At 53.0% G+C, this 57,671-nt stretch carries 50 protein-coding genes and 1 tRNA gene (1 of these 51 only partly in view); 39 read left to right on the top strand and 12 right to left on the bottom strand.

The window, feature by feature from the left end; translation table 11 throughout:
- Window positions 1-320: the 3' end of a YhcN/YlaJ family sporulation lipoprotein gene (locus BLR64_RS13750; RefSeq protein ID WP_090714932.1), read on the top strand. 628 nt of this gene lie to the left of the window's left edge; the window shows 320 of its 948 coding nt (coding positions 629-948); the start codon falls outside the window, past its left edge; the stop codon is at window positions 318-320.
- A gap of 249 nt (window positions 321-569) precedes the next feature.
- Here BLR64_RS13750 and nagA read toward each other — a convergent pair whose 3' ends face one another.
- Genes nagA through BLR64_RS13735 form a run of 3 tightly spaced genes read right to left on the bottom strand, consistent with a single transcriptional unit; the run spans window position 570 to window position 3,369 of the window.
- Window positions 570-1,775: an N-acetylglucosamine-6-phosphate deacetylase gene (gene nagA, locus BLR64_RS13745; RefSeq protein WP_090714931.1), complete on the bottom strand. Its 1,206-nt coding sequence runs from the start codon at window positions 1,773-1,775 to the stop codon at window positions 570-572.
- Entirely contained in the window at window positions 1,760-2,491 is a 732-nt protein-coding gene (gene nagB / locus BLR64_RS13740; RefSeq protein ID WP_090714929.1) for a glucosamine-6-phosphate deaminase, read from the bottom strand. Before nagB ends, nagA begins: the two co-directional genes overlap by 16 nt.
- The gene (locus BLR64_RS13735; protein ID WP_090714928.1) at window positions 2,491-3,369 is read right to left on the bottom strand and encodes a MurR/RpiR family transcriptional regulator; all 879 of its coding nucleotides are present in this window, start codon (window positions 3,367-3,369) and stop codon (window positions 2,491-2,493) included. Before BLR64_RS13735 ends, nagB begins: the two co-directional genes overlap by 1 nt.
- Before the next feature lie 443 nt (window positions 3,370-3,812).
- Between BLR64_RS13735 and BLR64_RS13730 the strand changes: the two genes are divergently transcribed.
- Window positions 3,813-3,998 carry a hypothetical protein gene (locus tag BLR64_RS13730; protein WP_090714926.1) on the top strand — a complete coding sequence of 62 codons (186 nt, stop codon included), beginning with the start codon at window positions 3,813-3,815 and terminating at the stop codon, window positions 3,996-3,998.
- 103 nt (window positions 3,999-4,101) lie between these two features.
- On the opposite strand, the gene BLR64_RS13725 is transcribed toward BLR64_RS13730, so the two are convergent.
- Together BLR64_RS13725 and BLR64_RS13720 are read right to left on the bottom strand one after the other, a co-directional pair.
- Window positions 4,102-4,320 (bottom strand): helix-turn-helix domain-containing protein, encoded by a 219-nt coding sequence (locus tag BLR64_RS13725; RefSeq protein ID WP_068728322.1) that lies wholly within the window; start codon window positions 4,318-4,320, stop codon window positions 4,102-4,104.
- Between the two features lie 10 nt (window positions 4,321-4,330).
- A complete protein-coding gene (locus tag BLR64_RS13720) occupies window positions 4,331-4,813 on the bottom strand; it encodes a DUF2975 domain-containing protein (RefSeq protein WP_090714924.1) in 483 nt (160 codons plus the stop codon).
- Between the two features lie 306 nt (window positions 4,814-5,119).
- On the opposite strand from BLR64_RS13720, the gene BLR64_RS13715 reads away from it, so the two are divergent.
- The 11 genes from BLR64_RS13715 (at window position 5,120) to BLR64_RS13665 (ending at window position 18,763) form a co-directional block, all read left to right on the top strand.
- On the top strand, window positions 5,120-5,344 hold the full coding sequence (locus BLR64_RS13715; RefSeq protein WP_039876697.1) for a helix-turn-helix domain-containing protein: 225 nt from the start codon (window positions 5,120-5,122) through the stop codon (window positions 5,342-5,344).
- 154 nt (window positions 5,345-5,498) lie between these two features.
- Window positions 5,499-6,260, top strand: coding sequence for a SagB/ThcOx family dehydrogenase (locus tag BLR64_RS13710; protein WP_090714922.1), 762 nt, complete (start codon window positions 5,499-5,501; stop codon window positions 6,258-6,260).
- A gap of 356 nt (window positions 6,261-6,616) precedes the next feature.
- The gene (locus BLR64_RS13705) at window positions 6,617-7,594 is read left to right on the top strand and encodes a LacI family DNA-binding transcriptional regulator (RefSeq protein ID WP_090714921.1); all 978 of its coding nucleotides are present in this window, start codon (window positions 6,617-6,619) and stop codon (window positions 7,592-7,594) included.
- A gap of 809 nt (window positions 7,595-8,403) precedes the next feature.
- A complete protein-coding gene (locus BLR64_RS13700) occupies window positions 8,404-10,134 on the top strand; it encodes a cellulase family glycosylhydrolase (RefSeq protein WP_090714919.1) in 1,731 nt (576 codons plus the stop codon).
- Between the two features lie 233 nt (window positions 10,135-10,367).
- The gene (locus tag BLR64_RS13695) at window positions 10,368-11,198 is read left to right on the top strand and encodes a spore germination protein (protein WP_279615463.1); all 831 of its coding nucleotides are present in this window, start codon (window positions 10,368-10,370) and stop codon (window positions 11,196-11,198) included.
- Window positions 11,199-11,208: 10 nt separating this feature from the next.
- On the top strand, window positions 11,209-12,291 hold the full coding sequence (locus BLR64_RS13690) for a GerAB/ArcD/ProY family transporter (RefSeq protein ID WP_090714915.1): 1,083 nt from the start codon (window positions 11,209-11,211) through the stop codon (window positions 12,289-12,291).
- Complete coding sequence (locus tag BLR64_RS13685) at window positions 12,284-13,384, top strand: Ger(x)C family spore germination protein (protein ID WP_090714914.1); 1,101 nt, start codon at window positions 12,284-12,286, stop codon at window positions 13,382-13,384. The genes BLR64_RS13690 and BLR64_RS13685 overlap by 8 nt, the downstream gene beginning before the upstream one ends.
- Before the next feature lie 158 nt (window positions 13,385-13,542).
- Window positions 13,543-14,547 (top strand): ABC transporter substrate-binding protein, encoded by a 1,005-nt coding sequence (locus BLR64_RS13680; protein WP_090714912.1) that lies wholly within the window; start codon window positions 13,543-13,545, stop codon window positions 14,545-14,547.
- Window positions 14,528-15,310 (top strand): ABC transporter ATP-binding protein, encoded by a 783-nt coding sequence (locus BLR64_RS13675; RefSeq protein ID WP_090714910.1) that lies wholly within the window; start codon window positions 14,528-14,530, stop codon window positions 15,308-15,310. The genes BLR64_RS13680 and BLR64_RS13675 overlap by 20 nt, the downstream gene beginning before the upstream one ends.
- Window positions 15,310-16,056 carry an ABC transporter permease gene (locus BLR64_RS13670; protein WP_244157696.1) on the top strand — a complete coding sequence of 249 codons (747 nt, stop codon included), beginning with the start codon at window positions 15,310-15,312 and terminating at the stop codon, window positions 16,054-16,056. Before BLR64_RS13675 ends, BLR64_RS13670 begins: the two co-directional genes overlap by 1 nt.
- A gap of 337 nt (window positions 16,057-16,393) precedes the next feature.
- Window positions 16,394-18,763: an S-layer homology domain-containing protein gene (locus BLR64_RS13665; protein ID WP_167360674.1), complete on the top strand. Its 2,370-nt coding sequence runs from the start codon at window positions 16,394-16,396 to the stop codon at window positions 18,761-18,763.
- A gap of 177 nt (window positions 18,764-18,940) precedes the next feature.
- Here BLR64_RS13665 and BLR64_RS13660 read toward each other — a convergent pair whose 3' ends face one another.
- Window positions 18,941-21,535, bottom strand: a complete 2,595-nt coding sequence (locus BLR64_RS13660; protein WP_090714905.1) for a beta-L-arabinofuranosidase domain-containing protein — start codon at window positions 21,533-21,535, stop codon at window positions 18,941-18,943.
- Window positions 21,536-21,773: 238 nt separating this feature from the next.
- On the bottom strand, window positions 21,774-22,601 hold the full coding sequence (locus tag BLR64_RS13655) for a TerC family protein (protein WP_090714904.1): 828 nt from the start codon (window positions 22,599-22,601) through the stop codon (window positions 21,774-21,776).
- An 855-nt stretch (window positions 22,602-23,456) separates the two neighbouring features.
- Between BLR64_RS13655 and nifB the strand changes: the two genes are divergently transcribed.
- From nifB to BLR64_RS13570, 16 genes are all read left to right on the top strand, one after another.
- Window positions 23,457-24,830 (top strand): nitrogenase cofactor biosynthesis protein NifB, encoded by a 1,374-nt coding sequence (nifB, locus tag BLR64_RS13650; protein ID WP_090714902.1) that lies wholly within the window; start codon window positions 23,457-23,459, stop codon window positions 24,828-24,830.
- 6 nt (window positions 24,831-24,836) lie between these two features.
- Window positions 24,837-25,703 carry a nitrogenase iron protein gene (gene nifH, locus BLR64_RS13645; RefSeq protein ID WP_068728337.1) on the top strand — a complete coding sequence of 289 codons (867 nt, stop codon included), beginning with the start codon at window positions 24,837-24,839 and terminating at the stop codon, window positions 25,701-25,703.
- Window positions 25,704-25,751: 48 nt separating this feature from the next.
- Complete coding sequence (nifD, locus tag BLR64_RS13640; protein ID WP_090714900.1) at window positions 25,752-27,209, top strand: nitrogenase molybdenum-iron protein alpha chain; 1,458 nt, start codon at window positions 25,752-25,754, stop codon at window positions 27,207-27,209.
- Complete coding sequence (nifK, locus tag BLR64_RS13635) at window positions 27,206-28,765, top strand: nitrogenase molybdenum-iron protein subunit beta (protein ID WP_090714899.1); 1,560 nt, start codon at window positions 27,206-27,208, stop codon at window positions 28,763-28,765. Before nifD ends, nifK begins: the two co-directional genes overlap by 4 nt.
- A gap of 286 nt (window positions 28,766-29,051) precedes the next feature.
- The gene (gene nifE / locus BLR64_RS13630) at window positions 29,052-30,413 is read left to right on the top strand and encodes a nitrogenase iron-molybdenum cofactor biosynthesis protein NifE (RefSeq protein ID WP_090714897.1); all 1,362 of its coding nucleotides are present in this window, start codon (window positions 29,052-29,054) and stop codon (window positions 30,411-30,413) included.
- Window positions 30,403-31,731, top strand: a complete 1,329-nt coding sequence (gene nifN / locus BLR64_RS13625; RefSeq protein WP_090714896.1) for a nitrogenase iron-molybdenum cofactor biosynthesis protein NifN — start codon at window positions 30,403-30,405, stop codon at window positions 31,729-31,731. The genes nifE and nifN overlap by 11 nt, the downstream gene beginning before the upstream one ends.
- Window positions 31,706-32,116 (top strand): nitrogen fixation protein NifX, encoded by a 411-nt coding sequence (gene nifX, locus BLR64_RS13620; RefSeq protein WP_090714894.1) that lies wholly within the window; start codon window positions 31,706-31,708, stop codon window positions 32,114-32,116. The genes nifN and nifX overlap by 26 nt, the downstream gene beginning before the upstream one ends.
- Complete coding sequence (locus BLR64_RS13615) at window positions 32,100-32,666, top strand: DUF269 domain-containing protein (protein ID WP_090714893.1); 567 nt, start codon at window positions 32,100-32,102, stop codon at window positions 32,664-32,666. The genes nifX and BLR64_RS13615 overlap by 17 nt, the downstream gene beginning before the upstream one ends.
- A gap of 36 nt (window positions 32,667-32,702) precedes the next feature.
- A complete protein-coding gene (locus tag BLR64_RS13610; protein ID WP_090714891.1) occupies window positions 32,703-33,455 on the top strand; it encodes a HesA/MoeB/ThiF family protein in 753 nt (250 codons plus the stop codon).
- Entirely contained in the window at window positions 33,452-34,594 is a 1,143-nt protein-coding gene (locus BLR64_RS13605) for a homocitrate synthase/isopropylmalate synthase family protein (RefSeq protein ID WP_090714889.1), read from the top strand. Before BLR64_RS13610 ends, BLR64_RS13605 begins: the two co-directional genes overlap by 4 nt.
- A gap of 279 nt (window positions 34,595-34,873) precedes the next feature.
- Window positions 34,874-35,647, top strand: a complete 774-nt coding sequence (locus tag BLR64_RS13600) for a Cof-type HAD-IIB family hydrolase (RefSeq protein ID WP_090714888.1) — start codon at window positions 34,874-34,876, stop codon at window positions 35,645-35,647.
- Between the two features lie 621 nt (window positions 35,648-36,268).
- Entirely contained in the window at window positions 36,269-36,835 is a 567-nt protein-coding gene (locus BLR64_RS13595) for a hypothetical protein (RefSeq protein WP_090714886.1), read from the top strand.
- Window positions 36,836-36,957: 122 nt separating this feature from the next.
- On the top strand, window positions 36,958-38,655 hold the full coding sequence (locus BLR64_RS13590) for a glycoside hydrolase family 13 protein (protein ID WP_090714884.1): 1,698 nt from the start codon (window positions 36,958-36,960) through the stop codon (window positions 38,653-38,655).
- A gap of 134 nt (window positions 38,656-38,789) precedes the next feature.
- Window positions 38,790-39,524, top strand: a complete 735-nt coding sequence (locus BLR64_RS13585) for a class I SAM-dependent methyltransferase (protein ID WP_090714882.1) — start codon at window positions 38,790-38,792, stop codon at window positions 39,522-39,524.
- A 42-nt stretch (window positions 39,525-39,566) separates the two neighbouring features.
- Window positions 39,567-40,565 (top strand): MBL fold metallo-hydrolase, encoded by a 999-nt coding sequence (locus tag BLR64_RS13580; protein WP_090714880.1) that lies wholly within the window; start codon window positions 39,567-39,569, stop codon window positions 40,563-40,565.
- 1,143 nt (window positions 40,566-41,708) lie between these two features.
- The gene (locus BLR64_RS13570; RefSeq protein WP_090714877.1) at window positions 41,709-42,176 is read left to right on the top strand and encodes an NUDIX hydrolase; all 468 of its coding nucleotides are present in this window, start codon (window positions 41,709-41,711) and stop codon (window positions 42,174-42,176) included.
- A 241-nt stretch (window positions 42,177-42,417) separates the two neighbouring features.
- Here BLR64_RS13570 and BLR64_RS13565 read toward each other — a convergent pair whose 3' ends face one another.
- The 3 genes from BLR64_RS13565 to BLR64_RS13555 form a co-directional block, all read right to left on the bottom strand.
- A complete protein-coding gene (locus BLR64_RS13565) occupies window positions 42,418-42,999 on the bottom strand; it encodes a hypothetical protein (protein WP_090714875.1) in 582 nt (193 codons plus the stop codon).
- Between the two features lie 42 nt (window positions 43,000-43,041).
- Window positions 43,042-43,710, bottom strand: coding sequence for a Type 1 glutamine amidotransferase-like domain-containing protein (locus tag BLR64_RS13560; protein WP_090714874.1), 669 nt, complete (start codon window positions 43,708-43,710; stop codon window positions 43,042-43,044).
- 293 nt (window positions 43,711-44,003) lie between these two features.
- Window positions 44,004-44,603, bottom strand: a complete 600-nt coding sequence (locus BLR64_RS13555; RefSeq protein ID WP_090714872.1) for a phosphatidylglycerophosphatase A family protein — start codon at window positions 44,601-44,603, stop codon at window positions 44,004-44,006.
- A 272-nt stretch (window positions 44,604-44,875) separates the two neighbouring features.
- Between BLR64_RS13555 and BLR64_RS13550 the strand changes: the two genes are divergently transcribed.
- The 8 genes from BLR64_RS13550 (at window position 44,876) to BLR64_RS13515 (ending at window position 53,311) form a co-directional block, all read left to right on the top strand.
- Window positions 44,876-45,991, top strand: a complete 1,116-nt coding sequence (locus BLR64_RS13550; RefSeq protein ID WP_090714871.1) for a GerMN domain-containing protein — start codon at window positions 44,876-44,878, stop codon at window positions 45,989-45,991.
- 178 nt (window positions 45,992-46,169) lie between these two features.
- Entirely contained in the window at window positions 46,170-46,931 is a 762-nt protein-coding gene (rph, locus tag BLR64_RS13545) for a ribonuclease PH (RefSeq protein ID WP_090714869.1), read from the top strand.
- Between the two features lies 1 nt (window position 46,932).
- Window positions 46,933-47,574, top strand: coding sequence for an XTP/dITP diphosphatase (locus tag BLR64_RS13540; protein ID WP_090714868.1), 642 nt, complete (start codon window positions 46,933-46,935; stop codon window positions 47,572-47,574).
- Window positions 47,575-48,145: 571 nt separating this feature from the next.
- Window positions 48,146-50,095 (top strand): glycosyl hydrolase family 18 protein, encoded by a 1,950-nt coding sequence (locus BLR64_RS13535; protein WP_090714867.1) that lies wholly within the window; start codon window positions 48,146-48,148, stop codon window positions 50,093-50,095.
- 229 nt (window positions 50,096-50,324) lie between these two features.
- The gene (locus BLR64_RS13530) at window positions 50,325-50,759 is read left to right on the top strand and encodes an NfeD family protein (RefSeq protein ID WP_090714865.1); all 435 of its coding nucleotides are present in this window, start codon (window positions 50,325-50,327) and stop codon (window positions 50,757-50,759) included.
- Window positions 50,759-51,697 carry an SPFH domain-containing protein gene (locus BLR64_RS13525; protein WP_090714863.1) on the top strand — a complete coding sequence of 313 codons (939 nt, stop codon included), beginning with the start codon at window positions 50,759-50,761 and terminating at the stop codon, window positions 51,695-51,697. Before BLR64_RS13530 ends, BLR64_RS13525 begins: the two co-directional genes overlap by 1 nt.
- Before the next feature lie 107 nt (window positions 51,698-51,804).
- The gene (locus BLR64_RS13520; RefSeq protein ID WP_090714861.1) at window positions 51,805-52,260 is read left to right on the top strand and encodes a cupin domain-containing protein; all 456 of its coding nucleotides are present in this window, start codon (window positions 51,805-51,807) and stop codon (window positions 52,258-52,260) included.
- A 214-nt stretch (window positions 52,261-52,474) separates the two neighbouring features.
- On the top strand, window positions 52,475-53,311 hold the full coding sequence (locus BLR64_RS13515; RefSeq protein ID WP_090714859.1) for an aldo/keto reductase: 837 nt from the start codon (window positions 52,475-52,477) through the stop codon (window positions 53,309-53,311).
- 95 nt (window positions 53,312-53,406) lie between these two features.
- On the opposite strand, the gene BLR64_RS13510 is transcribed toward BLR64_RS13515, so the two are convergent.
- Both BLR64_RS13510 and asnB read right to left on the bottom strand, forming a co-directional pair.
- Window positions 53,407-54,243, bottom strand: coding sequence for a CPBP family intramembrane glutamic endopeptidase (locus BLR64_RS13510; RefSeq protein WP_090714857.1), 837 nt, complete (start codon window positions 54,241-54,243; stop codon window positions 53,407-53,409).
- A gap of 85 nt (window positions 54,244-54,328) precedes the next feature.
- Window positions 54,329-56,173: an asparagine synthase (glutamine-hydrolyzing) gene (gene asnB, locus BLR64_RS13505; RefSeq protein ID WP_090714856.1), complete on the bottom strand. Its 1,845-nt coding sequence runs from the start codon at window positions 56,171-56,173 to the stop codon at window positions 54,329-54,331.
- 183 nt (window positions 56,174-56,356) lie between these two features.
- On the opposite strand from asnB, the gene BLR64_RS13500 reads away from it, so the two are divergent.
- Window positions 56,357-56,725, top strand: coding sequence for a hypothetical protein (locus BLR64_RS13500; RefSeq protein ID WP_090714854.1), 369 nt, complete (start codon window positions 56,357-56,359; stop codon window positions 56,723-56,725).
- Between the two features lie 191 nt (window positions 56,726-56,916).
- A tRNA-Arg gene (locus BLR64_RS13495) sits at window positions 56,917-56,990 on the top strand.
- Window positions 56,991-57,671: the final 681 nt, after the last annotated feature.

Here is a 57,671-nt window from a genome sequence, read left to right as displayed (position 1 = left end):
CAGACGGAACCCGGATGAAGCGGGATATTGACGACAGCATGGGCGGCGGAATCGGAATCCGCAGCGCTGCGCCTAATAACAATTACCGGATGAACAGCAATGATGATGATGTGACCAGCGACATGAAGGACCGGATTGCCGCCGAGGTCAAAAAGGTTAACCCGTCTATCCGGAACGTTTACGTGTCGGCCAATCCCGACTTCGTGGAGCGGGCTGACTATTATGCCCGGGAAGCCCGTGCGGGCCACCCGCTGAAGGGCTTTGCGAAGGAATTCGGCACAATGGTGGAGCGTATCTTCCCGACGCGCAGCGGGGATTAAGGCCGCTGCAAGAGCAGAAAGTAACTGGAAAAGCGAAAATCTTAACGTAAATGCACTAACCAAACGCAACCGGCTGTACGCGGACAAGAATGTAGTCCGCTGCACAGCCGGTTCATTCTAGATCCAGCTGTCCTGCCGGTCACCTTAGAAGGAACCTGGTTATTGTTATCTCTGGGCAAAGGATAGGTACGTGTTCTTTTTTGAACAATAAACAGCGGTCCCCGGAAAAAACCGGGGACCGCTGCGTATTTAATCTATAGCGGCTGTAATCTCACGGCCGTTAATCCATACCCCATGCAGATTAAGCTGGTCATCGAGCCGCAGGATATCACCGCGTTTGCCGGCCTCCAGCGTACCGATGGTGCGCTGCAGCCCCAGCGATATAGCCGGCGTAAGGCTGGCTGCCTGCGAGGCCTCCTGCAGACTGAGCCCGACTTCCTGAACAAGATAGCGGAAGCCGCGGATCATGGTCAGGGTGCTTCCGGCCAGCGACTCAGGATGCTCCTTCAGGGTAGCAACGCCGCCGCTGACCATAACGGGCAGATCGCCAATCGTATATTCACCGTCCTCCAGACCGGTTGCTGACATCGCGTCGGTAATCAGCAGCAGATTGGCTTTATTTTTAAGCCGGGTTACGATCCGGATCGCTGCGGGATGGACATGGATGCCATCAGCAATGATCTCCGCCCGGATCCTGTCGTCGAACATTACCGCTCCGGCTGTTCCCGGCTTGCGGTGATGCAGCGGTGTCATCGCGTTGTACATATGCACTGCCTGGTTCAGCCCGGCATCAGCAGCGGCGATAACCTCCTCGAAGGTGGCGTTAGTATGTCCCAAGGCAGCCGTTATGCCATGCTTGCGCAGCCAGGAGATGGCTTCCAGCGCTCCTTCGCGTTCCGGCGCAAGCGTTACCTGGCGGATCAGCCCGGGATACTGCTGCTCCCATGCCTCCAGCCATCCGATATTGGCCGGGACGATGTGCTCGGGATTCTGCGCACCCGGCCATTTCTGGCTGATGAACGGTCCCTCCAGATGGACACCGGCTAAGCGGGCGTAAGGCATTCCGGCTGTGCGGTAGGCGTCCACTTCGGCCAGCACCCGGTCGATCTCCGGCTTGGCTGCGGTCATCGTAGTCGCCAGCATCGTAGTGGTTCCCTGCGAGGCATGGAACCGGGTAATGGTATCCAACGCGCGGCTGTCGCTGTACATGAAGTCGTAGCCGGCTCCGCCGTGCACATGCACATCGACAAATCCGGGAATCAGCAGGCTGCTTTGTCCCTGACCGCTAGCCGGCCATTCAGCATAGGCGTCAGGCAGCCAGGCGGCTTCACCTGCGTAATGGATCTGTTCTCCTGAGACGGCAACGACGCCATCTGCTATCAGGCCGGCCGGCGTTAGTACCTTGCCATAGAGCAGCTGTGCGGAGACTTCTGTTTCTGTTATGATTTGAGCCATTTGGCAGCTCCTTCGTCCAGCAGAACGACAACATTCGGATGGCTCTGCAGCAGTGAGGCCGGGCACTGGGTTGTAATCGGACCCTCCAGTGCGTTACGGACCGCCTCTGCCTTCTCTTCGCCGCGCACCAGCAGAACAATCTGCCGTGCTTTGAGGATGCCGCCGATCCCCATGGTCACCGCCTGGCGGGGCACATCCTCCAGCTTGTCGAAGAAGCGGGCATTGGCTTCACGGGTTTCTTCCAGCAGATCCACTACATGTGTGCCGCTGCTGAGGCTGGCATCCGGCTCATTGAAGCCGATGTGGCCGTTGCTCCCGATGCCGAGAATCTGAAGGTCAACCGGTCCGTTATCCTCCAGCATCCGGTCATACGCCAGACATTCGGCTGCAAGATCCGGCGCATTGCCGTCAGGCACATGAGTACGGGCAAGGTCGATATCGACATGGTTGAACAGGTGCTCGTTCATGAAGCTGCGGTAGCTCTGGGGATGGTCTACAGGCAAGCCCACATATTCATCGAGATTATAAGAGGATGCTTTGGCAAAGCTGACCAGCCCCTTGCGGTGCATCTCGACCAGTCTGGCATAGACAGTGACCGGAGAGCTGCCGGTTGCAAGGCCGAGCACAGCTCTGGGATTGCTCTGCAGCAGGCTGACGATCAGATTGGCACCGGATTCCGCGAAATCTTCCTGGCTTTTGAATGTAAGGATGTTCATTAAGATTGACCTCCCCGTTTATGACGGTAATGTTGGACGTTCAGATAAGACTGCTCCAGCTTGGGGATGAAGTCCCCGAACCGGGTGCTGACCATGCCGGTGAACAGAATATCAATGATATGCAGCTGCGCGATCCGTGAAGCCATATCGCCCCGGCGCATGCCCTGCTCCAATGAGGAGGAGAACAAAGGGATGTCGGCCAGAGCAGCCAATGTGCTGCTGCCGTAAGAAGTAAGTGAAATGGTGGAAGCGCCGCTGGCCTTGGCACAGCTTAAGGCATCAATCGTCTCCGGTGTTTCCCCGGAATAGGAGACGGCAAAAGCCACATCACCCTTGGCGAGTGAGGAAGCGGAAGTAATCTGCATATGCGAATCGGCAAAAGCAGTGCAATTCACCCCTATGCGTACCAGCTTCTGATAGAAATCCTGAGCGACAATCGAAGAGGTGGCCATCCCGTACAGATCCACACGGCGGGCATTGCAGAGCAGATCAACCGTACTCTGCAGCCGCTCCAGATCAAGCAGTGATGTGGTGTCCCGGATTGAGGTCAGGTGATTGGCCTGCATCGCTTCAACGATGACGGACAGCGGGTTTCCGGCGACAATATCCTGATAAGAGGAGCCGCCGTCCTGCGGGGAGGCGTCGCCATGGGCGATCTCTGCCGCCAGCTTGACTTTGAAATCGGGAAAGCCCTTGAAATGCAGCACCTTGCAAAAACGTGTAATAGTAGCGGGACTAACCCCGCACTGTTCAGCCAGCTCCGTGATTCCCATATGAACGATCTCGCTGGGGGAGGATAAAATACGGTCCGCCAGCCGGCGCTCCATCAGGGAGAAGCTTGCCTGCTCATGCTCCAGGGCGTGCAGTATAGGAGACAATAGCTCCACCTTCTTTTCTGTATCATGGTCTGAAATTGGATTAACAACCGAAATTATTTTTATAAATATATATATTTGTAAGAAAATTATTTTCATAATCAGAATAAATCATATTGTCTCAGGATGCAAGCAGGACTTTAAGCTCCCGGCTGTTGTTCATATGCTCTGCGGTAGTAGGGAGGAGCCGGCACTTTCGGTTGACCGTTTACAATGGTTATTTTGCGCACAGTCACAGGATTTTTGCACTCTAAAAATTCGTCCTCTCCACAAGAACAATAATCCTCTAACAGAGCACAAAAACCTTTAAAATTAGCATATTATCGGATAAAATCCGTTAAATAATGTCTTTTACCAGTGGACATAAACGTAAAATATGTTATAATGAAAGCGTAACCAAAAAGGGGTTCAAATTATGATTTCATCGCTCGAGGAGGATGAACGCAATGCTGGAAGTTCTGAAGGAACTTAAGAACCGGGTCATTGGATATTGGCAGCCGGAGGTAGCATCCGGGGAGGATGATTATCTGAACATGGAGTATACCGTACAGCGTCATTTGCACACACCGCAGCCGGTTAGCCCGCTCACTTATGAGGAACAATCCCGGATCAAGTCTATTATTTACCACTGATACCGGCTTCAGCAGATAGATAAATATTACGCAAGTAACGCGTTACGGCAAAAGACCGCAAACCCGGAAAGCCTCCGGAACTGCGGTCTTTTATTTGTGTGTATTACTGGGTCTTATCGTCACTTCTATACTCAAGTAAATCTCCGGGCTGGCAGTCAAGGGCCTTGCATATCGCCTCCAGGGTGGAGAGCCGCACCGCCTTGGCTTTGCCATTTTTGAGAATGGACAGGTTGGCCATCGTAATGCCCACCCGCTCCGACAGCTCGGTTACGCTCATTTTCCGCTTAGCCAGCATCACATCAATGTTTACGATTATCGCCATTGTCGTCACCTCAGACCGTCAGGTCAATCTCTGATTTTAGTTCAATTGCTTCTTTAAGCAGCTTCTGGAGAACGGCAGCAAAGAAGGCAATCACCATCCCGGCAAAAATCAGCACCATCCCGATGACGATAATGCCCGGGGCATCATCCCTCTCCGCCAGCAGATAAAAGAGCGGCATTCCCAGCACATACACCCCGCTGAAAGCCAGCGCACAGTACTTGATCAGCTTTAAGGCCCGCACCGACAGCTCCGAGAACGCCTTGTTCCGGTCGATGTAGCTTAACAGCTTGAACGCCTGATACAGCGCGAAGTAGAAGGGGAGCACCGATGCATATAAATCGAGCAGGACAAGAACCTTCAGATAAGCATGATCCGGATACAATTCCGCTGCAAACTCCGCAATCGCCGGCACTGCAAAGATACACAAGGCCAGTACGGGTATACTGATAAGAATAAGCGCCGCCTTCAAAAAAAGTGTTGATCCACGTTCCATAACACAAGCCCCTCACTTATGAGTAATTTTGATAATAACTTACCACAACATTTATTGAAAAACAATAAAAAAATAATGATAATAAATATTTTGTTATTGTTATAAAAGCATGCTGGGATGGTGTAACGGGAGGCGCCGGCCATTTGCAGCATCATTCATGCTCAGCCTGTCCCTGACGGGACATTTGCCACCGCCCAATTTGGGTCAGTAACAGCACCATTGACATTGCGCATACATAGTATGTTTTGACTGTATCCCTTTACCTTGTTATACCAAACAAACCCAGGGCAAGGAGGGGTGACACCATTGAAGGGGAACGATCATCACAGCAAATTTCTGTTAACGCATCGTGAGCGCGAAGTATTCGAGCTCCTCGTGCAAGACAAAACTACACGGGATATTGCCGGATTGTTATTTATTAGTGAAAAAACGGTCCGCAACCACATCTCCAACGTCATGCAAAAATTAAACGTCAAAGGCCGTTCGCAAGCGGTTGTCGAGCTGATCAAGCTTGGGGAGCTGAAAATATAGCTGGCCTGGCTGCGTTGCAGTGACACGTTTAAACCTCCTTTTATTCTACGGGATGAGGGGAGGTTTTTTGTTGTAATGATTGTGATTACCGTCACAAACTAATTTATACAACATGATAAATTAAAGTCACCAATGTCATTCAGGAGGGTCCGTTATGGCAAGATACGAGCAGCAAAGACAATTTCTAAAATCCAATTTTCTTGAGTTCAAGCATATAAAAACAGACAAGATCAAGGGAGTGGCCCAACCGCCGGTTGTTAAGCCTTTTGATCCAGACTCACAAATCATTGATTTGCCTAAAGTCAGCAGAGAGGTTTTACGCAACGGAAATATGTTCGATTGCATAGATCAGAGAAGAAGTACAAGATTTTATTCTGCAGAGATGCTAAGCCTTGAGGAGCTGTCCTATTTATTATGGGCTACCCAGGGGATTACGGGCATGAACAAGAATGGGCTTACCTTGCGGACGGTCCCCTGCAGCGGGGCTACGCACACCTTCGAAACCTATTTACTGATTATGAGGGTGGAGGGTGTTCAAGAGGGGATTTACAGGTACCTGCCTACCGGGCATAAGCTCTTATTTATGTTTGAACTGGAACAGATGGAACAGAAGGTTGACGCTATTACTTTGGACCAGCCGTTTGTCCCTAATTTCGCCAAGAAAGCCGCTGTACTGTTTGCGTGGAGCACAACGCCGTACCGCTCCGAATGGAAGTATGATATTTCAGCCCACAAAAAAATCCTCATCGATGTGGGGCATGTATGCCAGAACCTTTATTTATCCAGTGAATCTATCGGTGCAGGGGCTTGCGCAATCGGAATCTATGATCAAAAGCTGATTGATGAGATTCTGGGATTAGACGGCGAGGAAGAGTTCGTAATCTATCTTGGTGCAGTCGGGAAAAAACGGGAATAGCTGCCTGCAGACGAACCTGCTGTCACGGCAGTAGTTGGGTGCTTTAACACGCATCTACAGCATCATGCAGAAATGAAACATTTAAGCCTTCTGTCATCCCTCTGGATGAGGGAAGGTTTTTTGTTGCCCTCCAGATTTGCTGCAATAAAAAAACCGCCTCTATTCGGCGGAAATTCGTAACTTAACCGGTCCGTCACGCCCTTGCGGTCACGCCGGTTTAGTCCGGTAAGCTGTTACAGTCTCAGTGTAGCGTATGAAATGCGTTCCATAGCAAGCTTTTTACAATACAAAATTTCGGGGAGCGGTGTGGTAAAATAAAACCAATAGATGCCTAATTTCAGGAGGAAGCTGCGCTGATGGCCAATATCAAGGAGATTGCCCGGATTGCTGGCGTTTCTGTAACCACTGTGTCCCGTGTGCTGAACAATCATCCCTATGTGAGTGAGTCCAAGAGAGCCACTGTGCTCCAGACGATAGAGCAGCTGCATTATGCACGAAATATGAATGCGGTGCATCTGAGCACCGGGCGGACGGGGACGGTCGCGGTCATTCTGCCGTATATCAATTTGTTTTATTTCTCGGTGGTAATGGACGGGCTGGCCCATGAGGCGCTGCTCGCGCAGTACCGGCTAATCCTCTGCCAGAGCAATTATGCTCCCGATGAGGAGCTGAAGGTGCTTGAGATGCTGCGCAACAAAGAGATTGACGGCGTTGTAGTTGTCTCTACAGCACTGCTGCCGGAGGTCATTGAAGAGTATATGGAGTACGGGCCGGTTGTGACCTGCCAGGATAACGGGGAACGGCGTTTTTCGTCGGTATATATTGAACATTATGCGGCCTTTCGGCATGGTCTGGAATATCTGAAAGACAAAGGTTACCGCAAAATCGGCTATTGCGAGGGCCGGCAGAACGGCAGCAGCGCATCCATCCGGCAGACGGCGTTTCAGGCTTTTTTGGCTGAGCATCAGCTGCCCTTCCGGCAGGAATGGATGGTGTTCGACTGCATGACAGAGGAGAGCGGGGCGGCAGTTGCCCGCTCGCTGCTTCCGATGGAGGAACGGCCCGAGGTGTTCATGGTTACCGGCGACCATGTCGCAGCGGGGCTGATTATCGAAGCGCGCAAGCACGGGCTGCGTATTCCGGAGGACATCGCTGTGCTGGGCTTTGACAACCAGCCGATCGGCCGGCTGCTTGAAATCTCCACAATCGACAACCATCTCTACGATATGGGTGCCGCCGCCTTCCGCATCATCCACGAGCAGATCCGCACAGGGAACAGACAGCCTGTATACCGGAAGCTGGATTATGAGATTATTGAGCGGGGGACGGTGTAGTGTAGGGGGCTGGTGCCGGCTAGCTGCTTTATTCGCCGGATGACCCTGCTTCTGTGACGCCGGATCATGGTCCGGCTCCGGTTAGTCCGGTAAGGCTTCATACGCTTCACGTTTCTTTCGTCAAAGGCTCAGCCCGCAGCATATTCTAAGGGCAAAAGGCTACGGGCAGAGCGTGATGGCAGGCATTACGGAATGTCTGGACAAGCTGATCCTCTCCTCTAACACATTTAGTTGGAAAAACGACTACTAATTGAGCTGGTTTATCGTATAACGGGAAATTAGGTGAAAAAAAGTCACTTAATTTCAGCAGAAACGTTAGTTTCAGCTGCCATGTGAGGTATTAGTGTACGAAAATCCACTTAGATTGCGCACGAGCCAGAGTTTGCGGAATTTAGTATGCAAAAATCCACTTAAATTCTGCCCGAGCCAGCCAGCAGGAGATGAGGATAGCAAAACCCGGCCGGATTCCCTCCATACCCAGCAGTTGGCACCAGATAACTATGCAATCAACCGCCGAGTATGCTATAACACCAGCCGGTTCTTATATCGTATAAGTTTTGGAGTAATTGTGCAGTTGTTATCCTACAGCTCCGGTCCTCAATACCAAAAATCAATAATTTTTCCAGGATTTTTACACTAATAATTGGGATATTTGCCGCCGGAAAAAGATGCTATATTCTTACTGGTAAGCGTTTTCAATAAACGTTTACTTTGGAGTGTTTACATAAAAAGTGGAGGTGACAGGTGTACCAGGCACCGGGGGATCGCAAGACAATGATCATTCATTCATAAGGGAGGATTAAGTATTCATGCCTAAGAATAAATCATCGCTGCCACAAGCATTGCCCAGGCTATTATTATTCGCACTATCCGCATTTCTGCTGCTTGCACTGGTAACGCCAAATGTATCTGCGGCAGCTTCCGCCTCCAAGAAACCTAAACCAACCGCCATGCAGACCTATGTGGATGCCATGCAGCCGGGCTGGAATCTCGGCAATACGCTCGATGCTACAGGCCCCGACGAAACCTCTTGGGGCAACCCGAAGGTTACCAGAGAGCTAATCAAGAACATTGCCGGCCAGGGCTACCGGAGCATCCGCATACCCGTAACCTGGGATGTACACATCGGTGCGGCTCCAAACTATACAATTGAAGCAGCCTATCTGGCCAGAGTTCGGCAGGTGGTGGACTGGGCGCTCGCCGAGAAGCTATATGTCATGATCAATGTCCACCATGATTCCTGGATGTGGGTCAGCGGGATGGAGCAGAAGCCTGGCGAGGTTCTGGCCCGCTATAACGCAGTCTGGAAACAGGTGGCTGCAGTATTCAAGAACTATCCGAACAAGCTGATGTTCGAGAGCATTAACGAACCGCGGTTCACTGACGGCGGCACGACAGATGAAGCAAAAGCCACCGCTATGCTGAACGAGCTGAACAAATCCTTCCACAGCATCGTCAGAAGCTCAGGAGGCAAAAATGCAGTCCGGCCGCTGGTGCTCCCATCGCTGGAATCCTCCCCGACCCAGGAGCGGATGGATGTGCTGTACCAGACGATTACCGGGCTGAAGGACCCTAACCTGATTGCTACTGTACATTACTACGGCTTCTGGCCGTTCAGCGTCAATATAGCCGGCTACACCAAATTCGATGCCGATACGCAAAATGATATCATCCAGACCTTTGACAAGGTACACGCTACCTTTACTGCCAAAGGCATTCCGGTTATCCTCGGCGAATACGGACTGCTTGGCTTTGATCAGAGTACGGCCGCGATTGAGCAGGGGGAGAAGCTGAAATTTTTTGAATTCCTCGGCTATTACCTGAAAGAGAAGCGGATTACTTCGATGCTGTGGGACAACGGGCAGCATTTTGGCCGTACGACTTATAAGTGGTCTGATCCGCAGCTGTTCACGATGATCAAGACCAGCTGGACTACACGCTCGGCCACTGCTGAAAGCGATCTCATCCATCTTGAAAAGGGTGCTATGGTCAAGGATACCACCATCCTGCTTAACCTGAACGGCAACAAGCTGAAGTCGCTGAGCGTAGCCGGCAGCAAGCTTAAGCAAGGCAGTGATTATACCCTCAGCGGCAATAAGCTGACAATTAAGGCAGCCAAGCTGGAGAGCCTTACCAAATCAGGCAAGCTGGGTGTTAACGCCATCATTACCGCGAAATTCAACAAAGGTGCTGCCTGGACCTTCAAGCTGACGGTCTTTGCCCAGCCTAAGCTCAGCAGCGTCTCCGGTACAACGGCCTCCTTTAAAATTCCGACTGTATTTAACGGAGACAGCCTGGCGACAATGGAAGCCGTGTATGCTGCAGGCGGCAACGCCGGGCCGCAGAACTGGACACCTTATAAGGAGTTTGCTTACACGTTCAGCCCTTCCTACAGTACAGGGGAGATCAGCCTGACGGAGAATTTCTTCAAGGAAGTCAATGACGGGGAAGTGATCCTGAAATTCCACTTCTGGAGCGGTAAAATTGTAAGCTACAAGCTTACGAAGAGCGGAACCGCGGTTAGCGGTGAAGCAATCTAGCGCAATCTAGCTTAGCATCAGGAAGCCTCCCTTACCCTTACCGGGTAAGCGGAGGTTTTTTTGCTGTATCCGAAGCCGTCATAAATATCCAAGAAAGATTTGGAGATACTACCGGAATCTGAGCAAGGAAAGGAGTGCCGTTATGATGGAAAGAAATCAGCCGGAAGAGCTTTCGCTCGAACATATCCTTAAGGAGCTTGATCAATGTGCCGATTTGAACTGATGGAGGCAAGCTGACCCAGTTTATTGAAGACATGCCGAATTCAGTGTTTCCGCAATTTCTCACTACCGAAAGACCTGATGTTGCGGTGTCCAAACTGACCGCCGGGCGGATTATCGTGATGATTGATAACAGTCCGACAGCACTTAGTGCTCCGGCCTCATTTTTTGAGTTTTTCTCATCCCCTGATGATTATTACCAGCGCTGGGCGCTGGGCACGGCTTTGCGGCTGCTCAGGTATCTGGCTTTGGTAATTACGATAACTTTTACTGCGATGTATGTCTCCGTGACCACCTTCCATTATGAAATGATTCCGGAGGCGCTGCTGAGAACGCTGGCTGAATCGCGGAACAGAGTGCCTTTTCCTCCTGTCTATGAGGCGTTGCTGATGGAGATTATGATTGAGCTGCTGCGCGAGGCAGGAGCCCGGCTTCCCTCCAAAATCGGCCAGACCATCGGCATCGTTGGCGGTATTGTCATAGGACAGGCAGCGGTGCAGGCAGGTCTGACCAGTAATGTACTAATAATTGCGGTTGCATCCTCGGCAATTGCTTCTTTTGTTATTCCCAGCTATATGATGAGCGCATCCATCCGGCTGATCCGTTTTGGAGTGATTATCCTTGCCGGAATTTGGGGCAATATGGGGCTGGTGATTGGAATGGCGCTGATTGTCATTCACTTGTCGGGTCTGACCAGCCTGGGCACCTCTTATATTACACCTGTCGCACCTATGAAAACCAAGGACTGGAAGGATGTTTTTATACGGGCGCCGTTTTCCATGCTGAGAAGTCGTCCCTCCCAGACCCGAACGAATAACCTGATACGTCAAAAAAGCAGAGAGTAGGAATGTGCTTATGCAGCAGAAGATCAGCCCCTTTCATATTGCCGTTCTTACTTACATGGCCCAGGCGGGAATGGTGCTTTTTACCCTGCCGAGGAGCCTGGCGGATTACTTCGGAACGAATGGCTGGCTGGTACTGATCCCTTGCTTCCTGCTATCCGCCTTTAATATCTGGCTGATCTCGCTCGTTTTTCGTCTGGGGCAGGGGCGATCTGTGTTTGCAATTCTGGAGCAGTCTGTTCCTAAGATGCTGCTTTACCCTCTATATTTTCTGCTGGCAGGTTCATGGCTGATATTCGGCTGTATGATCGGTAAAAAATATGTGCTGGTTTTTCAGATGCTGTCTTTTCCGTCAACCAATCCGATGCTGTTTAAGCTGGCTATAGATGTGCTGGCCTTCTTACTGCTGATCAAGGGTATTCAGGGGATTTCCAAGGCGGCTACACTTTTCTTCTGGATGACGGCCTGGATGATTCTGCTGCTGGCATGGTTCATTCCCTCCTTCCGCTGGGAGCGGCTCACTCCATTCCTTCTTAAGGGCGGCCATGATCAGGTGAAAGGGTCAATAGAGGTGTATTCGGCTTTTTTAGGCTATGAGCTGACTCTTTTTCTGTTCCCGCATGTCAAGAAGAACAAAAAGTCCATATGGGCCATCCATGTCGGGAATCTTTTTTTAATGCTGAATTATCTTAGCTTATCGCTGATCTGCTTTGGCCTTTTCAGTCTGAATCAGTTAAAAAAGCTGCTGTATCCCGTGCTTGATCTGCTGGCTTATATACAGTTCCCTTTTATTGAACGACTGGAAAATCTGCTATACGGCTTTTTTCTCTTCCTGATTCTGATCACACTGGTGATGTATTGGTGGGCAGCACAGCTAACAGTCCAGAGGATGATGCCGAAACTGAATATGAAAATACTGCTGCTCATTCTGATTTTTATAGCCTATGGAATCTCCTTTTTTGCAGAAACACTGGAACAGGTAAACGTCTGGATTACGAATTTAGGTTACGCTGTTACCGGAATAGCCTTTGGTCTTCCCACGCTGCTGATTATGATTTTACTGCTTCAGAGAAAAGGGGGCACCACTCATGGGTAAGCTGCGGATAGCTGCTGTAATTCTGCTGCTGCTGTTAACCGGCTGTAAAAGAGATGAACGGGTGCTTGAGGACCTGGGTATGGTTCAGACATCGAGCTATGATCTGCTGGAAAATAACAAGCTTAAGGTGGTCTCCTGCGTTCCGGTTATCGATCCGGATTCCCCGGTGCGCCGGGAGCTGCTGACTGCTGAAAGTGACAGTATCAAGGAGGCCCGGCTGCAGTTTTCACGGCAGACTGATCTGATGGTGGTCAGCGGGCAGCTTCGGGAGGTCCTGTTCGGGACGACGCTGGCCAAAGCAGGCATTGGCGGCTATACCGACACCCTGCTGCGCGATCCGTCGACAGCGCTGGGAGTCAGAGTAACAGTTGTGGAAGGGGATGCCGGAGAGCTCTTGTCCAAAACATACGAGCCCCATTCAGATACAGGAAGTTACATCACACACCTGCTGGAGAAGGAATCCTTAGGCAACAGTGTGCCGGCTACGACACTCTATGAATTCTCCAGAGATTATAATGATGACGGCATTGACGCTGTAACTCCGGTTGTAAAGAATGTTGGAAATAAGGTAACAATTGACGGGATCGCTTTGTTTCTAATGGATAAGTATGTCATGAAAATTCCGGTGGAGGACGGAATCATTTTCGCCCTGTTCCGTGATGATCTGAAGCAGGGCGAAGCGACCGTTAATTTGGGTAAACAGAACGGCAAGCCGGTGATCGTCATGTTCAGCTCCTTGTCGAGTAAACGAAAGGTCAAGGTGCATAAGAAGGGAGATGGCCGCTTCAAGGTCGTTATCTCAACTTCGGTCCAAGGCTCGGTACTCGAATATACCGGAGAAGAAAAGCTGAGTGCCCCCGGGACACGGCATAAATTAGAGGAGGAAATCTCCAAGTCTATTACAGAAAAAGCAGAGGAAATGATCCTGCAGATGCAGCAGGAAAAAACAGATGCCCTGGGTATCGGAAGGTATGTGCGGAACAGCCTGAGCTACAGGGAATGGACGAGCATGAACTGGCGGGAGGTCTACCCCCGGATTGAGGTGGATTGCCATGTCAAAGTAATCATTAAAGATTATGGAAAATATAGCTGATCCGGATAGTATTTAAATTTATAAATATACAAAATGAGACAATGGGTGTAAAATTGCAGTACTTACGCTTACGGGGGAAGCCTAGAGGCTTCTCTATTTCCTTATGTGAAATAATGCGCAAGCGAATATACTAGAGAGATTTGGAGGCAGGAAGATTTATGAAAAGAAAGAACTGGAAACACCTTACGATGCTGTTTACGCTAACCGCTGCGGTGGGCATGGTTGCGGCGGGCTGCGGCAATAACAATACAGCAAGCGGCAGTAATGCCGGGAATTCGGGCGGAGCTGCCGAAACGGCGGCACCGGCGGAAGCGGCGGTCGTAACACTGGGCCTGCTGCCTTCGATCGACGCTATTCCGTTCATCATCGCGCATGAGCAGGGCTTCGATAAAGAGCATAACGTTAACCTGGATATCCAGACCTTCAAAAGCGCCAAGGACCGCGATGTAGCGTTCCAGGCCGGTAAGGTCGACGGCATCAGCGCCGATCTGGTGGCGATTTCGATCTATAACGAAGCGGGATTGGATGTAAAAATCACCAGCACCACTACCGGTGAATTCGACCTGCTGACCGGTAATGACGACATCAAGGATGTGAAGGATCTGAAGGGCAAAACCGTTATTTTGTCCAAGAACACCTCCACTCAATATACGGTAGCGATGATGCTGAAGCAGGCGGGACTGACTGAAGCCGATATTACGGTCAGCGAAGTGCCGCAGATTCCGACCCGACTTGAGCTGCTCAAAAACCAAAAGGCTGATGCCGCGGTATTGCCTGAGCCGTTTGTAACGATGGGCGAAACCTCCGGCCTGCGCGTGCTGAGCTCGACTCATACTGCCGGCGTGAATCCGTTCGTGTTCGCTTTTCCGCAAAGTGTAATTGATGCCAAACCGCAAGCCATCCGTGACATGTATGCTGCTTATGATGAGGCTGTAGCGTATATGAAATCTCATGATCAATCGGAATATATCGATCTTATTATCAAAGAAGTGGGTTACCCGGAGACCTTGAAGGATCAGATCACAGTGCCTGCTTATGAGCCGGCAGTTCAAGTGGACGTGAAGGAAGTAGAAGCTGCTTTTGCCTGGGCGCGGGAGACAGGCCTGCTGACCAAAGATATTGCCCCTGAAGATGTGATCTCCGATGTCCAGTTTGGAAAATAACGGACTCTGCATCCGGGAACTGCAGGTCGAGTACAAGGGAGGCCAGGTGGCGCTCGGAAAGGTTACCCTGACGCTGCCCGAGCACGGCATCTATACGATTATCGGGCCTTCCGGCAGCGGTAAATCGACGCTCCTGCGGGCGGTTGCCGGCTTGCTGCCGGGCTACAGCGGAGAGCTGCTGTACAACGGCAAGCCCGTGCACGACAAGGATACGCTGGTCGGACTTGTCCCGCAGAATTACGGCCTGCTGCCGTGGAAAACGGTCCGGGACAACATCCGGATTGCCATGAAGATCACCGGAACGGCCGCAGCAGACAAGGCAGACCGGGAGACGCGGATTACCCGCTGGCTTGAGGCGATGGGAATCGCCGGGCTGGAGGGCCGCTATCCGCTGTCGCTTAGCGGCGGGCAGCAGCAGCGGGTGGCGATCGCTCGGGCCTTTGCGATTTTGCCGCAAATTATGCTTCTGGATGAGCCGTTCTCGGCACTGGATGCCGTGACGCGCGAGGCGCTGCAGCAGATTTTTCTCGATAACTGGCTGGCTCATCCGGCGACGGCGCTGTTTGTTACCCACGATGTGGACGAGGCGATTTTGCTGGGACAGAAGATTGTTATCCTCCCCGCGGGCACAGGAAAACGGACGGAGCTTGAGGTGCTCGATAACGCTGCCGTGTTCGGGATGAAGCATGGAGAGAAACGGGACAGCAATGCGTTTTTTGAGCAGACAAAAGTGATCAGAAAGGTAATGCAGGAGAAATGGTGATGAACAAGCGGATTAACCACGTGCTGCGGCTGTTATTCGTTTTTGCGGGCATGAATCTGGTCTGGTATATCGTCTATCTGCTGATGAACCATCCGATTCTGCCGTCTCCCGGCTCTGTGTATAAGGCGATGTTCCAGCTGGACGGCCATGAGGTGCTGCTGAATGTCGGGTACAGCCTGCTGCGGATTTTTGAGGGTGTGCTGCTGGCACTTCTGATCGGCCTGCTGATCGGACTGTTAATGGGGCGATCGCCGCTATGGAACAAACTGCTCGATCCGGTCGTCTATCTGACCTATCCGATTCCGAAGATTGCCCTGCTGCCGGTAGTGATGCTGTTCTTCGGTCTGGGTGAAACCTCCAAGGTGCTGATGATCATGCTGATTCTGCTGTTCCAGATCATCATCTCCGTGCGCGACGGCATCAAGGCCATCCCTGAGACTACATATGATGTACTGACCAGCATCGGTGCAAGCTCCGTGCAGAAATTCTGGAATGTGACACTGCCCGGTGCGCTGTCGGTCATCCTCAGCACGATCCGGGTCTCTCTAGGCACCGCGATTTCCGTGTTGTTCTTCACCGAAATTTACGGCACGGAGCACGGCATGGGCTTTTTCATAATGGATGCCTGGCTGCGGCTTGATTATCCGGAAATGTACGCGGGCATCATGCTGTTCAGCTTAGTAGGTTTTGTGCTGTTCCTGCTGGTGGACCTGCTGGATTACAGGTTCATGAGATGGCGGCGGTAAAGTAAAGGTAAGTTGTTGTGAGAGGCGGCCCGGCGACGGGCCGTCTTTTTGTGTTGGTGAGTTCGAAAACCTCGGACTGGGGCTGGCAGTTTGATCCGGTCGGCCTTAGCAAATGCACAGGAACCGGGTCGGCTTATGGTTGCTCCTGAAATTTCCTGTCATAAATAAAATATGGAAAAGTTATGTATTTGTATTTATAATTTAGGAGAGTAGCAGCTGGCTAAAATAGTAAAAAGTAAGCGTTTGCTGATACTATTGCGCCTAAGCTTCCGAAGCAAGTTTTGTATGGAGAATGCCCAGGAAGCCTATGCTAACAAAACTTTTAGGAGGAGATATTTTGAGTAACGACAGGAAGCCCTTTATCGGGCAGACCGCAAAAGCGGTTTTGATTACTTCGGTGGCGGTCGCGTTAATGCTGCCCGGAGGATTAGCTTCAGCAGCAGCTTCCACTTCCAATACGGCTGTACAAGAAGCGCCGGCAAAAGCTGCCCAGACAAATGCCGAGACACCTGATCCGGCAGAGGCCAAGATTACGCAGGAGCAGGCTGTGGCGAAGCTGAAAGCATTGTTCCCTGTGCTGAAAGATGCTACTGTATCGAACACACAGCTAGGCTCAGGCAACTCCTATCCGATGAATCCGGACCAGCTGGTTTGGAATATCCAGTGGGAGTTCAGGACCGGCAGCTCATCTTACGGTTTCTCGAGTGAAGTTGATGCCATGACAGGAGACTTGATCTCTACATATCTGTATTCCCCGTTTGTGGGGCAGACGGACAACTTCTATCCGCCAAAGGTATTACGGTCAGAGGCGCTGGAGAAGGCCAAAAGCTTCGTTTCCCAGGCAGCACCAACGCTGAAGAGCAGCGATCTGCAGCTCGATGAGAATATTACAATGAATGATTCGGCACTTTTTGGTCCTGTACAGTACTCCTTTTATTTCAATATCCTGGTTAACGGACTTCCTTCATCCAGTGACTCCGTAAGGGTTACGGTTGACGGCAGCGGGAATGTCATACAGTTCAGTAAATCGGCCACCGGTCTGAAATACCCGTCCGCCAAGCCTGCGGTGTCCCAGGAACAGGCGGAGAAGCAATTTAAAGAGAGCTTCGATGTTGCGCTATATTACACCCCTGTTTACAAAAAAAATCAGGTGGACAGCTGGGTGCTCAGCTGGAGGCCGCAGAATGAAGTCCTGTATCCGATTGATGCCCAGACCGGCAAACGGGTTGACTATGAAGGCATTGATGCTGCTCCGGCCGTTTATGAGGCCGTACCAGCCGGTAAGGAGGTTTTCCAGCCGGTAACCAGCGGGAGGGAGCTTACCGTCGATGAAGCGGTCAAGCAGGTGAAGAAGGTGGCAACCATCCCGGCGAACCGCAAGCTGGTCTGGCAGACGCTCGGTACCAATTACCAGAACAGCAAGCAGAAGGTTTGGTCGCTGGCCTGGAGTGATACTTCGGAAGCCGGTTATGCCGGAATGCCGCAACGCACTTATGCGGAGGTAAATGCTACGACCGGTGAAGTGCTCCAGTTCCAGATTGATCAATATAGCTATATGGCGGAAAGCAGCCGTCAGGATACTGCAGCCCCTCCCGCCGGAAGCAAGAAGCTGAGCCAGGCGCAAGCCAAGCAGCAGGCCCTGTCGCTGATTAACCGTTTGTATGACCAGGCCAGCAGCAGCCTGAAGCTGGCTGAGCACGGGGGAACCTGGAGCGTTCTGCCGAATGATAAAGGCTTCCGTTTTGAATTCCTCCGCTACTTCGATGGTATCCCTGTAAGCGAGGGCACGATTACGGTTACGCTGGACCTTTATGGCAAGCTGCAGTCTTATTCGAACTATAATGCTGTCAACTTCAGCAAAATCACCAAACAGCCTGCACCTGTAATTACCAAAGCTGAGGCACTGCAGAAATACTTGAACCTGTACACCTTGAAGCTGCAGTACAGCACAATGGGGGGCTATTTCAGCACTTCCAGTGGTGTATATACCGATCCTAAGGTAAAGCTGGTCTATTCTCCTGCACCGGTTGATACAAGCAAGCCGTATGAAGCGCTGAACGCGCAGACAGGCAACTGGTTCACCATTTACGACTATACCCTGAGCGGACAACGTCCGGCTGCTGCCAGCGCGGTTGATATTAAAGGCCATGCTGCAGAACAACAGCTGACCGAGCTGCTGAAATACGGGGTAATTACGCCGGATGCGGAAGGCAAGGTGGCTCCGGATCAGGTGATCACGGTGGGCGACTGGCTTAATTACATTGCCAAAGCCTCAACACCGTACTACGAGCAGTATTCCGCAAGTGCAGAAAATAAGGCAGTTGCCGGAGTCAGTCCTGACAGCGCGTATTTTGGTGCTGTGAACTATGCTGTCAGCCGCAGCTGGCTGAACAGGGATGCGGTAGTGAAGCCGGAGGACAGCCTTACCCGAGAGCAGCTTGCGGTGCTGCTGGCTTCTTTCCTGAAATACAGTAAGCTTGCCGCCTTCCTGAATAATGACACTACAGTCAGCAGCTTCAGCGACAGTGCAGCCATTGCGAATAAAGGCGCTGTAGCCCTTGTTGTACGGCTGGGGCTGCTCCAGGGCGACAATGGCAAGTTCAATCCGCAGCAGCAGGTAACCAAAGCTCAGGCAGCCGCCGTTATTATGAAGCTGGTGGAGCTGCAGGGCAAGACTGATACGGCCATCGGCCAGCAATATATGTAAGCCATTGCCGGGGCGCCTGCCCCGGCGGCTGAATGCATAACCGGCACTTTTCTTCAGGAAAAGCTGCCGGTTTGTTTATTACAGCAACCAAAAACCGTTCTGAGCGCAGGATAAGCAGCGCGTCAGAACGGTTTTTTTTAGGGGAAGCGGATGTTTGATGTTCCAGGTCAGCCTCTGCTAAAGCGCCGGATTTTTGATGATAGTTATGCTGTAATCCTTCGCGGCAGCATGGTCTTCAGCCTTAACAGTAAGCGCTAGCACAGTGCTGTCGCCCGGTAGGGAGACGGTTCTTGGCTGTGTATCATCAATCAGGATACCGCTGCAGTAGAGCAGGCCATTTTTATGTGCCAGCCCGGCGCGAAGCACTACAGACTGTGTTTCGGATGGAACGCTCAGAATGTAATCGCTCCGGTCTGCTGTGAACGGATGATCCAGGGTTCCTGCGTCAAAGCTCAGGCTGTCCAGCTCTGCCCGCTGATCGAAGCCGGTCATCATCCGCAGCAGGTCGAAGATTCCGTTCATCCCGCCCGGAATGACGAATTTGATTTCCAGCTCTGTGCGATCCTGAACAGCCTCCGCAGGAATCAGATAGCTCTTTGTATAGAAGGAACGGGGTTTATCCGTCATCAGCGTATCGCTGGCCAGCAGCTTGCCGTCTGCATAAATATCAATGGCCTTGCCGTTATTGCCCGAGAAATAAGTGATGGACAGATAGTTGTCCCGCTGCGGCAGAACCTTCATCCGATAACTGAACCAGCCGTTATTCTCGGCCTGCCTGATGTTATAACCGTCCCAGGTGGCTACAGTAGTGTGCTCACCTCTGATCTGATGCTCCAGCTCATATTGGTCATTGCCGACCGGAAGGCTGTCGATCGTTGCTTCCTGTATGCGCTGGCGCTGCTTGCCCTGCAGGATATGCTCCTGAAGCTCGGCGGAGTCAGCCTCTACCAGCTTCCAGTAGATGCCGTAGCGTTCATCATGCTGCTTGTAATGAGGGGTGAACACCAGCCGGCCATCTTCGTCCGTACCCCGGAGTATGAAGGCAAGCTCCCCTTCCAGTTGAATAAAATGCTGATCAAAATCCTCCAGCCAGCGCTCCGCACTCTGGCCTGCAGGTGTAATGAAATCCTTGACCAGCATGTTGCGGGTCGGTACGCTGACAGCCACACCGGTAGCGGATTCGGCCAGATCTTCTGTGCCGAGTGCGGCGCTCAGGACCACCGGGCCATAGCGGAAAGCCGCGACATTCGGGGCATCCGGCAGTGTGCGGTAGGACGCCTTCATCGGCAGCCGGAGACGGAGGGTATCCCCGTCTGACCACTCCCGTTCCAGCACGGCGTAGCGGCCGGACAGGTCAATGACCAGCTTCTGCCCGTTAAGCGTCAGCTCTGCCGCGCCTGCCAGCCAGTGGGGCAGGCGAAGGTGCAGGGCAACGGGCTGGCCGGCCTCTTTTAGTGTACGAATCCTGAATTCAGCAGTGTCATCATAAGGGAAATTGGCCGTCTGGGTCAGCTCAATCCCGTATTCCTCGGCAAGCACAGTCGAGCTTACGTACTGGTTCACATGGATGCCGCCGCTGCCATGGAAATACAGGCTGTCGTTCAGCTTGGTGAAGCTCTCCATCCCTGTTCCGGTGCAGCACCAGAAATGGTCAAACGGCGAGCTGTATACCTTGAAGTAGCCCGTGGCCATCGGCTGAAAATACATCGTCATCCCGGTATGCGGATTCTGCGACGAAAGGATTGCGTTGATAAAGGTATTTTCATAGAAATCCATATATTTCGCATCACCGGTAATCTTGTATAATTCCCGGCTCAGCTTCAGCATGTTGTAGGTGTTGCACGTCTCGGCCGTGAAGTTCGAGCGCTCCGCGTCCAGCATATCCGGGTCGCCAAAATGCTCCCATTCGCTGTTGCCGCCCGTTACATAGCTGTGATGGAAAACCACCATATCCCAGAACTGCTGCGCAGCCTCTAGATAGAACCTTTCGCTTTCACCCAGCACCCGGTACCGGTTCAGCGCCCCGAGAAATTTCGGGATTGTGGTATTGGCATGCTTGCCCTTCAGAATATCATGGCCTTCATGCACGGGAGTGAACAGGCTCAGCTCGTCGAACATATGGGCAGCCTGCAGATGGTGCTCGTCTCCGGAAATGTTGTACAGCTCGTAGAGACAGTCGTTCATTCCACCGTACTCGACGGATAATACACGCTCCTGAATTTCCGTAGACCAGCCTGAGCTGCGGTCATAAACCCAGCTTCCAAGCCGGGTAACCAGGGTGTAAGCTGTATTGCTGCCAGTAGCCCGGTATGCCGCAGTCAGGCCTGCAATGATCTTGTGCATGGTATACCAGGGCACCCAGGCGGGCTGTCTGTTCTCGACATTATCAAACAGCTGCTCGGGAAAAGCTGAAAGGTAACCGCTCTCAAACTGGCAGATAGCAAGCTCTTCCAACAGATACTCCAGCCGCTTCAGCAGGTGTGTGCTGCGGGTGGTTTCATAGGACTGAGACAGCGCGCTCAGATAATGGCCCAGGGTATGGCCGCGGATTTCGGTGCTTTCCCAGCCGGGGTATTTTTCACTCTTTGCAGACAAACCGCGGTTTTCGCGGAAGCCGGCGACCAGGCGGTCAAGGTCATAGCTTTTGAGATACAGTACTTCTTTGGAGAAGGCGTTGACGAAATAAGGATCGGTCACCGCAACCTGGTCCATCCGGAAGCTGTGCAATGTGGAACGTCCTTGCTTATGCGAAACGGTGTTGTGAGTGGTCATGTCTATAATCTCCTGCCTCTCGAATGACGGGCCGCCGGTCCTGCCGGCGCCTCCGTTTTTACTCATAACAACAGCTTATATTTTCATTGGATCAGCGGTAAATAGTGCAACGTTCGAATTTGTGTGAAAAGGTTAGGTGAGCATTGAACCATCTGTATGCCCTTAACGCGCAAATAACCCGGAAAACTGCACCTGTACAGGTGCAGCTTCCGGGTTATGATGTTCATGCTGAAATGCTTTATTTACCGAGCTGCTTGTCGACTTCCTTGATCGGATTCTCGTCGGTTTTTACTTCTTCAACCTTGCTGCTCATGAACCAGCCGGTAGCGGCAATGATGATCAGAACAACATAGAAGGTTGTTTTCCACCAGGTGCTGTGGGCGAAGTCTTCGGACAGAACACCCAGGGAAGGGTGAGCCAGTGTAATAACCGCAAGCTTAACCCCTACCCAGCCTACGATGAAGAAAGCAGCGATTTCCAGACCCGGACGGGTGTGCAGCAGCTTAACGAAGAAGGAGGCCGCAAACCGCATAATGATCAGGCCGATAAATCCACCGGCAAAGATAACGAGGAACTGACCGCCGTCGAGGCCGCCGATGTGGCCGATGCCGCTTGGGGGAAGGGCAACCGCCAGGGCAACCGCAGCCAGGATGGAATCGACTGCAAATGCGATGTCAGCTACTTCAACCTTAAGTACAGTGAACCAGAAGCCGGCTTTCTTTTTGTCGACAGCTTTCGGGCTTCCGCTTTCCACGGCTTCGTCCGTGACCGGTTTTTTGATGAGAAGCTTTCGGAAGATATGATTCCCTGCTATGAATAACAGGTAAATGGCCCCGATAGCTTGTACTTGCCAGATGTCCACCAGATACGAGATGACAAAAAGTGAACCGAACCGGAACACAAATGCACCTGCCAAACCGTAGAACAATGCCTTTTTACGTTCCTCATCAGGAAGGTGTTTAACCATAATTGCCAATACCAGTGCGTTATCTGCGGCCAGCAGCCCTTCCAGTGCGACCAGAACGAGCAACACCCAGCCGTACTCCAATAATAATCCCCAATCCATTGCTGTTTCCTCCTCATTCGGATGTAAATATCTCTTGAAAAGAATACCCACATTACCTGATTTTGATCAAAAAATATATATAAAAAAGACCTTTACCAAACAGATCAGCCTTTGGAATAAAGGTCTAACCTGATTGGTAAAGGTCTCGCTAGCAATAGTTCATTGCCGATAAAGCCGGAGAATATCCTCATATTCTCGTATTGACGACTTTATCTGAAATACAAGCAGTTACAGCATGTGGCCTGAAACTGTCTTATATTATCCACAGAAACGGGCACGATTTCTCGGTGAAACCGGCAGGATGTTTCTGTTTACGCAGCTACTCCCCTTTACGGGATATATGAAATTTAGGACGTTCGTTGTAGTTATGTGATTAACCTAAAGGTATCATATATGAGCTCCGGAGGATTGTCAATGGCCCTGAGAACAAATATCAACTGCCAAAATAGAGAGAATGGAAACGGAAACATGATAAGTATGAGTCAATTAAACTGACATGTCATTTGTCGATACTGCAAACATAGGGAAAACAAGGGCATTTTCGGCTTGTATGTAATTGACGGTACGGGGCTTGAAAAATATGATGAGAGTAATTCAAGCGGCCAAGCGAAGGGTTGTGTCAGTAAAGATAACGTATAGCTTACCGCCGCTTCTGCCACTGCCGTACAGTCTGTCATGGAGGTAACACAAGGAAGTTAAGCTCCGTAAACCGAAGCGAAAGCTTCCGAAGTGAGTTTTACCGAAGCAGATTCACAGAAGTAACGCTAGTAAAACTAAGCGAATGCTTCCGAAGTGAGTTTTGCTCGAAGCGAAATCAAGGATGCAAATGCTCGCAAAACTTTTAGGAGGTGGGAAATGATGCAGCCGTCGTGTATATCAAATGAAGCAGAGGAGGAGATCAGCCGCCACCCTTGCTACAGCGAGGAAGCTCACCGGTTCTATGCCAGAATGCACATCCCGGTTGCGCCCGCCTGCAACATCCAGTGCAACTACTGCAACCGCAAGTTCGACTGTGTCAATGAGAGCAGGCCGGGCGTGGTCAGTGAAGTGCTGACGCCGGAACAGGCGGAACGCAAGGTGAAGGGAGTCGCGGCCCAGCTGATGCAGCTCTCGGTAGTCGGCATAGCAGGACCGGGTGATCCGCTGGCCAATCCGGAGCAGACGTTTGACACCTTTGCAAGGGTGAAACAGCATGTCCCTGATGTCAGTCTCTGCCTCAGCACTAACGGTCTTACGCTTTACCGGCATGTGGATGAAATCCTTGAGCTCGGCATCCGGCATGTCACCATCACGATCAACGCGATTGACCCGGACGTCGGCCGGCACATTTATCCCTGGGTATTCGATGAAGGGATCCGGTACGAAGGAAGGGCAGCGGCGGAGCTGCTGATCAGCCGCCAGCTGGCGGGACTTGAAATGCTGGCGAAGCTGGGGATTCTCGTTAAGGTCAATTCGATTATGATTCCGGGGGTCAACGATCACCATCTGCCGGACGTGTCCAAAAGAGTAAAAGAGCTCGGGGCCACGCTGCACAATGTAACACCGCTGATTATCGCACCGGGAAGCCAGTATGAAGCGGACGGCCGCAAGGCGCCCCGTCCGAAGGAGCTGCACAATCTGCAGGAGCTGCTGGGGCGTGAAGGAATGAAGGTCATGCGCCACTGCCGGCAATGCCGGGCTGATGCCATCGGGCTGCTCGGCCAGGACCGCAACCAGGACTTTCCGCTGGAGGCGATGGAGGCTGATCCGGTCATTGATCAGGAGGCCCGGGCACAGTTCCAGAGTGACCTCGATGTCCAAATCCGCGAGCGGGTCACCGCGAAGCGGGCCAGAGCCAGAGGACGCTGGGAAGATTCGCAGAAAACAAGAGTTGCCGTAGCCACCAGAGGCGGCGACAAGGTCAACCAGCATTTCGGCCATGCGACAGAATTTCTCGTGTATGATACCGACGGGGCTGAAGTCAAGCTGGTCGGTGTCCGCAAGATTCAGGCGTATTGCCACGGTAAGGCGGATTGTAACGGCGACAAGGCCGCTACGCTGCAGGAAATTATCTCTATTTTAAGTGACTGCCGCATTCTTCTCTGCTCCGGAATCGGAGACGGCCCGCGGGCCAGCCTGAACAAAGTTGGTGTACTGCCGCTGGTCCGTAAGGGCGGCATACAGGACATGATTCTCGAAAGCGTCAAGTACAGCTCCTATTTTGAAAATATGAATATTTCGAAGGGATGATGAAAAATGAGACAAATAGCTTTCTACGGTAAAGGCGGTATCGGAAAATCGACAACTTCACAAAACACCCTGGCTCAGTTAGCTACAAAGTTCGGACAACGCATTATGATTGTCGGCTGTGACCCTAAGGCAGACTCCACCCGCCTGATTCTGAACACCAAAGCACAGCAGACCGTGCTTCATCTGGCCGCTGAGCTAGGCTCCGTAGAGGATCTGGAACTGGATGATGTACTGCAGACCGGCTTCGGCGACATCATCAACGTGGAATGCGGCGGGCCTGAACCGGGTGTAGGCTGTGCGGGACGCGGGATCATCACGGCTATCAACTTCCTGGAGCAGGAAGGCGCTTATACTGATCTGGACTTTGTATCCTATGACGTACTCGGGGACGTTGTGTGCGGAGGGTTCGCAATGCCGATCCGTGAGAACAAGGCGCAGGAAATCTACATCGTCTGTTCCGGCGAAATGATGGCGATGTACGCAGCCAATAACATCGCCCGCGGGATTCTGAAATATGCTACCAGCGGCGGTGTCAGACTGGGCGGCCTGATCTGCAACAGCCGGAACACCGACCGTGAGGATGAGCTGATTACGGAGCTGGCCCGCCGCCTGAATACGCAGATGATTCACTTTGTGCCGCGTGACAATGTCGTTCAGCACGCCGAGCTGCGCCGGATGACCGTCGCCCAGTACAATCCGGAGCACAAGCAGGCCAAGGAATATGAGATTCTGGCCGAGAAAATCCTCAACAACAAAATGCTGACCATCCCTACCCCGATCTCCATGGAAGAGCTGGAAGAGCTGCTGATGGAATTCGGGATCATCGAAGATGAAGAAGCAGCCATTCAGAAGCTGCAGGCTTCCGGACAATAAGAAGCAGCGGGCGCCTCGGCGCCCGCACCATGAAAAGGAGGGTCAATAATGGGACTGGATATTGAAGCGAATAAAAAACTCGTGGAAGAAGTGCTGGAGGCTTACCCGAAAAAAGCGAAAAAAGACCGGGAAAAGCATTACCAGATCAATACTGCCGAAGCCCAAACCTGCGGCACCTGTGCCCTGAAATCGAATATCAAGTCCCGTCCCGGTGTCATGACACCGCGCGGCTGCTCCTATGCGGGCTCAAAAGGTGTGGTGTGGGGTCCGATCAAGGATATGGTCCATATCAGCCACGGGCCTATCGGCTGCGGGCAGTACAGCTGGGGAACCCGACGCAATTATGCAAACGGGACGCTGGGGATCGATAACTTTACCGCGATGCAGATTACAAGTGATTTTCAGGAGACGGATATCGTCTTCGGCGGTGACAAGAAGCTGGAAGTGATCATGCGGGAGATTACCGAGATGTTCCCGCTGGCCAAAGGGATTTCGGTACAGTCCGAGTGCCCGGTCGGCCTGATCGGTGATGATATTGAAGCGGTGTCCAAGAAGATGTCCAAGGAGCTGGAGATGCCGGTCGTACCTGTCCGGTGTGAGGGCTTCCGCGGCGTCAGCCAGTCGCTCGGCCATCATATTGCCAACGATGCGATCCGTGATTTCGTGCTCGGCAAGGCGGACCTGGCCGAAACCGGACCTTATGATGTCAATATCATCGGTGATTACAATATCGGCGGCGATGCCTGGGCTTCGCGTATTCTGCTTGAAGAAATGGGGCTGCGCGTCATCGCCCAATGGTCCGGGGACGGTACGCTGAATGAGCTGGAGATTGCCCACAAAGCGAAGCTGAACCTGATCCACTGCCATCGTTCTATGAACTATATGGTTGAGCATATGGAGAAGGCTTACGGTATTCCCTGGATGGAATACAACTTCTTCGGACCGTCCAAGACCTATGAGAGCCTTCGCGCCATAGCCGCATTGTTCGACGAAACGATCCAGGAGAACTGCGAGAAGATGATTGCGAAGCACAAGCCGGTCATGGATGCCATTATCAGTAAATACAAGCCGCGTCTGGAAAATAAAAAGGTGCTGCTGATGATCGGCGGTCTGCGTTCCCGCCATACTATCGGCGCCTATGAGGATCTTGGAATGGATATCGTGGCCTCCGGTTACGAATTCGCCCATAAGGATGATTACGAGAAGACCTTCCCGATGATGAAGGAAGGTACGATTATTATGGATGATCCTACGGCCTATGAGCTGGAAGAGCTGGCCCAGAAAATGAATGTTGATCTGGTGGGCTCGGGTGTCAAGGAGAAATATGTGTATCACAAAATGGGTGTTCCGTTCCGCCAGATGCATTCCTGGGATTACAGCGGCCCTTATCACGGCTTTGACGGCTTTAAGATTTTTGCCAAGGATATGGATATGACGGTCAACAGCCCGGTGTGGAGCCTGATGCAGAAAAAGACCAAAGCCCAAAAGGAGGAAGCGAGCATATGAGCAAGGACAGACTGGACATTCCGGATTACAACTCCCTGTTCTCGGAGCACCGGTTCGTGGAGCAGCGGCTGAACAAGCGGCAGTTCGAAGCACCGTGCAGCGAGCAGGAAACGGCAGAGGCGCTCGCTTACTCCCAATCTGCAGAATATATGGAGAAGAACTTTAACCGTAAAGCGGTGGTCATTAACCCGCACAAGGCCTGCCAGCCGCTTGGCTCGATTATGGCCGCACTCGGTTTTGAGAAGACTTTGCCTTTTGTCCATGGCTCACAAGGCTGCAACTCCTATTTCCGCAGCCATTTAAGCCGCCATTTCAAGGAGCCTACACCGGCCGTATCCTCCTCGATGACTGAGGATGCAGCGGTATTCGGCGGTATGAGTAACCTGATTGACGGCCTGGAAAACAGTATTGCCCTGTATAAGCCTGAGATGGTGGCAATCTGTACGACCTGCATGGCGGAGGTTATCGGGGATGACCTGTCCTCCTTCATCGGCAATGCCCGCAATAAAGGGGTGATCTCCGAGGATTTCCCGGTTGCCTTCTGCAACACGCCAAGCTTCGTCGGGTCACATATTACCGGCTATGATGCGATGATGAAGGGTATTCTTAGCTACCTCTATGAACGCTCCGGCCTTGAAGCCGCCCCCGGCAGCGGTGAAGAAACCGGGGAGAAGCTGAACGTCATGCTCGGCTTCGAGCCTTACACGGGGAATTTCGCGGAAATCCGGAAAATTCTTGAGGCATTTGATACGAAATATACATTGCTTGGTGACCACAGCGGCAACTATGATTCGCCGGCTACCGGGGAGTACGAGTACTACTACGGCGGAACCAGACTGGCGGATGTGCCGCTGGCGGCAAATGCGCTAGGCACTCTGTCCCTTCAGAAATATACGCTGAAGAAGACCCAGGACTACATTGCTGAAGCCTGGAAGCAGCAGATTACTGCGCTGTCTACGCCGCTTGGCATCACCGGAACCGACAAGCTGCTGGAGGCGATCAGCGAGCTGACAGGGCTTCCGCTTCCGGCCTCGCTCCTGGAAGAACGCGGCCGCGTGGTGGATGCCCTCACGGACAGCCATCCCTATATTCACGGCAAGCGGGTAGCGCTGGTAGGCGATCCCGATCTGCTGATCGGCTTAATCGGCTTCTGCCTGGAGGTCGGTATGGAGCCGGTGCACATCGTCTGCTCGAACGGGGATGTGGACTTCAATGAAGTGAAGTTCAAGGAGGAAGCGGAGGCGCTGCTCGCCTCAAGCCCTTACGGCTCCGAAGCCTCGCTGTATATCGGAAATGACCTGTGGCATATGCGGTCGCTGCTGCTGAATGATCCGGTTGATCTGGCCATCGGCAGCTCGCATTTGAAGTTTGCGGCGAAGGATGCGAATGTTCCGCTGATCCGTGTAGGTTTCCCGATCTTTGACCGTCATCACATGCACCGTTATCCGATCCTTGGCTATCAGGGCGCGCTTAATTTGCTCAGTCTGATTGTCAACACCGTGCTCGATGAGCTGGACCGCAATAATTCCGGATTCAACTATGACCTGGTGCGGTAAGCGGCATACCTGCATTTTTACACTTTGACAGTATGGATAAGTGATGGAAATTACTGAAACTTTCTGTAAAGTTATTTTATGCTTAACATACATCAATTTGAATAAATGGTAATGATTCATCCAGCCCGGCGTTCCCTGTATCCCGTTTTTCGCCTATGGTCAGCTCACGCGAAATCCGGGAACAGGGCAGGCCGGGATTCTTGCTAGTGATATGTATAAGCCGTTACTGCTGCAGGCCAGTATTGCCAGAGTTAGCATCCACCTTTAGCGAAGGAGATGAAAGCCGATGGACCCAGTACGAAAAGTCGATTTTGATTCCGGGGATTGCGGGAGCCAGGCCCCCAAATCCAAGCCGTGTCCGCGGCCGAAGCCCGGTGAAGCAGCCGGAGGCTGCTCCTTCGACGGAGCCCAGATCACGCTGCTGCCGATTATGGACGCCGCACATCTTATTCATGGCCCGATTGCCTGTGCCGGGAACAGCTGGGAGAGCAGGGGTACGCTGTCGAGCGGCCCGTCGCTGTCGCAATACGGCTTCGCCACAGATCTGAATGACTCCGACATTATTTTTGGCGGGGAAAAAAAGCTGAAGGAGAGCATCGACTATATTGCCGGGCGTTTTGCGCCTCCGGCAATCTTTGTATATTCAACCTGTGTGACGGCGCTGATCGGCGAAGATATGGATGCCGTGTGCAAGGAGGCTGCAGACCGGCTGGGCATACCGGTTGTTCCCGTTAACAGCCCGGGGTTTGTGGGCAGTAAAAACCTGGGCAACCGGCTGGCAGGCGATGCCCTGCTGCAGTATGTTATCGGCACAGGAGAGCCGAAGCCGGAAACTCCGCTTGGTGTCAACCTGATCGGCGAATACAATATCGCGGGTGAGATGTGGGACATTGAGAAGCTGATGAACAGTGCGGGCATTGCTGTTACCTCGCGCATCACAGGGGATGCCAGATACGAGGAGATTACCTGGGCGCACCGCGCCAAGGTTAACATGGTCGTGTGCAGCCGTGCGCTGCTGGGGCTGGCCAGGGAGATGGAGGCACGGTATGGCATCCCTTATTTTGAAGGCTCCTTCTACGGTGCCAAGGAGACTACCTATTCCCTGCGCCAGATGGCCTATCTGATGAATGACCGGGAAATGGAGCGGAGGGTGGACCGTCTGACCGAACGCGAGGAGAACCGTCTGGCCCAGGATCTGCGTCCTTACCGCAAAATTCTGAAGGGGAAAAAAGCGGTGCTGTACACCGGCGGTGTCAAAAGCTGGTCCGTTATTTCGGCGCTCAAGGAGCTGGGGGTACAGGTGGTCGGTGTAGGCACGAACAAAAGTACGGAGGATGATGTGCGGCGGATTGCCGACCGGGTCGGAGATGATACCGAATATATACCGGAAGGCGGGGCCAGCCGGATTCTCAAAACGGTGCGGGAACGCAAGGCCGACATTATGATCGCCGGCGGGCGCAACATGTACGTCGCGATGAAGGAACAGATTCCGTTCATCGATATTAACCAGGAAAGGCATAAGGCTTATGCCGGCTATGAAGGCCTGCTGCGGCTGGCCAAGGAGCTGACCTATTCACTGGCCAATCCGATCTGGAAGCTCGCAGCCAGCCCCGCCCCATGGGACAGGGAGGTGCCTTATGACCGTTAACAGACGGAAGAAGCCGGCTTCGGTCAATCCGGTTAAGATCGGCCAGTCGCTTGGAGCCGTGCTTGCCCTGCAGGGCTGCTATCGCGCAATGCCGCTGATACATGGCTCGCAAGGCTGCTCGGCCTTTCCGAAGGCGCTGCTGACCCGGCATTTCCGCGAGCCGATTGCCGTGCAGACCTCGGCGCTGCAGGAGATGGATGTAATCTTTGACGCCAACCGGAATCTGGAGGAGGCGCTAAATATTGTATTGAGCAAGCATCGTCCGGACATTATCGGCATTATCGGTACGGAGCTGACCGATGTGGCGGGGGTCGATTATGCGACGATGCTCAAGAGCTACAAGCGGGAGCGGAATTTGCGCGGAGGGCTCGCCTTCTCTGTAGTTCTGCCCGATTTTCGGGGCTCGCTTGAGTCCGGCTTCAGCGCCACGGTGGAGGCGATGATGGACGAAATGATCCAGCAGGTGGGACACAGGGGATCACGAACCGTGAACACCCGCCAGATTACCCTGCTTCCAGGATCGTTTCTGACGCCTGCAGATGTGATGGAGCTGAAGGAAATGATCTCTGCCTTCGGGTTCGAGGTGATTGCCGTCCCGGATATTTCGACTTCCCTTTCCGGCCATCTGCTGACCGGCTTCTCCCCGCTGACCCGGGGCGGCGTGCCGCTGGACTCGATGCTGCAGAGCCTGCAGTCCGGTTTAACAATTGCGGTCGGCGCCAGCATGGAGCGGCCGGCCAGGAGGCTGCATAACGCGCTTGGCACGCCCTATAAGGTATTCAGCGGTGCAATGGGCCTGAAGGCCACGGATGATCTGCTGCACTTCCTGCACCAGATCAGCGGCGAGCCGGTTCCGCTGCGTTACTGCTGGCAGCGGGAGAATCTGCTCGACAGCATGCTTGACGCGCATTTTCAGTTCGCCGGCATGTCCGCCGTTGCCGCGCTTGAGCCGGATCATTTGTATTCCTTATCCGGCTGGCTGGAGGAGCTGGGTGTAGAGCAGAAGGCGCTCATTGCTTCTTTTGAAACACCGCTTGTAGACGGTATGGAACGTGAGGTATGGGTCGGCGACCTGGATGATGCCGAGGTGCTAGGAAAAGGCGCCGACCTGTGGATCAGCAATTCACACGGAATGAGCGGTGCAGCCCGCATAGGGGCCGCATTTATGCCCGCCGGCTTCCCGGTCTGGAACGAGCTTGGAGCCTATATGTCCGTATCGGTCGGGTATAGGGGAGCAATGGAATGGAGCAACAAAGCAGGGAATTTGTTAATGCAGAGGGAGGCTGGCCACCGTGAAAGTAGCATTCGCCACAGATGACGGAATCCGCGTCAATGCCCACTTCGGGCAGAGTCCGATGTTTGCAGTATACAATGTGACCAAGCAGGGAAGCGAGCTTGTGGAGCTGCGCAGACTGCCGGTAGTCCTGAACCAGGATGAAGCCGGCAAAATCGAGAGCCGCCTTGAGGCGGTAGGCGACTGCACGCTGATCTTCATTATGCAGATCGGCGCTTCAGCGGCTGCCCGGGTGACACGGCGCAAGATTATGCCGGTGAAGGTTCCTTTCGGCAGCCCGATCGAGGAACAGGTCAAGCGGCTCGCCGAGATGCTGCAGGGCAAGCCGCCGATGTGGCTGGCCAAGGTGCTGCGGGCGGAAGAGGAAGGCGCGGCGGAAGGGGAGGAAGCTGATGGAACACATGGCTAATGAAAGCCCGGCAGTATTGGAAGGAGCGCTTCAGGAGAACGCGCTCCTGAAGCGCCGCAGCCGGCCGGTCCGTAAGTCCGTGGACCAGGAGACGGCGGAGGCTCTGGTCGGGCGGCTATGCAGTCTGCTTGATGCGGAGGATTTCTTCGGCCGTTATGCGGCTCTGCGGCCGCGGGAGAAGATTGCACAGCAGTTTCTCGCCTCTGCTGCTGATCAGAGTCAATCTGAATTCAACTGCGCAGTCTCGCCCAAGGTACGCCAGCAGGTGCCGCTGCTGTTTCAGGCTATGGCCGGAGTGATCGAAGAAAGAAGCGGAACGATGATCCAGAGCACGGCCGAGATTAACGGTGAAGGCTTCGGCCGGGGGCTGCTCTACAGCGGCCGGGTCATTCTGGTGCTGAAGAGCCTGCGCGCAGGCTTTCCGTTTCCGTTCACATCAGAGGAGAAGATGCTCCGGTACGGCGCTGAGTGCATTGAGGAAGGGCTGGCTTTTCTGGACAGATACAAGGAAGTGACCGCTATGCACGGCTTGCTGAGCCTGGAGGGCTAAGGCAGATATAATCATCAGTCACAGGAGGCGACAGGCATGGAGCAGCTTGCCGGAGGAGCAGAGCTTGAACGGTATGCCCGGCAGCTGAAGCTGCTGGGTGAGGACGGACAGCAGGCATTGAAGGAAGCAACGGTCATGGTGGCCGGAATCGGCGGGTTAGGAGGAACGGCTGCGCTGTATCTGGCGGCGGCAGGGGTCGGCAGGCTTATTCTGGCGCACGAAGGTATTATTCTGCCGCCGGATCTCAACCGGCAGATTCTGATGGACAGCGGATCATTAGGGATGGAGCGGATCAGTACGGCAGCTGCGCAGCTGAAACGTCTTAATCCGCATGTGGAAATCGAAGGCTACAATGCCAGAATAGAATATGAACGGGCAAAGCCGTGGGTGGAGAACGCCGACATCGTGATTGATGCACGGTATGATTTTCCGGAGCGGTATGCCTTGAACCGGCTGTGTGTCGATACTTCTACCCCGATGGTGGAGGCGGCGATGTACGGCTTTGAGATTTCACTTACCACGATCCTTCCGGGTCAGACCCCCTGCCTGGAATGCCTGTACCCGGATGTGCAGCCGCAATGGGAACCGTTCGGATTTCCAGTTCTGGGTGCGACCTCCGGAATTGCCGGTTGTCTGGCAGCACTGGAAGCCGTAAAATGGATTACAGGGGTAGGGACAACTTATGCGGGCGTAATGCATCGCTTCAGCTCACTCGACTTCGCCTGTTATAGCGTCACTATTACCCGTAATCCGAATTGCGCTTGCTGCGGAGAAGGAGGTAAACCGTGAAAAGTCTCAAGCTATGTGACACGACACTCAGGGATGGTGAACAGGCGGCTGGAGTATCATTTACGCGGGCGGAAAAGCTGGAAATCGCAAAGTTGCTGTCGGAATGCGGAGTAGAACAGGCAGAGGTGGGTATCCCTGCCATGGGCAAGCGGGAACAGGAGGACATCGCAGCTATTGCAGAGCTGGGCTTGCCGATGAAGCTGATGACCTGGAACCGGTCAACCCTTGGCGACATCGACAAGGCGCGGAGCACCGGAGTGAACTGGGCTCATGTATCCATTCCGGTCTCGGACATCCAGCTGCAGGGCAAGCTGGGGCTGACACCGATTGAAGGGATGAACAAGCTGCTGCGTGCAGCGGAGTACGGGCTCAGACAGGGCATGACGGTATCGGTCGGCATGGAGGACTCGTCCCGGGCGGATATGAAGTTTCTGACCCAATTGGTCAACACACTATACAAGGAAGGCATACGCCGGTTCCGTTATGCGGACACGGTGTCTGCCCATCATCCGGGACAAATGGCAGGACGGATTCAGACGCTGCTTGACGCGGTACCGGCGGATGTGGAGCTTGAGGTGCACTGCCATAATGACTTCGGGCTGGCCGTGGCCAACACGCTGAGCGGCATAGCCGCCGGGGCGGTCTGGGCCAGCACGACAGTAGCCGGCATCGGCGAACGGACCGGCAATGCGGCCATGGAGGAAGTCGCCATGGCCTGGCGGCATTTATACGGCGGCGAATGCGGCGTGCGGCTGGACCTGCTCAAAGGGCTGGCGGATATGGTCATTGCGGCCTCCGGGCGCAATGTCGGTGATGCCAAACCCATAGTGGGACAGCTTGCGTTCACCCATGAGTCGGGCATTCATGTGGACGGGCTGATGAAGGAGAAAGCGACGTACCAGACGTTTGATCCGGCCGAGGTCGGCCGGTCCCACCGCTTCGTGCTGGGCAAGCATTCCGGCAGCGGCGGGGTGGCGCATGTGCTGGAGCAGCGCGGCCTTGAGGTCAGTCCGGAGACAGCGGGCCGGCTGCTGGAGCGGGTAAGGGAATACGCCGAAGCCCGCAAAAGCAATGTGCCGGAGGTCATGCTGCTCCAGTGGCTGATGGAGGAGCAGCAGCGGGCGCAGAATGCGGTGTGAGCAGGTCTGTGATCCGGTAACCTGTATCCGGTAATGAAGATGAACGGAATAGCCAGAAGTTACGTCCGAGCGGCAGCGGCAGTCTCTTTTAGGGGGCTGCCGCTGTTTTATTTTGTGTAAAGGAAAATAGGGATGGGGCAGGAATGAGGCCGCCGGAGGGTAAGCACATTTACTTGAGGAACAGCTCACCGGCAAAAGGAAAGCTTGCACCCGTTTCGGTAAACCTCTACAATTTGGGCAGGATAAATACAAAGAGCCATACAAGGAGACTGGAGAGCCATGACCAAGAAGACCATTTTTTTTGATATTGACGGAACGATTTATGATGAGGATAAGAACGTACCGGCTTCCACCAGGGAGGCCATTGCCGAGCTGCAGCGGCGGGGCCATAATGTCGCAATTGCGACAGGCAGAGGCGCTTATATGTTCAAGGAGCTGCGCGAGGAGCTGGGGATCGATTCCTTTGTCTCGCTTAACGGCCAATATGTGGTCCATGAAGGCAAGGTAATCTACACGAACCGGCTGGAAACCGAAGTGCTGAAGGAGCTTACCCTGTTCGCTGAAAAAAATGACCATCCGGTTGCTTACATTGATGCCACGGATATGAAGGTCAATACAGCCGAGCATGAGAACATCCTGACCAGCATCGGTTCGCTGAAGCTGGCTTTTCCTACGCATGATGCCGAGTATTTTTTGCAGAATGAGATTTATCAGGCGATCATCTTCTGCCCGCAGGAGAATCAGGCGGCGTATGAGGAAGCCTATCCGGATCTTAAATTCGTCCGCTGGCACCCGCTGGGAATGGACGTGCTACCAGGCAACGGCTCCAAGGCAAACGGTATTGCCCGGATGATTGAAATCCTCGGCGTGGACAAAGAAGATGTGTACGCTTTCGGCGACGGGCTCAATGATGTGGAAATGCTCGGCTACGTAGGGCACGGTATTGCCATGGGCAACGCGGAGGAAGAAGTGAAGGCGGCCGCGTCCTATGTTACGAAGCATGTCAGCGAGGACGGTATTTACGAGGGGCTGAAGATGGTGGGGCTGCTGTAGGGCAGAAGGCAGGAGCTGTTAACAATTTGGCGAGGTGTGTGCTTAGCTGCAGTTTGTACAACTAAAACCGGCCATACACCGCCAAGTCATCCCTTTAGCTGCATTCCGTGCAATTAATAGGCTGGAGAACCTTAGTTTTGGGCTTTTTTTGCAAATTTAGCTGTATGGAATACAGTAATGTGGCGAAGATGCAGAGTTTGGCGGCTTTTAAGTGTACCAAATACAGCTATATGGAGAATAGTGGGCTTTCTGTTGCATAATGTGCAATAGAAAAGCCCTTTTTTTGCGCGGAGAAAGCAATCTATTGTATTTCATACAGCAGATTTGATGAAACATCGGGCAAAGGCGCTCCTGCAGCATTATCTATTGCACAAAATACAACAGATGCTGCTTGCAGTGAGAAATTGACAGGATCTATTGCACAAAATGCAATTACACTGTCGCAGGTGTGCAGGTGTCGCAGGTGTCGCAGGTGTCGCAGGTGTCGCAGATACCACAGATACCACAGATACCACAGATACCACAGATACCATTACTGCCACTGCTTGTTCCCCACCGCAACAATGTCTGCCACAGAGCCGTCAATTCCATATAAAAGAAACCGATAGGGGGCGGCTTGGGATGGGTTTAAGTGCAACCGCAGATGTGACATTAACAAAAAGACTACGCAGCATTCTTGCTGCCAGCAAGAATGCTGCCAGCAAGAACACCGGCACATTAGCGCTCATAACAAGTGTAAAAAGAATCGTTGTACTGCTGATGCTCCTCGTCATTGGAATACTGGTTACCGGGTGCAGCCAGAGCAATAATGTGCCGGTTAAGGAGCTAAGGGAGCTGGCCGCGGACGAGATTGCTGCTGTTTTTGCAGAACAGGGGCTGGAGCTGCGCAGTAGTGAAGTGCGGGAGGAGAGTGTGTTTCACAGGGAGCTGAACGGGCGGAAGCCGGTTGTTTTTCTGCTTGATGGGGAAGAGCTGGTTATGTATCAGTTTGCCGGGGAAGAGGAGCGCGAAGCGGGCTGGGCTGATTTTGAGAATCAGACGGCCACAGCGGATCTGGTTCAGCATGAAGTGTTTCAGGAGCGGTCGCTGCTGATCTTTTATATCCGTGATGAGGGGAAGACCGGGCGTACGCTATTCCGGCAGATTGAGCAAGTCATTCCAGAGCTGCTTGAGCTGAGAGAGAGCTAAAAAACGGATGCATCCCAGCCTGCTTTTGCCAAACAATCTGTGATTGTCTTCCACCAGTATGGTTAAGATATTATAAATATCACTAACTGAGGCAAACACCGGAGAAGCGGAGGAGAGTCCAAGTGAATCCAAAATGGTGGAAAGAAAGCGTGGCCTACCAGATTTATCCGATCAGCTTCAAGGACAGCAACGGTGACGGGATCGGTGATCTGCGCGGCATTATATCCAAGCTCGATTATCTGCAGGACCTGGGTGTGGATGTGATCTGGGTGTGCCCGATTTACAAATCGCCGAACCATGATAACGGCTACGATATCAGTGATTACTGCGACATTATGAAGGAATTCGGGACAATGGCTGATTTTGATGTGATGCTGCGGGAGATGCACGCCCGGGGAATGAAGCTGATGATGGATCTGGTGCTCAACCACACGTCCCACCAGCATCCCTGGTTCATCGAATCGCGCAGCTCGAAGGATAATCCGAAACGCGATTACTACATCTGGCGAAAAGGCAAAAACGGCGGTCCCCCGAACAACTGGGAATCCTATTTCAGCGGCTCGGTGTGGGAGCTTGATCCGCAGACGGACGAGTATTACCTGCATCTCTACTCCAAATACCAGCCCGATCTGAACTGGGAAAATCAGGTGGTGATCGACAAGCTGCATGAGATGGTGGAGTGGTGGCTCAAGAAAGGTGTCGACGGCTTCCGCTTCGACGCGATTGCCCATATCATCAAGGCGGAAGGCTATCCGGATGCGGCTAACCCGGGCGGAACAGCGACTGTGCGGGCTTATGAGATGTTCTCCAACCTCGAAGATGTGCACACGATGCTGCAGAACCTGCATGATAAGGTATTATACTTCTACGATATTATGACTGTCGGGGAGACGTCGGGTCTCGGGCCGGAGCAGGCGTTGGATTACGTCGGGGACGGGCGGCGCGAGCTGAATATGACCTTTATGTTTGAGCATATGAATCTGGACTGTGCAGCTCCGGGCGGAGGCAAATGGGATACCGTACCGTGGAAGCTCACCGACCTCAAAAAAATCATGAGCAACTGGCAGACGGTTCTGCATAACCGGGGCTGGAACGCCAACTATTTGTGCAATCATGACCAGCCGCGCTCGGTGTCGCGTTTCGGGAATGACCTGTTCTACCGGGTGCCGTCAGCCAAAATGCTGGCCACCTTCATTCATATGCTGGAGGGCACGCCCTACATTTATCAGGGAGAAGAAATCGGAATGACAAATGTGGCGTTCGAGTTGATTGACGATTACCGGGATGTGGAGACGCTCAATTATTATGAGGAAAAGCGTAACCAGGGCATGCCGGAAGCCCAGATTATGTCCAATATCCACAAAAAAAGCCGGGACAACGCCCGCACCCCGATGCAGTGGGATGATTCGGAGGATGGCGGTTTTACGACAGGTGTTCCGTGGATCAGGGTCAACTCCAATTTCCGGGAGATCAACGCGGCGGCTGCGGTCAAGGACCCGGACTCGATCTACCATTACTACAAGAAGCTGATCCAGCTCCGTAAAAAGCATCCGGTCATCGTCTACGGCGAATATGCCCTGCTGCTGGAGGAGCATGAGGAAATTTATGCCTTTACCCGGACGCTTGAGGACCAGCGTCTGCTGATCATCCTGAATTTCTATGAGCATGAGCCGGTGTTCGAGCTGCCTGCGGAGTTCGCGGCCGGCAAGCAGGAGCTGCTGATCTCCAACTACGCTCCTTCCAAGGAGGATGATCTGACGCAGCTAAAGCTGCGGCCATATGAAGCAAGGGTCTATCTGGAGCGGCAGATCCAGGCATAATCAAAGAGAGTTGCCAGGGCGCGTGAAATATGGCGGAATGGCGACTCTTTTTTGAGTTTGCGCGGAAAAGGGGGTACAATCGTTACAATATTATACATAGAGAGTGTGCTGGAGCCGCGGGGAGGAGAAGCAGGATGAGTGAGTGGTATGAAAAAAGCTTTGGCGAGGACTATTTAATAGTGTACCGGCACAGGGATTTTTGCGGGGCCCGGCATGAGGTGGAGAAGATGATCGGCTGGCTGAATCTGCCGGAAGGTTCGAAGGTGCTGGATCTGTGCTGCGGTATGGGCCGCCATTCCCTGGCGCTGGCGGAAGCGGGCTTTGCGGTAACCGGCGTTGACCTGTCTGAAGTTCTGCTGCGTGAAGCCCGTGCCCAGGATGGCGCGGAAGCGGTGACCTGGCTGCGTTCCGATATGCGGGAGCTGCCGCTTGACGGCGGATTTGATGCAGTGGTGAACCTGTTTACTTCCTTTGGGTATTTTGAGGATGACGAAGAGCAGGTGAAGGTGCTGCGCGAGGTATACCGGATGCTGAAGCCGGGCGGCAAATTTATAATCGACTTTCTGAATCCCGCCTATGTCATTGCACATCTGGTGCCCCATTCCACCCGTGAGGACGGGGATAATCTGATTGATGAATCCCGGCGGATTGAAGACGGCTATGTCAAAAAAGATATTATCCTCACCTCCAAAGGAGATAATACACCGCGTAAATACCATGAGCGGGTGAAGCTCTACCCGCTGGAGACGTTCAGGCAACTGATTGCCGCCGCCGGCCTGCAGCTTGAAGCCGTCCACGGCAGCTATGATGAAGAGGAATACGATGAGGAGCATTCCAAACGGATGATCTTCGTTGGTGTACGTCCTTAGATGGTTTCTGGCAGAAGACTCCCGAGAGGCGGTGACGGCATCATGCGTAAGGCGGAAATAAAAGCCTGGGAGGACGGTATTCTACAGGTGAGCGTGCCTATGGACCCGCCGCTGCGCTGGGTCAACAGCTATATTGTCACTGAGCCGGAGGGCGGCATCACGGTCATCGACCCCGGCCCGCACACGGCGGAGGCAGAGCTCGCCTGGCAGGGCGTGCTGGATGAGCTGGATCTCTCCTGGGATCATATCCGGCAGATCTTTGTGACCCATCACCATCCCGACCATTACGGGCTGTCGGGCTGGATGCAGGCCCGCAGCGGCAGCCGGGTCTGGATGTCGGAGCGGGCCCACGCCGAGGCCCGGATGTCCTGGGGCGCGGAGGCGACGCTGAACGAGTCGCTGCCGCTGCTGTTCCTCCGGCACGGCATGCCGGAGGAGCTGGTCCAGGGGGTCAGGGAGCATCTGGAGAGCTTCCTGACCCAGGTTACTCCGCAGGCGGAGGTCAGCTATATCGACGCTGCGGTGCCTCTGGTGCTGGGCGGCCGGGAGTGGACGCCCGTGCTGACCGGCGGGCATGCGCCGGGCCATGTGTCTTTGTATGAGGCCGGCAGCGGGCTCATGTTCTGCGGCGATGCTGTCCTGCCGCAGATCTCGCCCAATGTCGGCCTGCAGCCCGGCAGCGATCCGCAGCCGCTGCTGACGTTTTTGGAGGGGCTGCGTATGCTGCGCAGCCTGCCTGTGCGCCGTGCGTTCCCGGGGCACCGGGAACCGTTCACGGCGTGGGCGGAGCGGGCGGACAGCCTGCTCCGCCACCATGAGGAGCGGCTGGACACCGCCGCTCAGCTGCTGGCCGGCGGACCGCAGAGCGGGTTCGCCGTGTGCGAAGCGCTGTTCCGCGGCCGCGTGAACAGCGCGCATCAGCTGCGCTTCGCCATGAGCGAGGCGCTCGCGCACCTGGCGGAGCTGGTGCGCCGCGGCCGGGCGGCTACGCTCACGGCAGAGCCGGGCGGGCCGCTGCTGTTCGCGGCGGCGGAGCGGTAGCGCCGTGTATGGCGGCACGTGCAGTGCAGTTGCAGCGCCGGGCACAGCAGCGCAGCTAAAACAGCCAGATCACGAACAACCTGGCGGGAAAAACCCGCCGGTTCGTGGTCTGGCTGTCTTGTTTGGCGGCAAACTGCAACTTAGCTGCGCTTTGTGCATTTATTATGACTCTCGATGGAATACATGTATTAAGCTAACAGGCAGGATAGTTTAATAACTTCGCGAATAATCCAAGTAAGGATTATTAGTGAAATTCGTAAACATGTTATTATTGAAATCCCTCAAGAGCCTAATAAACGATTTGAAAGTAGTGATTTAGTGAAACTAACTGCACTTGAATTCAAAATAGATCAGAGTCACATATTTTTATCTCATGAACACAGTACTTTTATGACTAAATTTTTCATTGAAACAGCAGACCTCACTTTTCCGGCTAGAAATTACAATGGTCTTCCAATTACAACTTTGAGATTTATGTTGAAAGAATTGAGGTTACTAATTTCAAAAAGTAATACAATATCGGAACGTCATGTATATTTTTATCCTGATACAAATAACTTCATAACATTTCAATTAGTTGACAATGAAGTTTTATCAATAAAATTAATTCAAAGGAAAGTTAAGAATCACAAGAACATAATTCATTCAATATTTTCAAAGGAAGGAAAACTAATATCCAAGAATATCTACTGCAGGTTCAATGAAGTATTTACAAGTATATATAAGTTATCTGAGACACTTGTTTTGGATTTGAAGGATCGTGAAGAAATAGGGGGAGATTTATTTGTCTTGGAGGAACAACTGAGACTTTCTAAGACTTTATTTAATAAATTAACTAAGAACTAGAATCAATTTTGAGAGCAACTCAAGAAGTCGGGGGACTTAATATAACACCACATTTACGCTTCGAACCATTCAGCCCTGAGATCGAACCGAACATCATTACGCAAAGGGGAAACTATAGTTCAACCAGAACAGGGAGCAGGCTACCGCAGCGCTGCTCCCTGTTCCATTGAAGTAACAAAGGTTAGTTCCAATTTATGTTGAATAATATTTAGGAAGGCTGGATTTAGCGATTGTAATGTACCACACTACACAAGCAAAAAATAAAGAACGAAAGAAACAATTAGAAAGGGGATTTTTATGGGAAGAAGTCCATTTCAGGTTTTAATTATCCCGTATTTAAATAATGGTGATGAAATTTTGTTTGCATTATTTCAAAGAGGAAAAGAAGGGTACTGGCAAGGAATAGCTGGTGGTGGTGAAGATACTGAGACACCGCTACAAGCAGCCAAAAGAGAATCTTGGGAAGAAGCTGGGATATCAAGTGAACGTAGATTCGTTTCATTAGACTCACTTACTACAATTCCTGTAGAGCATGTAGTAGGAAGTTTTATGTGGGGCGAAGATAAGTATGTAATACCTGAATACAGCTTTGGAGTAGAATTACATGTACAGCATTTAAAGCTATCACATGAACATAGTCAATATTTATGGGTCAATTACGATGAAGCATCAAAAATGCTCAAATGGGATAGTAACAAAAACGCTATTTGGGAACTAAATAAACGAATTTCTAATGTTAGTGACAAGAATGGGGCATTGACCTAACGGGAAACGTTAGTTCAACAAAACAGTGACAGCCAATGACTCAATTTTCTCGTTCAGAGCTGCCCTTGATTATAATTTTTGACTAACGTTCCGCCCTTACCGCATAGCTTTCGTCAAATGCGACATAAAACCTCTACTTATCTTGTTCAACAAAATTCCCGTTAGATGAACAAAAGCAACCGATCAACGCGATCAGCTGCTTTCGTGATTTCTTTGGGCTAGCGTTTTCCGTTAATTGAACTTAAACTTTAATTACATTGTTGTAAAGAGCATCGTCCATATCAATAGAATCAGCAGAAATCCAAGCATAATTGAGAATACCAAGCTTCTCGGCAATCTGATAAGCACACGGACTTTCCATAGCAAAGATGACTTCAGGGTCTTTCGTAAATAGTACTTCCAAGTCAGATGAATCATTACCAGCCTCTTGAACTAGTTTTCTGATAACATCCAGGTCGAAAACTTCGTCGGAAGGAGAACTTACTTCCCCATCACCAAACATCTCAATTAACTCCTCTTCATCGAAATCAAAATCCTCGATATTTGTTTCGTCCCAAGAACATTCAAATTTAAAAATAAGAGTAGACTGCCTGAAAATGGACAGACTCCAGCCATGGTCCTCAGCGTACACATAATGAACAAGCAATTCCTTATTGGATTCAACAATAGAGTCTGAGGGTCTAAATTCATCTCCCAAGATGACAAACGTAGTCCACCGGTTGTTATCTTCAAATACGAAACCCTGTTCACCTGCAAGATTGATGAGTTCAATTGCATTTTCTTTGCTGCCCAACAAATGATAGCTTTGACTAAATTCGCTCATACGGGTTGCTCCTCAGAATAGGATAAGTTTTATTTGATCATGTCAGGGCGTAAAATGTCTCCAATTCCCTTCGGAAACAATCTCCACTGCCCCGCCGGTCACTTTGATGGCAGTCTGATCATCGATCGCATAGGACGGTCCCCGCATTCCGGCGGCCCATCGCTCGGCGGCAGCCATGGTGTTGTCAGGCAGCAGTTCGTGGTCCAGGTGCGGGAATATTGCAAAATCAACCAGCCCCAGCGCTTCATCACCGCCCCCGGGTGGAGTCCAGCTGGCGAAGTATTCCCCGATGTTGGGTGCCATCACCATACTCCCTGCGCTCATTCCCACATAAACAGCCTGCAGCGCCGGCAAAAGCTCTGCCAGTCCGGACTGCCGCATCCAGTGATTCAGGTAGAGGGCATCGCCGCCTGATACCAGCAGGACATCCGTCTCCTGAACCAGCGGCACCCAGCGGTCCCTACTGATGCTTGGCAGTGCAGTCAGCTCCAGCACGCCCACAGACTTCCAGCCCAGGTCAACCATAGGGTTCTCCGATTTCCCGCTGATGAATTCCCAGGCATTGACGCCGGGACCGACCCAGGGGTGGCCATACATTGCGGTGGGGATGCACAAAGCGTTGCAGCTGGCTATCGGCTTGCCGAGCATGTCTGTCAGGGCGTTGTGGATGCTTTTGTTATTAACGCCCGCAGATGTTAGCAATAATTTCATAATAACTTCACACTCCTGTGGCTGAATAGATACCTAGCGTAAGATCGTTTATTAAGTGGGGCAGCTTAAGCCGCTGTAACTCCAGCCATCGCATCTTTAAGCTTTTTCTTGGTGAGTGTTTGGGTTTTTATAAATTTTCCAGTACCCAGTTGTTCGATAAAAGCATAGAACTCTCCTGCTAATAAGCACTAAATAAGCATAGTGAAGGCAGCCGATATGATGACCGGCTGCCTCATGTGTTTTGAACCTATAGTATTTGTCAGACAAACGCTAAGTATATCGTTATTTAGAGACTACTCCAATTTGTCCTCGGCAGCAGGCTTTCTGGCGGCTTCTTCCACATCCTCCGGCGCGTGCGGGAGTCCAAGCTCCTGCTCGCGTTCTGCCTGTTTGCGATGGGCGATACGGCTGCTGGCCGCTGCAGCGATTGCGCCGACAATATCATCCAGGTAAGTATGTACCTGGCCGGTGCTTTTATCATTCAGCCGCTCAAGAACTCCGGGCTTCAGCTTATCTACGTAACCGTAATTGGTGAACCCGATGCTGCCGTATACGTTCACAATGGAGAAGGCCAGAATTTCATCTACGCCGTACAGGCCTTCGTCATTTTCGATCATATCCTGAAGAGGGGTGAACAGCTTGCCTTCCTCTGCCAGCACATCCAGCTGGATGCCGGTGAGCACGGCGTTCTGCACCTCGCGTTTACTGAGCACCATTTCGACGTTGTGAACACATTCCTCCATAGTCAGTGTGGGGTAATACTTCTGCTGCAAAAACATAACGAGCTCAGCAATTTCATCCACCGTAACGCCGCGCTCCTGCATCCAGTGCCTGGTTGCTTCTGCAACTGCTTTACTGTTAAGGCTGTAAGGACCTTTAATTTTATTATTCATGATAGTCACCTCATTGTAGGAGTAGGCTGAACTCAGCCTTATAACTTTATTACCTCGGCAGTGGACAACGGACGCATCTTATTGTTATTGTCCTTTACTTCAGTCACGTCGGCCCTTAACCAAGCAGCGAGTCCGACCACACCGCAGCCAGTCCCGCTGCAGCCCCCGTGCGTTGTCCAAATTTAAGGATAAGCCGTTGTTATTTTTTGCGAAGAGGGCTCGTATACATAGCAGTACAAACTGATCCTAGTAGTTGAAAGGGGCAATGATTAATGAAACATATGACCAAAGTCCGCGGTCTGTCCGCGGCTTGCCTGCTCACGGTTCCGATTCTGCTGTCCGGCTGCGGCCTGTTCGGCTCGGAGTCGGCAGCAGTTGATCCGCCGCCGGAGGAGATCGAAGCGCAGATGCTGGAGATCAGCGGCAGCACCACGCTGGATACTGGGGTGTTCGGACCGGTGGCAGAGGATACAGGAGCTGCAGCGGGCACCGGACAACAGGAAGCTATCGCTCCGGGAGAGCGGACGACAGTCTACCTTCAGGACAGCAACGGCCTCCTGGCCCCGGTGGCGCTGAAGCTTCCGGAGGGAGACAGCAACACAATGCTGAAGGACTCGCTCACCGCACTGGTCAGCAAGGGAGCCTATGCCTCCACTGTACCGGAAGGCTTCAGCGGCGTACTGCCCACCGGAACCGAAGTGCAAAATGTCTCTATAGACAAGAACAAAATTGCTGTGGTTGAGTTCAACTCTGTATTTAATGAATACAAGCCGGCTGATGAAAGAACGATTCTTGAAGCCATTACCTGGACCCTGACCGGACAGGAAGGCATCGAGGGCGTACAGCTGTGGGTGGACGGCAAAAAGCTGACCGAAATGCCGCTCCAGGGCACACCGCTGGACCACCCGCTGTCCCGTTCCTTTGGAATCAATCTGCCGCGTAACGGACCGGTGCTGATGAACTCTACTGCAGTCACTGTTTATTTTTCCGCAGCAACGCCTGACGGCACTCAACAGTATTATGTTCCGGTTACGCGCTTTGTACCCGCCGGAGAGGACCGGGTAAAAGCGGCGCTGAACGAGCTGATTGCCGGTCCGGAATCGGCAGGTGGTCTGGAAATGGTAATGACCGGAGGAACCGCAATCGATTCGGTCGAGGCCGGGCAGAACGGCGTAGTTACAGTATCGCTGACCGATGATATGTTTGAAGATGCGCAGAATGTTCCGGCGGAAATGCTGGAATCCGTAGTGCTTACTGTAGCGCAAAATGCGGATGATGCTCCGGTGCAGATCCGCCTGAACGGCCAGGAGACGGTCACCGGAACGGATAATGTCAACTACGGGCAGCCCGTGTCCGCACCGGAGTATGTGAACGCGCTGGCGCTGTAAAAGATTTTGATCCGGGCAAAAGATGCTTTTGTGCTTTCTCTTTGGTAGAATAAAGTTTGCTAAGCAAAAAACGGATAATGCCCTCCCGGGTGTTATCCGTTTCGCGCGCAAAGTCCAGATATTGACTCCGCTTGGCGGACGCGTTAACTTTAGCTACTCAAGATGCAGGAGGCAGACTATGACAAGATCAAACGGGCGTAACAGCGACCAGCTCCGGCCGCTTACGATTACAACCCAAACTAATAAATATGCAGAGGGCTCTGTACTGATTGAAATGGGCGATACGAAGGTTATTGTGACAGCTACAGTAGACGAGAAGGTTCCGCCGTTTCTGAAGGGACAGGGCAAAGGCTGGGTAACCGCCGAATATTCGATGCTGCCCCGGGCAACCCAGACACGCAACCAGCGTGAAGCCGCACGCGGCAAGCTGACCGGTCGGACGATGGAGATCCAGCGGCTGATCGGGCGGGCACTCCGCTCTGTTGTGAATCTGCAGGCGCTCGGCGAGCGCAGCATTACGCTGGACTGCGATGTCATCCAGGCGGACGGCGGGACGCGGACAGCTTCGATTACGGGAGCTTTTGTGGCGATGGCCTTTGCCATTAACAAAATCGCCCTCCAGCACAAGCTGGCCGTATTCCCGATTACAGACTATCTGGCGGCTATCAGTGTCGGTGTTGTCGGGGACAAGGCGCTGCTTGATCTGAACTATGAAGAAGATTCCAAGGCGAAAGTCGATATGAATGTGGTGATGACCGGGGGAGGCGCTTTTGTGGAGCTGCAGGGTACCGGCGAAGAGCGGCCGTTCACCCGCCGGGAGCTGGACGAGCTGCTTGGTCTCGGGGAGAAGGGCATTTATGAACTGATCGCCGTACAAAAGGAAGTGCTCGGCCCGATTGCGCTCAAAATCCCTTCCGGCCAGCCCGGCCAAGAGGTGTAGCATGAGTAACAGCGGCGGCATCCTGATTGTTGCGACGAAGAACAAAGGCAAGGTCCGCGAGTTCCAGCATGCTTTTGCACCGCTCGGTCTGACTGTCAAGAGCATGTTCGACTACCCGGAACTGCCGGATGTAGTGGAGGACGGCACCACCTTTGCCGAGAATGCGCTCAAAAAATCAAAGGCAGTCGGCGAGGCCCTAGGCCTGCCCGTACTGTCGGATGATTCTGGCCTGTGCGTCGATGCGCTGGACGGCAAGCCCGGAGTATACTCCGCCCGTTATGCCGGCGAGGGCGCACAGGATCAGGAGAACAACCTCAAGCTCCTGAGCGAGCTGGAGCGGATGAAGCAGGGCGAGGACACCGGCCAGCCGCTGCTCAGCACGGCCCGTTTTGTCTGTGCGTTATCGCTTTATGATCCGGCGGACGGATCAGAGCTGACTGCGGAGGGGACAGTGGAAGGCTGGATTACCTCGGAGCCTGCAGGCGCCGGGGGATTCGGGTATGATCCGCTTTTCTATCTTCCGGAGTATGAGAAGACGATGGCGGAGCTGACGCTCGAAGAGAAGCAGAAGATCAGCCACCGCGGAACGGCACTCCGCCTGCTGACGGATAAGCTGGCCGCGAAGCAGGGAAATAACGGGTAGCCCTATACGATTGATAATAAAGACTCTGTTTGCTGCATAGGCGGGCAGAGTCTTTTTGCTTTTTATTAAGTGCTCTTCCTCCAAAAAATAAACTCCAAATGCAATACTTCGCAGTGGCTGTTTTAGAGCATAAGATGATTTTATCCCCTGATTACAGAAATTTCCCCCTGGCCGATCAGGCCGTGATGCCTGAAAATTAGAATTACCTTCATCTCTTAATGATGTCAGAAATATCCAATCATCTGTCGCTTAACTTCCCCACGATTCCCCTACCTGACACCTTTTACCTCAACAACATTTTCATTAGCCCTCAGATTCATAGCTTTACAGGCAAAGGAACAGCCCGGAGGGCGGCTTTGTGTGCGCGTTTTTCCAGTATCAGTCTATTAACAGACAGCCGTAACATTGCTAGAAACGCAGAGTGAGGGTGAATCCAGAACCGGGAAGAGAGGTGGGTGCTGAGCTTAACCGGGCCTAGCAGAGGGATTGCCGCTGGGGTCCGGATACGGTCGCTGATTCTTTGCTGGTGAAAGGCATTGCTGTGAGAATATACCGGGGAGGTAACACTTGCATGCAGAAAAGGAAATCGCGGAGCACTGTTGCGCTGGGGCTGGCGGCTGCTTTGTTTATTACGCTGTTTGCCGCGCTCGGCGGCAGCATCAGGACTGTAAATGCGGAAGGCAATAATTATAAGATCGTCGGTTATTACGCATCCTGGGCCGCTTACGGACGGGCATTTAATGTAGCGGATATCGATGCCACCAAAATGAATGTAATCAACTACGCGTTTGCCGACATCTGCTGGAACGGGGTGCACGGCAATCCGGACCCGACCGGGCCGAATCCGGTCACCTGGACCTGTCAAAACGAGCAGGGTCAGGCCATCAGTGTGCCGAACGGCACCATCGTGCTCGGAGATCCCTGGATTGATGCCCAGAAAAGCTTCGGGGATGATAAATGGGATGACCCGATCAAAGGCAATCTGAAGCAGCTGTGGAAGCTCAAGGAGAAAAATCCGAACCTGAAGACCATGATCTCCGTCGGCGGCTGGACCTGGTCGAACCGCTTCTCGGATGTGGCGGCAACAGCAGCTACCCGTGAGGTGTTCGCCAATTCGGCGGTGGATTTCATCCGTAAATACAAGATGGACGGCGTCGATCTGGACTGGGAATACCCGGTGAGCGGAGGATTGGCCGGCAACAGCTACCGTCCCGAGGATAAACAGAATTATGTGCTGCTGCTGCAAAAAATACGCGAAAAGCTGAACGCGGCCGGTACCGCCGACGGCAAAACCTACCTGCTGACCATCGCCTCCGGCGCCAGCCCGGCTTACGTCCAGAACAACAACCTGAGCGGGATCGCAGCGGTTGTAGACTGGATCAACATTATGACCTACGACTTCAACGGAAGCTGGAATACGACGACCGGACATAATGCCCCGCTGTATTATGATCCTGCCACCGCATCCACCGGACTGACTGAGCCTGCGAATTATAATATCGACAAGGCAGTCACCAGCTATCTGGGTGCAGGGGTTCCCGCAGGCAAGCTGGTGCTGGGAATGCCGTTCTACGGCCGCGGCTGGGGCGGAGCACCGGCTGCAGGCAACGGGCAGTACCAGGTATCCGCCGGTATTTCCTCAACAGGCACCTGGGAAAAGGGCAGTTATGACTTCTATGATCTGGAAGCCAATTATATCAATAAAAACGGCTATACCCGTTATTGGAACAATACCGCGAAGGTGCCTTACCTGTATAATCCGTCGACTCAGACCTATATCAGCTACGATGATGCAGAATCCATTGGCTACAAAATAAGCTACCTGAAGTCTAAGGGACTGGCCGGAGCGATGTTCTGGGAGACCAGCGGAGACCGCAACCGGACACTGCAGACCAAGCTCAGTGCCGAGCTTGGGGGCGGAGTGATTCCGACGCCGACGCCAACTGCGACAGTGTCGCCGACACCTGCGCCAACCGCCACACCTACAGCAACGCCGAAACCAAGCACAACGCCAGGTCCGACCGCTACAGCAACTCCGGCGCCAACTGCCACACCGAAACCAAGTGCTACTCCGGTGCCAACCGCAACGGTAGCACCTACGCCAACCGTGACACCGGGTCAATGTACTGCGCCTGCCTGGACTTCAACCGGTATATACACGCAGGGCCAGCAGGTATCATACGCTGGCTACGTATATGAAGCCAAATGGTGGACCCAGGGTGACCGTCCGGATCTGAGCGGTGCGTATGGGGCCTGGAAGGTAATCGGTGTCTGCGGCAATACGCCCGCAACGCCTGCCCCGACAGCCTCAGCTACTCCTGTACCAACGGCTCTGCCAACGCCGACTGTTACTCCTGCTGCTACAGCTACTCCCGGTGCGGGTGCCTGGGCACCGGGCATCGCCTATAAGGCTGCGGATACAGTGTCCTATAATGGACAGTTGTATATCTGCCAGCAGGCTCACACTTCGCTGGCCGGCTGGGAACCGGCAACTACACCTGCGCTCTGGAAGCTGAAATAACAGCCGCTTACGCGGCAATATCAATAGCCTGCGGAGAAGAACAGCTTCTCTGCAGGCTTTTTGGTATGGCGGCAAGTGCTGTCAGGAGGGGAAGAGATTTATTCATAACCTTCCACCCGTTGAAATATACTAAAAATGCCTGCTTTTGTCCCGGTTAGGGAAAATGATGCAACGCACTGCCGTTTTATTCGTTTATAGTAGTATATAGCGGAAGGTGGTGAGGTCACCTATGGTTGCATGGGTGCTATGGTTAGTCGCGGCCGGTGTTCTGCTTGTAATTGAAATGTTTACGCTTACTTTTTATTTGTTCTGGCTTACTATCGGGGCTGTGGCAGCGCTGCTCGTATCGCTTGTCTGGCCTGAGGCTGTTCTGGTGCAGGTGTTGGCCGGTGCGCTGGTAACGGTGCTGCTGACCGTGTTCTCGAAGCCGCTGGTTGCCCGGTTCAGGCACTCGCGCGGTTTCAAGGATATGGGAACCGAAATTATCGGGCGTCAGGGGATTGTGGCGGAGCCGGTGGAGCCCGGGCGTTACGGGCAGGTTAAGGTCGGCGGCGATACCTGGAGTGCAGTATCCGGCCAGGTGCTGGCCAAAGATGAGTTAGTCAGAGTCATCCGCAGAAGCTCCACTATTATCGAAGTAGAACGATGGGAGGATTTTAGCTGATGGATTCATGGATCATTATCGGGATTATTGTTGCAGTTGTTGTTGTATTTGTCGCACTGACGATCAAAATCGTTCCGCAGCAGCGTGTCGGTGTGGTTGAACGGCTCGGGAAATTCAACCGCCTGCTTACGCCGGGGCTGAACATTCTGATCCCGGTCATTGATCAGGTGCGGACGTATCATGATCTGCGGATCCAGCAGGCCAATGTGCCGCCGCAGACCGTTATTACGAAGGATAACGTGCAGGTGCAGATTGATACGATCATCTTCTACCAGGTGGTCGGACCGGAACAGGCAACCTACGGCATTTCCGATTATGTATACGGGGTACGCAATATCTCCACGGCAACGATGCGGCAGATTATCGGGAAGCTGGAGCTGGATGAAACCCTGTCCGGCCGGGAAAAAATCTCCGCCGATATCCGTCTGGCTCTGGATGAAGCGACCGAGAAATGGGGCGTGCGGATCGAGCGCGTCGAGGTTATTGATATCAAGCCGCCGCTTGATATCCAGGAAGCGATGGATAAGCAGATGAAGGCGGAACGCAGCAAGCGTGCGATAGTGCTTGAGGCGGAAGCTGCCAAGCAGGATATGATCCTGCGCGCAGAAGGTGACAAGCAGAGTAAGATCCTCAAGGCGGAAGGGGATAAGGAAGCGCGTATCCGTCAGGCGGAAGGCCTGCGGCAGGCACAGGAGCTGGAAGCGCTTGGTCAGGCCAAGGCTATCCAGGCTGTAGCCGAAGCCGAGAAGGCACGGATTCAGCTGATCAGCACTGCAGGACTGGATGAACGGGTGCTGGCCTACCAGTCCTTTGATGCGCTGACTGAAATCTCCAAGGGGCCGGCCAACAAGGTGTTCCTGCCGAGCAGCACCGTTGAGGCGCTGGGCTCACTCGGTGCGATCGCCGAGGTGTTCAAGGCAGGCAAGGACGGCAAGTAAACAGCGGCGGCAGGTTTTACAATTGCGGCACATTCCGTTAAAGTAAAAGCAAACCTAAATTTAAGTGGTTGCTTATTTATGCGGCGATACTTTAAGGAGAAGATACTGTGACGCAAAAAGAAATTTCCCCGCTGGTAGCAGCGCTGGGCCTGGAGCCCCACGTTGAAGGCGGATGGTACAAGAGACTCTGGAACTCATCCTTTGAAATTCCCCAGGAAACACTCGGCAGCAACTATTCGGGAGCGAGAGCCTCGGCTTCCTCGATTTACTTCCTGCTTCATCCGGGTGAAACCTCGGAGTGGCACACGGTGCTGTCCGATGAAATCTGGCTGTGGCACTCCGGCAGTCCGATTGTCCTGAGCCTGGGCGGCAGCGGCGGGGAGCCGGAGAATGTAACGGAAGTCGTACTCGGCGCCGATGTATTGGCCGGACAGCAGCCTCAGGTCGTTATTCCGGCAGGTGTCTGGCAGGCGGCACGGAACCTCGGCGATGAGCCGGTGCTGGTCTCCTGTATCGTATCCCCGGAATTCAGCTTTGATGATTTCAAGCTGATTGAGAAATAATATGGAGCGTCTGCTGCGGTTGCGGCGGACGCTTTTTTGGGTTGTGCTGTTTCTGCCGGCCACACTGTAAGCGGCAGGTTTCTGAACGCCCCGGGGCTGCACTTTTGGTAGCGCTGCCGCAATCTGTTATACTCTTGTTGAATCCGGCTGATTACTCAGCCTTTTTTAAGGTTATAGAAGCTTGATCACACCAATAGAGCTTGGAGGGGTAACAATGAGCGATTTAAATGGACCATTTTCCGGCGGACCTACGCTTAATGACGGGGCAACCATGCCGTGGCTGGGGCTAGGCGTTTGGCAGACCAAAGACGGCGAAGAGGTTATCCATGCGGTGAAGACAGCAGTTGAAACAGGCTATCGCAGCATTGATACGGCAGCCGGATATAATAATGAAGAGGGCGTCGGACAAGCTATCCGCGAATGCGGAGTGCCGCGGGAAGAGCTGTTCATCACGACCAAGGTGCGTAACCCTGACCAGGGGTATGAATCGACGCTGAAGGCTTTTGAAATAAGCCGCAAGAAGCTTGGGCTGGATGTCATCGACCTGTATCTGATCCACTGGCCGGTAGCCGGCAAGTACCGGGATACCTGGAAGGCGCTGATCCACCTGCAGAAGGAAGGGCTTGTCAGATCCATCGGCGTCAGCAACTTCCAGGTGCATCACCTGCAGGATATCATTGATGATACCGGCGTGGTGCCTGCCGTTAACCAGATTGAATTCCATCCGCTGCTGACCCAGCGTGAGGTGCTGAAATTCGCCAAAGCGCATGACATTCAGGTGGAGGCCTGGAGCCCGCTGATGCAGGGCAACCTGGATATTCCGCTCCTGAAGGAAATTGCGGAAAGATACGGCAAGACCGTTGCACAGATTGTATTGCGCTGGGATCTGCAGCAGGGTGTCATTACAATTCCCAAGTCGGTGCATGCCGAGCGGATTGTAGAGAATGCCGGCTTCTTCGACTTCACTTTAAGTGACGACGATGTCAAGGCAATTGAGGGTCTGAACCAGAATCACCGCTTCGGACCGGATCCGGATAACTTCAATTTCTAAATACAGCATGACAAAAAGCAAGCCGCCAGTATGCGGCTTGCTTTTTGTCATGTGCTGAGATGTATGGCCGGGAAATCCTCAGGGAAAGTCTGAGGTTACATGCCGGGAGGCTTGGTATGGCGGCTATGGCGTCTCCCCAGTATCCGCATCAACAGGATGCCGTGGAGGATAACCAGCATGCTGCATACCATGGCCATGACCTCTGCCGCCTGGTCGCTTGCTGTGAGCAGATCGAAGATGCCGTGCCAGACGATAACGGGAATAATACTCCACCGGCTCCCGGAACAGATCCAGGCCAGCACTACAGAGCCGTAAGTCAGGCTGATCGCCCAGCCGATTACCCCGGGGCCCATACCGAGATAGCTTTCATTGAACCAGAAGGCCGGCAGATGCCAGGCCATCCAGATCAGGGCCACCAGCAGGGCTGAGGTATTCAGGGAATACCGCTTATGCAGAGCCGGGAGCAGGTATCCGCGCCAGCCGCTCTCCTCACCGATCCCGAAGGTCAGCATCCACACCAGTGAGGTTGTCCAGAGATTGAACTGCGGCGGAAGGTCCGAGGTCAGGCCGAAGCTGTGCAGGTCAGGCGCTTTTCCCGTGACCAGGGTGTGAACCAGTACAGCTGCAGCTCCATAAGCCAAAGGTAATCCGGCGGACAGCACGAGCCACTTTTTCGGAAAAGAAAAGGAAAAGGCTGTTTTGAACCACGCGGTGAAGCCGTCTCCGCCAGGCAGAATAAGACAGCAGAGCGTCCCGATCAGCGGGCCGAAGGAACCCAGGTAGAATTGCCCGGGAAGCACAGGAAGGCCGGCTGCAAACTGCTTGTTGAGCAGCAGCGGCAGCCAGCACAGCCAGGTGAAGCCGAAGGATACAATAAGGAAGGGAACCAGTTTGGCTGAAGACCATACGGACGGTTTTGCAGAGGTCGGCATCAGGGTTAATACCCCCTTGACTAAGATATGTTTATCTATAGTTGTAGAGGTTTTGGGCCCGCCCCGCTATGGGAATAATCACCGCTTAGCCGATGGATACATTATACGTCTTCAGCCAGAGATTCACCTGGGCGAGATAGGCAAACAGCTGCGGGCCGGACATCAGCTGGCCGAACCAGGGCAGGTTGCTGGAGGATTCCGGGGATGCGGCAATCTCGCGGATTTTGGCCGGATCAATCAGCGGCAGGATTGGAGCCGATGGATCATCCAGAATACTCAGCATCTGTGTACGTACGGCGTTCAGATAGGCTGGATTATGGGTTTTGGGATAAGGGCTCTTTTTACGGTAAAGCACATCATCGGGCAGTACGCCTTCCAGCGCTTTGCGGAGAATGCCTTTTTCACGGTTGCCGACAGTTTTGATCTCCCAGGGAATATTGAACACGTACTGCACCAGCCGGTGATCGCAATAGGGAACACGAACCTCAAGTCCGACACCCATGCTCATCCGGTCTTTGCGGTCCAGCAGCGTAGGCATAAACCGGGTGATATTGAGGTAGGACATTACCCGCATCTGGGCCTGTTTGCCGGTCTCACCGTCAAGCCTTGGAACTTCAGCCACTGCGTCGCTGTAACGGTCGCCTAAATATTCCAGCGGACGTATCCATTCGCGGACTTCGGGCGACAATAGTCCTGCACGCATTTTGGGGGCTACCGACCACGGGAAGGTTCCTGAGGAGAGGGCCTCTTCACGGTGAAACCAGGGGTAACCGCCAAAAATTTCGTCAGCCGCTTCGCCGGAAATGGCAACCGTCGCATTTTTTTTAATCTCCCGGCAAAATAAATACAGCGACGAATCCACATCAGTCATCCCTGGCAGGTCACGCGAGTATAGGGCGTTATCCAGCGCTGCCACCAGCTCAGGTGTATCAAAAGCGACATAATGGTGATTGGTCTTCAGCTCATCCACCATCCGTTTAATCCACGGGCCGTCTGCGCCGGGCTGGAAGGAATGGCTTTTGAAATGCTTGTCGTTATCGACATAATCGACCGAGTAGGTGTCTACCTGTCCCTGGCCGCTGCGGTTATAGTAATTCACGGCGAGTGCGGTCAGGGCACTGGAATCCAGCCCTCCGGACAGCAGGGAACATACCGGAACGTCGGAGACGAGCTGGCGCTCCAGCGTATCCTGCAGCAATTCACGCACTCTGGCGGCAGTTTCATCGACCGTATCGGTGTGGGGATGGCTTTCCAGTTCCCAGTAAGCATACTTGCGGATGCCGCTGCGGCTATAAATCATGGCATGACCCGGGCGAAGCTCGAATATATCTTTGTATACACCCTGTCCCGGAGTGCGGGCGGGACCGACGATGAAAATCTCTGCCAGTCCTTCCGGTCCAACCTTCGGCTGAACCTTGGGATGCTGCAGCAGCGCTTTGGGCTCGGAGCCGAAGATAAATACATCGTCCACATGGCTGAAGAACAGCGGTTTTACGCCAAGCCGGTCGCGGGCCAGAAACAGATGCTCACGCACGCTGTCCCAGACGGCAAAAGCAAAAATCCCGTTCAGCTTCCCGGTGCAGTCAGGTCCCCACTCCATGTAGGCGTGCAGCAGAACCTCAGTATCACACTGGGTCAGAAAATGGTGTCCCCGCTGCTTGAGTTCAGTTTTAAGCTCACCTGCATTATAGAGCTCGCCGTTATACACAAGCGCGTAGACATTCTCATCCTGGCGGGCGATCATCGGCTGTGCGCCGTTCTCCGGATCAATAACGCTCAATCTGCGGTGTCCGAGGGCGCAAGGGCCTGAAATCCACGTTCCGGCGGCATCCGGTCCGCGGTTGGATAAGGTTTCAGTCATTTTTACGAGCAGCTGCGAGTGCTGGGTAAGGTCACCGCGCCACTCGATAAAGCCGGTTATTCCGCACATGGTGTTCATCCTCTCTTTGTGCGATGCTACTGCTCCGGAAGCGGGGCTCCCTTGAAAAGCAGGTGTAATCACTTGTTTCTTTTTTGCCAAGTAATACAGATATATGCCGATTGAAGGGATAAAATGTATGTCCTTATCCGAACACTAGGTTAGAGGAAAATTTGCCAGGAGGGATGATGACGAGTGTATTACATTAAAGACGCCAAGATCCGCAGAATGACTGAATATGACGGTGCTCCATGTGCCGAGGTTGGCGTATTGCCGGGAGCTGTAGGGGATTCAGCGCTTTTGGTATATATTGTGGAAGATCAGCATGAGGAAGGCTACGAAATTGTACGCATCCTGACGAATGATGCAGACACCCAAACCGACTGGTTTGATAATAATATGCACAATGCCTTCGAGGATGTGACAGTCAGCGCGTTCACCGGAAGTCCTGTCATGAGCCCGGAGGATGAACGCTCCAAATTCCAGCGTGAGCTGCTGATCTTCGGCCATCTGAAAAAGCAGCTGGGTGAGCATTTCCGGCAAGTGTCGCAGAAGCGGCGCTGATGATCTGATGCTGTGATGCGGCCACTGCTCCGGCGGCGGATGGAGGGCGTGTGTGCGGTGAACATCGCCGCGGCACCCGCTGCTGCCGGGGGCAGAATGTTTTTTGGCGTGCAGCCTTGAAAAAATATTTCAATGCGTTATAATAGATAACGTTGCGTTAATACATAGTAAATAAAATCTACACTTCATATGTCCCGGTAGCTCAGCTGGATAGAGCATGCGCCTTCTAAGCGCACGGTCGGGGGTTCGAATCCCTTCCGGGACGTAACACAAGAAACAGCCTTCCTTCGGGGAGGCTGTTTCTTCGTTCCGGTGGGATGAGAACCCCAAGCAGGGGTACGTTGAAGCACCGGCATCGTTAGCCCCCGCTTCGCAATCAGCCCGAAAGGGCTGCATCCCTTCCGGGACGTAACATAAGAAACAGCCTTCCTTCGGGGAGGCTGTTTCTTCGTTCCGGTGGGATGAGAACCCCAAGCAGGGGTACGTTGAAGCACCGGCATCGTTAGCCCCCGCTTCGCAATCAGCCCGAAAGGGCTGCATCCCTTCCGGGACGTAACATAAGAAACAGCCTTCCTTCGGGGAGGCTGTTTCTTCGTTCCGGTGGGAACAGGAGAGAGAGCAGCTTTAAGTGTAGTTTGTACAGCTAAAAGCACTGTCAGGCCCGCGGAATCCCACTTTAGCTGTACTTTGTGCAACTAAAACTCCCGAAATCTGGATAAAGGGACGATTTTGCTGATTTTAGTTGCACGGACTACACTTATCCCAATGAGAGATGCTTTTTTGCGGAATATAGCTGCACAAAATGCAGTTATATCAATGGCGATGCAACTTTTAGGATCGATCAAGCAGTAGTGCGGATAAAACTCTCCTTATAAACCCTATTTAGTCTGGTCTTCCTCATGTTTATCACAGCGGGATGTACGATGCCAGTCACACATTAGTTCAA

Origin of the sequence: Paenibacillus typhae (assembly GCF_900099765.1) — a bacterium.
GTDB classification, from domain to species: Bacteria; Bacillota; Bacilli; order Paenibacillales; family Paenibacillaceae; genus Paenibacillus_AQ; species Paenibacillus_AQ typhae.
This window is presented reverse-complemented; position numbering and strand designations above follow the sequence as displayed.

Excerpts from the sequence above, each read along its gene's own strand:
- BLR64_RS13730 (WP_090714926.1), top strand. The coding sequence starts at position 3,813 with ATGCTGGAAGTTCTGAAGGAACTTAAGAACCGGGTCATTGGATATTGG.
- BLR64_RS13595 (WP_090714886.1), top strand. The coding sequence starts at position 36,269 with ATGGGTTTAAGTGCAACCGCAGATGTGACATTAACAAAAAGACTACGC.
- nifE (WP_090714897.1), top strand. The coding sequence starts at position 29,052 with ATGGACCCAGTACGAAAAGTCGATTTTGATTCCGGGGATTGCGGGAGC.
- BLR64_RS13700 (WP_090714919.1), top strand. The coding sequence starts at position 8,404 with ATGCCTAAGAATAAATCATCGCTGCCACAAGCATTGCCCAGGCTATTA.
- rph (WP_090714869.1), top strand. The coding sequence starts at position 46,170 with ATGACAAGATCAAACGGGCGTAACAGCGACCAGCTCCGGCCGCTTACG.
- BLR64_RS13525 (WP_090714863.1), top strand. The coding sequence starts at position 50,759 with ATGGATTCATGGATCATTATCGGGATTATTGTTGCAGTTGTTGTTGTA.
- BLR64_RS13690 (WP_090714915.1), top strand. The coding sequence starts at position 11,209 with ATGCAGCAGAAGATCAGCCCCTTTCATATTGCCGTTCTTACTTACATG.
- BLR64_RS13570 (WP_090714877.1), top strand. The coding sequence starts at position 41,709 with ATGGGAAGAAGTCCATTTCAGGTTTTAATTATCCCGTATTTAAATAAT.
- BLR64_RS13675 (WP_090714910.1), top strand. The coding sequence starts at position 14,528 with ATGTCCAGTTTGGAAAATAACGGACTCTGCATCCGGGAACTGCAGGTC.
- BLR64_RS13510 (WP_090714857.1), bottom strand. The coding sequence starts at position 54,243 with ATGCCGACCTCTGCAAAACCGTCCGTATGGTCTTCAGCCAAACTGGTT.
- nagB (WP_090714929.1), bottom strand. The coding sequence starts at position 2,491 with ATGAACATCCTTACATTCAAAAGCCAGGAAGATTTCGCGGAATCCGGT.
- BLR64_RS13555 (WP_090714872.1), bottom strand. The coding sequence starts at position 44,603 with ATGAATAATAAAATTAAAGGTCCTTACAGCCTTAACAGTAAAGCAGTT.
- BLR64_RS13670 (WP_244157696.1), top strand. The coding sequence starts at position 15,310 with ATGAACAAGCGGATTAACCACGTGCTGCGGCTGTTATTCGTTTTTGCG.
- BLR64_RS13560 (WP_090714874.1), bottom strand. The coding sequence starts at position 43,710 with ATGAAATTATTGCTAACATCTGCGGGCGTTAATAACAAAAGCATCCAC.
- BLR64_RS13615 (WP_090714893.1), top strand. The coding sequence starts at position 32,100 with ATGGAACACATGGCTAATGAAAGCCCGGCAGTATTGGAAGGAGCGCTT.
- nifK (WP_090714899.1), top strand. The coding sequence starts at position 27,206 with ATGAGCAAGGACAGACTGGACATTCCGGATTACAACTCCCTGTTCTCG.
- BLR64_RS13720 (WP_090714924.1), bottom strand. The coding sequence starts at position 4,813 with ATGGAACGTGGATCAACACTTTTTTTGAAGGCGGCGCTTATTCTTATC.
- BLR64_RS13515 (WP_090714859.1), top strand. The coding sequence starts at position 52,475 with ATGAGCGATTTAAATGGACCATTTTCCGGCGGACCTACGCTTAATGAC.
- BLR64_RS13725 (WP_068728322.1), bottom strand. The coding sequence starts at position 4,320 with ATGGCGATAATCGTAAACATTGATGTGATGCTGGCTAAGCGGAAAATG.
- BLR64_RS13660 (WP_090714905.1), bottom strand. The coding sequence starts at position 21,535 with ATGACCACTCACAACACCGTTTCGCATAAGCAAGGACGTTCCACATTG.
- asnB (WP_090714856.1), bottom strand. The coding sequence starts at position 56,173 with ATGTGCGGAATAACCGGCTTTATCGAGTGGCGCGGTGACCTTACCCAG.
- BLR64_RS13600 (WP_090714888.1), top strand. The coding sequence starts at position 34,874 with ATGACCAAGAAGACCATTTTTTTTGATATTGACGGAACGATTTATGAT.
- BLR64_RS13655 (WP_090714904.1), bottom strand. The coding sequence starts at position 22,601 with ATGGATTGGGGATTATTATTGGAGTACGGCTGGGTGTTGCTCGTTCTG.
- BLR64_RS13710 (WP_090714922.1), top strand. The coding sequence starts at position 5,499 with ATGGCAAGATACGAGCAGCAAAGACAATTTCTAAAATCCAATTTTCTT.
- BLR64_RS13610 (WP_090714891.1), top strand. The coding sequence starts at position 32,703 with ATGGAGCAGCTTGCCGGAGGAGCAGAGCTTGAACGGTATGCCCGGCAG.
- BLR64_RS13540 (WP_090714868.1), top strand. The coding sequence starts at position 46,933 with ATGAGTAACAGCGGCGGCATCCTGATTGTTGCGACGAAGAACAAAGGC.
- BLR64_RS13585 (WP_090714882.1), top strand. The coding sequence starts at position 38,790 with ATGAGTGAGTGGTATGAAAAAAGCTTTGGCGAGGACTATTTAATAGTG.
- nifN (WP_090714896.1), top strand. The coding sequence starts at position 30,403 with ATGACCGTTAACAGACGGAAGAAGCCGGCTTCGGTCAATCCGGTTAAG.
- nifB (WP_090714902.1), top strand. The coding sequence starts at position 23,457 with ATGATGCAGCCGTCGTGTATATCAAATGAAGCAGAGGAGGAGATCAGC.
- BLR64_RS13565 (WP_090714875.1), bottom strand. The coding sequence starts at position 42,999 with ATGAGCGAATTTAGTCAAAGCTATCATTTGTTGGGCAGCAAAGAAAAT.
- nagA (WP_090714931.1), bottom strand. The coding sequence starts at position 1,775 with ATGGCTCAAATCATAACAGAAACAGAAGTCTCCGCACAGCTGCTCTAT.
- BLR64_RS13705 (WP_090714921.1), top strand. The coding sequence starts at position 6,617 with ATGGCCAATATCAAGGAGATTGCCCGGATTGCTGGCGTTTCTGTAACC.
- BLR64_RS13550 (WP_090714871.1), top strand. The coding sequence starts at position 44,876 with ATGAAACATATGACCAAAGTCCGCGGTCTGTCCGCGGCTTGCCTGCTC.
- BLR64_RS13530 (WP_090714865.1), top strand. The coding sequence starts at position 50,325 with ATGGTTGCATGGGTGCTATGGTTAGTCGCGGCCGGTGTTCTGCTTGTA.
- BLR64_RS13580 (WP_090714880.1), top strand. The coding sequence starts at position 39,567 with ATGCGTAAGGCGGAAATAAAAGCCTGGGAGGACGGTATTCTACAGGTG.
- BLR64_RS13535 (WP_090714867.1), top strand. The coding sequence starts at position 48,146 with ATGCAGAAAAGGAAATCGCGGAGCACTGTTGCGCTGGGGCTGGCGGCT.
- BLR64_RS13680 (WP_090714912.1), top strand. The coding sequence starts at position 13,543 with ATGAAAAGAAAGAACTGGAAACACCTTACGATGCTGTTTACGCTAACC.
- nifD (WP_090714900.1), top strand. The coding sequence starts at position 25,752 with ATGGGACTGGATATTGAAGCGAATAAAAAACTCGTGGAAGAAGTGCTG.
- BLR64_RS13685 (WP_090714914.1), top strand. The coding sequence starts at position 12,284 with ATGGGTAAGCTGCGGATAGCTGCTGTAATTCTGCTGCTGCTGTTAACC.
- nifH (WP_068728337.1), top strand. The coding sequence starts at position 24,837 with ATGAGACAAATAGCTTTCTACGGTAAAGGCGGTATCGGAAAATCGACA.